The organism is Flavonifractor sp. An100 (assembly GCF_002161175.1).
Taxonomy (GTDB): Bacteria; Bacillota; Clostridia; order Oscillospirales; family Oscillospiraceae; genus Lawsonibacter.
The window spans coordinates 1-57,091 of record NZ_NFMA01000020.1; the positions used below are offsets into that span (position 1 = coordinate 1).

At 62.2% G+C, this 57,091-nt stretch carries 48 protein-coding genes and 2 pseudogenes (1 of these 50 cut by a window edge); 24 read left to right on the forward strand and 26 right to left on the reverse strand.

The features are described from left to right. From B5E43_RS10945 to B5E43_RS10960, 4 genes and pseudogenes are all read left to right on the forward strand, one after another. A pseudogene (locus B5E43_RS10945) lies at positions 1-228 on the forward strand (hypothetical protein); the annotation flags it as partial. A gap of 29 nt (positions 229-257) precedes the next feature. After that, positions 258-1,223, forward strand: coding sequence for a hypothetical protein (locus B5E43_RS10950; RefSeq protein ID WP_087396667.1), 966 nt, complete (start codon positions 258-260; stop codon positions 1,221-1,223). A gap of 14 nt (positions 1,224-1,237) precedes the next feature. After that, positions 1,238-1,987: pseudogene (locus tag B5E43_RS15705) on the forward strand (stage 0 sporulation family protein); the annotation flags it as partial. 721 nt (positions 1,988-2,708) lie between these two features. Further along, positions 2,709-3,656: an AEC family transporter gene (locus tag B5E43_RS10960; RefSeq protein WP_087396670.1), complete on the forward strand. Its 948-nt coding sequence runs from the start codon at positions 2,709-2,711 to the stop codon at positions 3,654-3,656. Positions 3,657-3,721: 65 nt separating this feature from the next. Here B5E43_RS10960 and B5E43_RS10965 read toward each other — a convergent pair whose 3' ends face one another. From B5E43_RS10965 to B5E43_RS11030, 14 genes are all read right to left on the reverse strand, one after another. Further along, positions 3,722-4,579: a fumarylacetoacetate hydrolase family protein gene (locus tag B5E43_RS10965; protein WP_087396671.1), complete on the reverse strand. Its 858-nt coding sequence runs from the start codon at positions 4,577-4,579 to the stop codon at positions 3,722-3,724. A 68-nt stretch (positions 4,580-4,647) separates the two neighbouring features. After that, positions 4,648-4,809 carry a hypothetical protein gene (locus B5E43_RS15145; RefSeq protein ID WP_158099036.1) on the reverse strand — a complete coding sequence of 54 codons (162 nt, stop codon included), beginning with the start codon at positions 4,807-4,809 and terminating at the stop codon, positions 4,648-4,650. A 70-nt stretch (positions 4,810-4,879) separates the two neighbouring features. Further along, entirely contained in the window at positions 4,880-6,679 is a 1,800-nt protein-coding gene (aspS, locus tag B5E43_RS10975; RefSeq protein WP_087396674.1) for an aspartate--tRNA ligase, read from the reverse strand. 135 nt (positions 6,680-6,814) lie between these two features. Then, a complete protein-coding gene (gene hisS, locus B5E43_RS10980; protein ID WP_087396676.1) occupies positions 6,815-8,182 on the reverse strand; it encodes a histidine--tRNA ligase in 1,368 nt (455 codons plus the stop codon). Between the two features lie 338 nt (positions 8,183-8,520). After that, positions 8,521-8,937, reverse strand: a complete 417-nt coding sequence (locus B5E43_RS10985) for a methylglyoxal synthase (protein ID WP_087396678.1) — start codon at positions 8,935-8,937, stop codon at positions 8,521-8,523. Positions 8,938-8,986: 49 nt separating this feature from the next. After that, positions 8,987-9,721 (reverse strand): AAA family ATPase, encoded by a 735-nt coding sequence (locus tag B5E43_RS10990; RefSeq protein ID WP_087396680.1) that lies wholly within the window; start codon positions 9,719-9,721, stop codon positions 8,987-8,989. Positions 9,722-9,858: 137 nt separating this feature from the next. Continuing rightward, a complete protein-coding gene (rsmG, locus tag B5E43_RS10995) occupies positions 9,859-10,587 on the reverse strand; it encodes a 16S rRNA (guanine(527)-N(7))-methyltransferase RsmG (protein ID WP_087396681.1) in 729 nt (242 codons plus the stop codon). 6 nt (positions 10,588-10,593) lie between these two features. Further along, the gene (locus tag B5E43_RS11000) at positions 10,594-10,953 is read right to left on the reverse strand and encodes a hypothetical protein (protein WP_087396683.1); all 360 of its coding nucleotides are present in this window, start codon (positions 10,951-10,953) and stop codon (positions 10,594-10,596) included. A 26-nt stretch (positions 10,954-10,979) separates the two neighbouring features. After that, a complete protein-coding gene (locus tag B5E43_RS11005) occupies positions 10,980-12,029 on the reverse strand; it encodes an acyltransferase (RefSeq protein WP_087396685.1) in 1,050 nt (349 codons plus the stop codon). A gap of 193 nt (positions 12,030-12,222) precedes the next feature. Continuing rightward, the gene (gene serS, locus B5E43_RS11010) at positions 12,223-13,524 is read right to left on the reverse strand and encodes a serine--tRNA ligase (protein WP_087396687.1); all 1,302 of its coding nucleotides are present in this window, start codon (positions 13,522-13,524) and stop codon (positions 12,223-12,225) included. Positions 13,525-13,649: 125 nt separating this feature from the next. Further along, the gene (locus B5E43_RS11015; protein WP_087396689.1) at positions 13,650-14,291 is read right to left on the reverse strand and encodes a hypothetical protein; all 642 of its coding nucleotides are present in this window, start codon (positions 14,289-14,291) and stop codon (positions 13,650-13,652) included. Further along, a complete protein-coding gene (locus B5E43_RS11020) occupies positions 14,284-15,174 on the reverse strand; it encodes a ParB/RepB/Spo0J family partition protein (RefSeq protein WP_087396691.1) in 891 nt (296 codons plus the stop codon). The genes B5E43_RS11015 and B5E43_RS11020 overlap by 8 nt, the downstream gene beginning before the upstream one ends. 32 nt (positions 15,175-15,206) lie before the next feature. Continuing rightward, entirely contained in the window at positions 15,207-15,971 is a 765-nt protein-coding gene (locus B5E43_RS11025) for a ParA family protein (protein WP_087396693.1), read from the reverse strand. 208 nt (positions 15,972-16,179) lie between these two features. Beyond that, positions 16,180-16,992, reverse strand: coding sequence for a ParB/RepB/Spo0J family partition protein (locus B5E43_RS11030; protein WP_087396694.1), 813 nt, complete (start codon positions 16,990-16,992; stop codon positions 16,180-16,182). A 352-nt stretch (positions 16,993-17,344) separates the two neighbouring features. On the opposite strand from B5E43_RS11030, the gene B5E43_RS11035 reads away from it, so the two are divergent. The 6 genes from B5E43_RS11035 to B5E43_RS11060 all read left to right on the forward strand — a co-directional run bounded on the left by B5E43_RS11035 (position 17,345) and on the right by B5E43_RS11060 (position 24,701). Next, positions 17,345-18,601 (forward strand): dicarboxylate/amino acid:cation symporter, encoded by a 1,257-nt coding sequence (locus B5E43_RS11035; protein ID WP_087396696.1) that lies wholly within the window; start codon positions 17,345-17,347, stop codon positions 18,599-18,601. 242 nt (positions 18,602-18,843) lie between these two features. Beyond that, positions 18,844-19,419: a xanthine phosphoribosyltransferase gene (locus B5E43_RS11040; protein WP_087396697.1), complete on the forward strand. Its 576-nt coding sequence runs from the start codon at positions 18,844-18,846 to the stop codon at positions 19,417-19,419. A gap of 106 nt (positions 19,420-19,525) precedes the next feature. Further along, positions 19,526-20,800: a BMP family ABC transporter substrate-binding protein gene (locus B5E43_RS11045; RefSeq protein ID WP_087396699.1), complete on the forward strand. Its 1,275-nt coding sequence runs from the start codon at positions 19,526-19,528 to the stop codon at positions 20,798-20,800. 179 nt (positions 20,801-20,979) lie between these two features. Beyond that, complete coding sequence (locus B5E43_RS11050; protein WP_087396701.1) at positions 20,980-22,599, forward strand: ABC transporter ATP-binding protein; 1,620 nt, start codon at positions 20,980-20,982, stop codon at positions 22,597-22,599. A gap of 1 nt (position 22,600) precedes the next feature. Next, positions 22,601-23,716: an ABC transporter permease gene (locus B5E43_RS11055; RefSeq protein WP_087396702.1), complete on the forward strand. Its 1,116-nt coding sequence runs from the start codon at positions 22,601-22,603 to the stop codon at positions 23,714-23,716. Further along, entirely contained in the window at positions 23,703-24,701 is a 999-nt protein-coding gene (locus B5E43_RS11060; protein ID WP_242964809.1) for an ABC transporter permease, read from the forward strand. The genes B5E43_RS11055 and B5E43_RS11060 overlap by 14 nt, the downstream gene beginning before the upstream one ends. Before the next feature lie 84 nt (positions 24,702-24,785). On the opposite strand, the gene B5E43_RS11065 is transcribed toward B5E43_RS11060, so the two are convergent. Beyond that, positions 24,786-25,766: a PepSY domain-containing protein gene (locus B5E43_RS11065; protein ID WP_158099037.1), complete on the reverse strand. Its 981-nt coding sequence runs from the start codon at positions 25,764-25,766 to the stop codon at positions 24,786-24,788. A 228-nt stretch (positions 25,767-25,994) separates the two neighbouring features. On the opposite strand from B5E43_RS11065, the gene spoIIP reads away from it, so the two are divergent. After that, positions 25,995-27,149 carry a stage II sporulation protein P gene (gene spoIIP, locus B5E43_RS11070; protein ID WP_087396706.1) on the forward strand — a complete coding sequence of 385 codons (1,155 nt, stop codon included), beginning with the start codon at positions 25,995-25,997 and terminating at the stop codon, positions 27,147-27,149. Between the two features lie 78 nt (positions 27,150-27,227). Beyond that, positions 27,228-27,701, forward strand: a complete 474-nt coding sequence (locus tag B5E43_RS11075; RefSeq protein ID WP_087396707.1) for a nucleoside deaminase — start codon at positions 27,228-27,230, stop codon at positions 27,699-27,701. Positions 27,702-28,110: 409 nt separating this feature from the next. On the opposite strand, the gene B5E43_RS11080 is transcribed toward B5E43_RS11075, so the two are convergent. The 8 genes from B5E43_RS11080 to nhaC all read right to left on the reverse strand — a co-directional run bounded on the left by B5E43_RS11080 (position 28,111) and on the right by nhaC (position 38,236). Beyond that, entirely contained in the window at positions 28,111-29,367 is a 1,257-nt protein-coding gene (locus tag B5E43_RS11080; RefSeq protein WP_087396709.1) for an acetyl-CoA C-acetyltransferase, read from the reverse strand. Positions 29,368-29,621: 254 nt separating this feature from the next. After that, the gene (locus B5E43_RS11085; protein WP_087396710.1) at positions 29,622-31,676 is read right to left on the reverse strand and encodes an ABC transporter permease; all 2,055 of its coding nucleotides are present in this window, start codon (positions 31,674-31,676) and stop codon (positions 29,622-29,624) included. Further along, positions 31,651-32,553, reverse strand: coding sequence for an ABC transporter ATP-binding protein (locus tag B5E43_RS11090; protein ID WP_087396711.1), 903 nt, complete (start codon positions 32,551-32,553; stop codon positions 31,651-31,653). The genes B5E43_RS11085 and B5E43_RS11090 overlap by 26 nt, the downstream gene beginning before the upstream one ends. Continuing rightward, complete coding sequence (locus B5E43_RS11095; RefSeq protein WP_087396713.1) at positions 32,550-32,921, reverse strand: GntR family transcriptional regulator; 372 nt, start codon at positions 32,919-32,921, stop codon at positions 32,550-32,552. The genes B5E43_RS11090 and B5E43_RS11095 overlap by 4 nt, the downstream gene beginning before the upstream one ends. 190 nt (positions 32,922-33,111) lie before the next feature. Continuing rightward, positions 33,112-34,740, reverse strand: coding sequence for an L-glutamate gamma-semialdehyde dehydrogenase (gene pruA, locus B5E43_RS11100; RefSeq protein WP_087396715.1), 1,629 nt, complete (start codon positions 34,738-34,740; stop codon positions 33,112-33,114). Between the two features lie 85 nt (positions 34,741-34,825). Further along, positions 34,826-35,710 carry a 4-hydroxy-tetrahydrodipicolinate synthase gene (dapA, locus tag B5E43_RS11105; protein WP_087396717.1) on the reverse strand — a complete coding sequence of 295 codons (885 nt, stop codon included), beginning with the start codon at positions 35,708-35,710 and terminating at the stop codon, positions 34,826-34,828. Positions 35,711-35,772: 62 nt separating this feature from the next. Next, positions 35,773-36,735 carry a hydroxyacid dehydrogenase gene (locus B5E43_RS11110; RefSeq protein ID WP_087396719.1) on the reverse strand — a complete coding sequence of 321 codons (963 nt, stop codon included), beginning with the start codon at positions 36,733-36,735 and terminating at the stop codon, positions 35,773-35,775. Between the two features lie 31 nt (positions 36,736-36,766). Continuing rightward, positions 36,767-38,236 (reverse strand): Na+/H+ antiporter NhaC, encoded by a 1,470-nt coding sequence (gene nhaC / locus B5E43_RS11115; protein ID WP_158099038.1) that lies wholly within the window; start codon positions 38,234-38,236, stop codon positions 36,767-36,769. Between the two features lie 231 nt (positions 38,237-38,467). On the opposite strand from nhaC, the gene B5E43_RS11120 reads away from it, so the two are divergent. The 10 genes from B5E43_RS11120 to mfd all read left to right on the forward strand — a co-directional run bounded on the left by B5E43_RS11120 (position 38,468) and on the right by mfd (position 50,354). After that, positions 38,468-39,352, forward strand: coding sequence for a LysR family transcriptional regulator (locus tag B5E43_RS11120; protein ID WP_158099039.1), 885 nt, complete (start codon positions 38,468-38,470; stop codon positions 39,350-39,352). Positions 39,353-39,676: 324 nt separating this feature from the next. Continuing rightward, a complete protein-coding gene (gene proC / locus B5E43_RS11125; protein WP_087396750.1) occupies positions 39,677-40,486 on the forward strand; it encodes a pyrroline-5-carboxylate reductase in 810 nt (269 codons plus the stop codon). 44 nt (positions 40,487-40,530) lie between these two features. Then, positions 40,531-41,328 carry a glutamate 5-kinase gene (gene proB, locus B5E43_RS11130; RefSeq protein ID WP_087396725.1) on the forward strand — a complete coding sequence of 266 codons (798 nt, stop codon included), beginning with the start codon at positions 40,531-40,533 and terminating at the stop codon, positions 41,326-41,328. Positions 41,329-41,344: 16 nt separating this feature from the next. Beyond that, complete coding sequence (locus B5E43_RS11135; RefSeq protein ID WP_087396727.1) at positions 41,345-42,601, forward strand: glutamate-5-semialdehyde dehydrogenase; 1,257 nt, start codon at positions 41,345-41,347, stop codon at positions 42,599-42,601. A gap of 119 nt (positions 42,602-42,720) precedes the next feature. Next, entirely contained in the window at positions 42,721-43,203 is a 483-nt protein-coding gene (locus B5E43_RS11140; RefSeq protein WP_242964810.1) for an HD domain-containing protein, read from the forward strand. Positions 43,204-43,406: 203 nt separating this feature from the next. After that, a complete protein-coding gene (locus tag B5E43_RS11145; protein ID WP_087396730.1) occupies positions 43,407-44,090 on the forward strand; it encodes a DapH/DapD/GlmU-related protein in 684 nt (227 codons plus the stop codon). A 103-nt stretch (positions 44,091-44,193) separates the two neighbouring features. Then, positions 44,194-45,177, forward strand: a complete 984-nt coding sequence (locus tag B5E43_RS11150) for a ribose-phosphate pyrophosphokinase (protein WP_087396732.1) — start codon at positions 44,194-44,196, stop codon at positions 45,175-45,177. Between the two features lie 84 nt (positions 45,178-45,261). Further along, the gene (gene pth / locus B5E43_RS11155) at positions 45,262-45,855 is read left to right on the forward strand and encodes an aminoacyl-tRNA hydrolase (RefSeq protein ID WP_087396734.1); all 594 of its coding nucleotides are present in this window, start codon (positions 45,262-45,264) and stop codon (positions 45,853-45,855) included. A 95-nt stretch (positions 45,856-45,950) separates the two neighbouring features. Continuing rightward, on the forward strand, positions 45,951-46,718 hold the full coding sequence (locus tag B5E43_RS11160; RefSeq protein WP_087396736.1) for a hypothetical protein: 768 nt from the start codon (positions 45,951-45,953) through the stop codon (positions 46,716-46,718). Between the two features lie 132 nt (positions 46,719-46,850). Beyond that, positions 46,851-50,354, forward strand: a complete 3,504-nt coding sequence (gene mfd, locus B5E43_RS11165) for a transcription-repair coupling factor (RefSeq protein ID WP_087396738.1) — start codon at positions 46,851-46,853, stop codon at positions 50,352-50,354. 65 nt (positions 50,355-50,419) lie between these two features. Here the strand turns inward: mfd and B5E43_RS11170 are convergent, their stop codons facing one another. After that, positions 50,420-51,172, reverse strand: a complete 753-nt coding sequence (locus B5E43_RS11170; RefSeq protein WP_087396740.1) for a cyclase family protein — start codon at positions 51,170-51,172, stop codon at positions 50,420-50,422. A gap of 203 nt (positions 51,173-51,375) precedes the next feature. On the opposite strand from B5E43_RS11170, the gene B5E43_RS11175 reads away from it, so the two are divergent. Then, positions 51,376-52,680, forward strand: a complete 1,305-nt coding sequence (locus B5E43_RS11175; RefSeq protein ID WP_143383003.1) for a peptidylprolyl isomerase — start codon at positions 51,376-51,378, stop codon at positions 52,678-52,680. 84 nt (positions 52,681-52,764) lie between these two features. Here B5E43_RS11175 and B5E43_RS11180 read toward each other — a convergent pair whose 3' ends face one another. After that, the gene (locus tag B5E43_RS11180) at positions 52,765-53,184 is read right to left on the reverse strand and encodes a RidA family protein (RefSeq protein ID WP_087396742.1); all 420 of its coding nucleotides are present in this window, start codon (positions 53,182-53,184) and stop codon (positions 52,765-52,767) included. Continuing rightward, complete coding sequence (locus B5E43_RS11185; protein ID WP_087396744.1) at positions 53,181-54,398, reverse strand: pyridoxal phosphate-dependent aminotransferase; 1,218 nt, start codon at positions 54,396-54,398, stop codon at positions 53,181-53,183. Before B5E43_RS11185 ends, B5E43_RS11180 begins: the two co-directional genes overlap by 4 nt. A gap of 219 nt (positions 54,399-54,617) precedes the next feature. Here B5E43_RS11185 and B5E43_RS11190 point away from each other — a divergent pair, with 219 nt between their 5' ends. Then, positions 54,618-57,091, forward strand: the 5' portion of a protein-coding gene (locus B5E43_RS11190; RefSeq protein ID WP_087396745.1) for a calcium-translocating P-type ATPase, PMCA-type. 199 nt of this gene lie beyond the right edge of the window; the window shows 2,474 of its 2,673 coding nt (coding positions 1-2,474); it begins with the start codon at positions 54,618-54,620; the stop codon falls past the right edge of the window.

Here is a 57,091-nt window from a genome sequence, read left to right on the forward strand (position 1 = left end):
CGGCGGGTCCTCTCCCCCCGGCAGGCCCTCTTTGCTCCCACCCTTTGCCGCCCCCTGGAGGAGTGTGAGGGGCAGGTGGCGGCCGGACAGCTGGCTCCCTACCCGCCCGGGGTGCCCGTAGTGGCTCCGGGGGAGGTCATTTCGAAAAAAGAACTTTCTTATTTCCAGCAAATAGGCTATAATAATAAGAACGTACCGCTTGTGGACAGGGAAATCCCCTTGCCATAACCGTCATCCCATCGGGAAGGGGAGAAACCATGGAACTCACCGCTTTGGCAGGCAACCAGCGCCTGAAGGAACAGCTCTCTCAGCAGCAGACAGGCCGGGGTCTGGCCCACGCCTACCTCATCTCCGGCCCCCAGGGCTCAGGACGGCATACTCTGGCCCGGCTGCTGTGCCAGGCCATGGTGTGCACCGCCCCCCAGGGGGACCGGCCCTGCGGCCATTGCGCCCCCTGTAAAAAGGTCCTTGGAGGCATCCACCCCGACGTGACCACCCTGGCCGGCAGCGGAGAGGGCAAGTCCATCACCGTGGACCAGATTCGTTCCCTCCGGGCTGATGCCTACGTTCGCCCCAACGAGGGGGAGCGGAAGGTATATATCCTGGAGGGGGCGGGGCAGATGAATGCCTCCGCCCAGAACGCCATGCTCAAGCTGCTGGAGGAGGGTCCGGCCTACGCCGCCTTCCTGCTGCTGGCGGAGAATGGGTCGGGATTGCTGCAAACCGTCCGCTCCCGGTGCGAGGAGCTCTCCCTGTCCCCCTTGTCGGTGGGGGAGTGCCGATCCTATCTCCGTGCCCGGTTCCCCCAGAAAAGCGAGGGGGAGATTGAGCGGGCCGCCCTGGACTGTCAGGGCATCCTGGGCCGGGCCGTGGAGGCCCTGGGGGAGACCGACCCCGCCCTGGAGGCCCGCCGGGAACTGGTGGGCCGACTGGCCCAGGTGATGGAGATGGGGGAGGAGTTAGACGTGCTGGAGGCGGTCATGGCCCTGGAAAAGGGGGCCAAGGAGGACCTGCCCCGGGTGCTGGACGCCCTGGAGGAGGAGCTGATTGGCCGCCTGGGACAAGCCCGGCAGGGCAAGCGGTTGTTTCGCGGGGTGGAGCTGGTGCGCCGGCTGCGTTCCGCCGCCCGCCTCAACGTCAATGCCGGCCAGCTGGCCGGCTGGCTGTGCGCGGGACTGTTTTTGGAAGAGACGGAGGGAGGAATCTCCTCCGGTGACAAGTAAGGAGAACCACGTATATGGTAGAGATCATCAGCGTCCGCTTCAAAAGCGGCGGAAAGCAATACTATTTCAACCCCGAAGGCCTGCAGTTTGCCGAGGGAGACGGGGTCATTGTGGAGACCTCCCGGGGCACCGAGTACGGTCTGTGCGTCCAGGGCAACTCCATGATCGACGAGATCGAGCTCATTGCCCCCCTGCGCCCGGTGGTGCGGAAGGCCACCCCTGAGGACGCCATCACCCTGGAGAAGAACAAGGAGAAGGAGGCCAAGGCCTTCCAGATCTGCCAGGAGAAGATCGCCGAGCACGGCCTGGACATGAAGCTGGTGGAGGCCGAATACAGCTTTGAGGGGAACAAGGTCCTCTTTTTCTTCACCTCCGACGGACGGGTGGATTTCCGGGCCCTGGTGAAGGATCTGGCCAGCGCCATCCACGCCCGCATTGAGCTGCGGCAGATTGGGGTGCGGGACGAGGCCAAGATGCTGGGGGGTCTGGGCATCTGCGGCCGGCCCTTCTGCTGCTCCCAGTTTTTGGATGAGTTCCAGCCCGTGTCCATCAAGATGGCCAAGACCCAGAACCTGTCCCTGAACCCCACCAAGATCTCGGGCACCTGCGGGCGGCTGATGTGCTGTTTGAAGTATGAGCAGGAGGCCTATGAGGATTTAGTCAAGAAGGCCCCCAAGCAGGAGTCCTTTGTGGAAACCCCCGACGGGGCGGGTACGGTGTCCAGCGTCAACCTCCTGCGCCAGACGGTGCAGGTGCGGCTGGAGTCCGCCCCGGAGACCCCCAAGTGCTATCACAACTGTGAGCTGTGTGTCATCCGCAACGGCAAGGGCAAGCGGCCCGAGGGCTATGTGGAGCCCCCCCTGGAGGAGCTGGCCAAGCTGCGGAAGGCGCCGGAGGAGGAGCCGGACCAGTTCATATCCCAGGGCGAAAATTCCCTGGGCGCCGCCGTGAAGGCGGTTTTGATGGGGGAGAAGGCCCCTGTGGTTCCGGCAGAGGAAGAGGAAGGGACAACTCCCGCCCCTGAGGGGGAGGAGCGCCGTCCTTCCCGCCGCAGCCGGAGCCGGAACCGGAACCGCCGGGCCCGGGAAGAGGGGGAGAATCCTTCGGGCGAGCGTGCCGGAGCGGAGAGAGCTCAGGAGGAGAGGCAGCCCCGGAGTGACCGGCCTCAGGGGGATAAGTCCCAAGGGGAAAAGCCCCAGGGGGACCGTCCTCCCCGTCCGGAGCGGCGCCGGCCCCCAAAGGCGCCCCGGGAGAACCAGCCTGCCCCGGAAGGGGCGGGTCAGGCGGCTGAGGGGGGAGAGAAAAAGAACCCCCGCCGCCGCCGTCGTCGCCCCAGAGGGGGCGGAGGAGGAGCAAAACCCAATCCTCCTCAGGAGTAGATTGATTACCCTCTTGGCGGAGGGGGATAATTCAGAACACTTGGGGGCCCGGCCACTGCCGGGCCCCTCTTGCGGTGAGCCCAAACAAGGAGAGGAATGACGGGGAATGTTGGCCAGTTTTTTAAATGCGGTCTCTGCTGTGGTGGTGCTGTTTGCCCTGATGGCAGTGGGCTATGGAATGGGCTGTTTGGGGTGGATGACGGCGGCGGAGAAGAAGTTTGTCAGCCGGTATGTGGTGAACATCGCCGTTCCCTTTAACTGTGTGGTGGGGCTGCTGAACAACTTCAGCCATGATGCCCTGGTCAGCGCGGGTAGGATGATCGCCAGCGCCATGATTGGGATCCTGCTGACCCTGGGCCTGTCCGCCCTGGTGGCCACCGCCCTAAAGCTGCCCCGGAAGCGCTGGGGCGTCTTTGTGGCTATGGCAGGCAGTTCCAATACCCTGTTTATCGGCCTGCCCATCACCACTCAGCTCTTTGGAGAGGTGGCCATGCCCTATCTGATGACCTACTACCTCTCCAGCGCCATCTTTACTCAGTCCCTTTTGGTGCTCCTCATTGAGCGGGCGGGAACTGCCACCCCGAAAAAGATTCGGGTGGGGGAGATGGTAAAGGATATTTTTACCAAGCCCCCTATTGTGGGTGTGATCGTGGGGATCCTGCTGTTGGTGCTGGACCTGCGTCCCCCTGAGCTGGTGATGAAATTCTCCGGCTATATCAGCGACACGGTGATTCCCCTGGCTTTGATGTATTGCGGCTTTATTATCTATGAGGTGGGGCTGCGAAACCTGCGTTTTCTTCGGGGAATCCCCACCATGTTGGTGGTCCGCCTGGGGATCTCTCCCCTTATCTGTTTGGCCATGTGCATGCTGACGGGGATCGACGGCCTGGCTCGGGATGTGTTTATTGTGGAGTCTGCCCTGCCGGTGGTCACCCAGGTGACCGTGATGGCGGGGGCCTTCGGGGCTGACGAGGAGTACGCCGCCACCGGGGCCTGCCTGTCCACCCTGGGGTGTTTCTTTACCATCCCCATTTTGATGATGCTGTTAGGATAGAAACTACATACACAACAGCGCCCCGCCTGTGGAAAAGCAGGCGGGGCGCTGTTGTTTCATTTCCTTTAGCGGAAGGTGGTGGTGAGGGTACCGATGTGCTGGATGGTCACATCCACCCGGTCGCCGGGGCGCAGCCAGTTCTTCTGGTCGGCGGGGTAGCCGTGCATGACCCCCTGGGGGGTGCCGGTGAAGATGAGGTCCCCGGGCTGGAGGGTGAAGTGGTGGGACAGGTCGGCGATGATCTGGGCCACGGTGAAGATCATGTCCCCGGTGTTGGAGTTCTGGCGGACCTCCCCATTGACGGTGCTGGAGATGGCCAGATTCTGGGGGTCCAGCTCCCCGGCAGGGACCAGGCAGGGTCCGATGGGGGCAAAGCCGTCCAGAGTCTTGGACAGCACCCACTGATTGCCCCGGGCAAATTGCAGGTCCCGGGTGGACAGGTCGTTGCCGCAGGTGTAGCCGTAGACGTAGGAGAGGGCGTCCTCCTCCTTCACGTCCCGGGCGGGCTTGCCTATCACGGCCACCAGCTCCGCCTCGTAGTCGTACTCCAGGTAGTCGGGGAGGAGGGTGACGTAGTCCCCGTGGGCGGCCAGGGCGTTGGAGAACTTATTGAAGAGCACCGGCTTCTCCGGCAGGGGGAGGTTGCACTCCTTGGCGTGCTGGCGGTAATTGAGGCCAATGCACAGGATTTTCCCTGTCTGGGTGACCACCGGGGCCAGGGGAGCATTGGTAAAGCACTCTGCCCCCTCCATGAGGGCGGCCAGCTGGTCCAGGCCCGCCTGTCCCAGGGCGATGGCCGCGGCCATGTCGGTGGGGGAGGGGAGGCCCCGGCGGGCGCTCTCCTTCTCCACATCAATGACGCCCTGGGGGGTCTGGATTCCCAGGGAGGGGAAGCAACCGTTCCAGAGTTGTACCAGTTTCATGTAATTCCTCCTTATGGAAGGGGGCCCCATGTGTCATGGGGCCCCGGTTTGTACTATGGGAGAGGGAATCAGCCCTCGGTCTCCTCTTGCTCCTTGCGGGTGACGGCGATGGACAGGTCATCCAACTGCTTGTCATCCAAGCCCCGCAAAATGGAATTTTGCGGGGGCCCCGAAGGATTAAAATGCTCGGGCGGAATCAATCCGCCCTGCGCCAATGGTTTGGATTTCACCAAACCATTGTACGCGCCAAAAGGCGCGCCCCATGTTCCATGGGGCCCCTTTGTGGATGACCGGGTAAGATCAGCCCTCGGTCTCCTCCTGCTCCTTGCGGGTGACAGCGATGGACAAGTCGTCCAGCTGCTTGTCATCCACAAAGTCGGGGCAGGCCATCATTAGGTCGGAGGCATTCTGCACCTTGGGGAAGGCAATGACGTCCCGGATGGAGGGAGCGCCCGCCATGAGCATGCACAGCCGGTCCAGGCCGTAGGCCAGGCCGCCGTGGGGAGGCGCGCCGAACTTGAAGGCGCCTACCAGATGGCCAAAGCGCTCCTGAATATCCTCCTCGGAGATGCCCAGGGCCTGGAAGGCCTTCTCCTGCATCTCGGGGGTGTTGATGCGGATGGAGCCACCGCCCAGCTCGGTGCCGTTCAATACGATGTCGTAGGCCCGGGCGCGGCAGTGGGCCTTGTCGGAGAGGATCTTGTCCTCGTCCTCCACCATGGGGGCGGTGAAGGGGTGATGCATGGCCTGGTAGCGGCCCTCCTCCTCGCTCCACTCGAACATGGGGAACTGGGTGACCCACAGGAACTTGAAGTCCATGGGGTCCAGGATGCCCAACTGCTTGGCCACCTCGCAGCGCAGAGCGCCCAGAGCGGCCCAGACCACGTCGTTCTTCTCGTCGCCCACGATGAGGATGAGGTCTCCGTCCTTGGCGCCCGCCCGGTCCAGAATGGCCTTGTTCTCCTCCTCGGTGAGGAACTTGGCGTAGGAGGAGGTCATCTGGCCCTCGTGGAGGCGAGCCCAGGCCAGGCCCTTGGCCTTGTAGGTCTTGACGAAGTCCACCAGCTTGTCGATCTTCTTCCGGGGGAAGTCGGCGGCGTGGCCGTTGACATTGATGAGGCGGACGGAGCCACCGGCGGCCACCGGGTTGGCAAACACGCCGAAGCCGCAGCCCTTCACCAGGTCGCTGATGTCGGTGAGCTCAAAGCCGAAGCGCAGGTCGGGCTTGTCGGAGCCGAAGCGGTCCATGGCCTCCTGCCAGGGCATGCGCTGGAAGGGGGTCTGGACGTCTACGTCCAGCACCTCTTTAAAGACCCGCTTCAGGAAACCCTCTTGGATGGTCATGATCTCATCCTCGTTGAGGAAGGACATCTCCAGGTCGATCTGGGTAAACTCCGGCTGGCGGTCGGCCCGTAAATCCTCGTCCCGGAAGCAGCGGGCGATCTGGAAGTAGCGGTCGAAGCCGGAGAGCATGAGCAGCTGCTTATACTGCTGGGGAGACTGGGGCAGGGCGTAGAACTTGCCCGGATGGACTCGGGAGGGAACCAGGTAGTCCCGGGCGCCCTCGGGGGTGGACTTGGTCAAAATGGGGGTCTCGATCTCCAAAAAACCGTTTTCGTCAAAGTAGTCCCGGGCGATCTTGGTGATCTTGTGCCGGGTGGCGATGGCCTTTTGCATCTCGGGGCGGCGCAGGTCCAGATAGCGGTACTTCAGGCGGAGCATGTCGTTGGCCTTGGAGTGCTCCACGATCTCAAAGGGAGGGGTCTCCGACTTGGCCAGCAGGCGCAGCTCGGTGACGTAGACCTCAATGTCGCCGGTGGCGATCTTGTCGGTCTTGCTCTCACGCTCCCGGACCAGGCCGGTGGCGGCCACCACGTACTCCGAGCGGAGGGTGGCGGCCTTTTCGAAGATGGCCTTGTCGGTGCTGTCGTCGAAGGAGAGCTGAATGAGGCCGGTGCGGTCCCGCAGGTCCACGAAGATGAGGCCGCCCAGGTCCCGCTGCCGCTGAACCCAGCCGCACAGGGACACGGTCTTGCCTGCGTCAGACAGGCGCAGCTCGCCGCAGTAGCAGCTGCGGTGGAAGTTTTGCAGATTATCCATGTGAAATCAACTCCAAATTGTAATTTTATAATTGATTAGTCCATTTTGTATCCTTATTTTCCGCCGGCGTGGGGAGAACCCGCAGGGGCGAAAGGGAACCAGAGGTTCCCCAAAAGTTCTTTGCCAAGCTTTCTTTCAAGAAAGCTTGTCCAGAATGGGAGTGCCCTGGTTGCGCTCCTTGAGCCCCGCCTGGATGTGGGCGACGGCGTCGGCGGGGGCGAGCTTCACCTGCTCCCCGGTGGACAAATCCTTCACGGCACACACGCCGGAGGAGATCTCATCCTCTCCCAGGAAGACGGCGTAGGGGATGGACAGCTTGTCGGCGTAGGAGATCTTCTGCTTGAACTTCTTCTGCTCGGCGTGGATCTGGGTGCGGATGCCCGCCTGGCGCAGGGTGGTGGCCAGGGCGATGGCGGGGGAGAGGTCCTCGGTCATGGGGAGGATGAGCACGTCGGCGGGGGCGGTGTTCAGGCTGTCGTTCAGGTAGCCCTGGTCCTCCAGAACGAAGAACAGACGGGTCAAACCGATGGAAATACCAACTCCGGGCAGTTGTTTATCGGTGTAATATTCCGCTAAGTTATCATACCGGCCGCCGGAACAGATGGAGCCGATCTCCGGGTGGTCCAGCATGGTGGTCTCATAGACGGTGCCGGTGTAGTAGTCCAGGCCCCGGGCGATGGTCAGGTCCACGGCAAAGTGGTCCTGGGGCACCCCGAAGGCGGAGAGGTATTTGACCACCGTGTTCAGTTCATCCAGGCCCTGGTCAAAGAGCTCGTGGCGGCCCCGGTAGCCCTCCAGGTCGGCAAGGACCTCCTCGTTGGAGCCGGTGATGGCGATGAACTTCAAAATCTCCCCGGCCTGGTCCTCGGTCAGGCCGATTTCCTCCCCGGTGAGGAGGGCGGCCACCTTCTCGGCGCCGATCTTGTCCAGCTTGTCCACGGTGCGCATGATGTCCCCGGACTGCTCGGTGAGGCCCAGCATGGCGTAGAAGCCGTTTAAAATCTTCCGGTTGTTCACCCGGATCTGGAAGCGCTTCAGGCCCAGGGCGGTGAAGGCCCGGTAGATGATGGAGGGGATTTCCGCCTCGTTGGAGATGTCCAGCTTGCCGTCGCCGATGACGTCAATGTCCGCCTGGTAGAACTCCCGGAACCGGCCCCGCTGGGCCCGCTCGCCCCGGTAGACCTTGCCGATCTGGAAGCGGCGGAAGGGGAAGGTGAGCTGGCCGTAGTTCTGGGCCACGTACTTGGCCAGGGGGACGGTGAGATCGAAGCGGAGGGACAGGTCGGTGTCTCCCTTTAGAAAGCGGTAGATCTGCTTTTCCGTCTCCCCGCCGCCCTTGGCCAGGAGCACCTCGCTGGCCTCGATGAGGGGGGTGTCCAGGGGGGTAAAGCCGTAGAGGGAGTAGGTCTGGCGGAGGGTCTCCACCATGCGGTCAAACTGGACCTGCCGGGCGGGAAGGAGCTCCATGAAGCCGGACAGGGTGCGGGGCTGTACTTTACTCATGGTATCAAAATCCTTTCTGTGGGTGGATGGGGGTTATCAACAGGGTTTCCACATTTGTGGGGAAATAAAAAAATACGCTCCCATCCCAGGACTTGGGACGAGAGCGTTACAAAACACTTCGTGGTGCCACCCAAATTCAGACGCCCATGGGCGTCCCTTTCTTCCTTCTGGTGCGGGAAGGGGACCGCGCCCGTCTCCGGGCCCGCTGGTAGCGCTGTCTTCTCCGGGGCTCACACCTGAGGTCCTCTCAACCGCGGGACCTCTCTCTGTCGGGGGGCTGGCCGGGTACTCATGCGCCGTCGTGGCGGTATACAGGGGCGGAAGGCCCCCGGCTGAGGTTACAGGGAGAAGGGAACCCGGTTGGGGTTGACCACTTCACGCCAATCCAGATCACCCCGGGCCAGGCCGTGGATGAGCAGCTCGGCGGTGGCCACGTTGGTGGCCATGGGGACGGAGTGCTGGTCGCACAGGCGGCAGATATACATGACGTCCTTGTCCATCTCGTTGTCCAGGGGGGAGTTGAAGAAGAGGACCATGTCGATCTCGTTGTAGATGATGCGCTGGCCAATCTGCTCAATGCCTCCGTGCTCATGGGAGAGGAAGAGGTTGACGGGCAGACCAGTAGCCTCCGCCACCATACGGCCGGTGGCGTTGGTGGCGCAGACGTTGTGCTTGGACAGAACGCCGCAGTAGGCGGTGCAGAACTGGACCATCAGATCCTGCTTTTTGGTGTGGCTCATAATGGCAATGTTCATGGTGGCGGTAACCTCCTTATAGTGGTGGTGGAAGGTGGGTCCCCGGCGGTCAGCGGATATGCATGATGGGGACCTGGCGGCCGATGATGCGCTGGGCAATGTTCCAGCAGGCCAATGAGGCGCCCCGCCGTCCCTGGCTGGCCAGGGGCAGGCCCTGGTTGGCGCAGAGAATGACCTGAGGGTCCTCAGGCACCACGCCGATGAGAGGCAGACCGGCAGCGTTCATGGCGTCGTCGATGGTGGTGCGCAGTTTACGCAGGAGCTTGGGCTGAATGCGGTTCATCACCAGATGGATCTGCCGCAGGTCGGACAGCTCAGCTACCGTGCGCTGTGCATCCCGCAGGGAGGAGGCGTCGTTGGTGGCCACCACCAGCGCCCGGTCAGCCCCGCAGGTGGCCAGACGGAAGCCGGGCCCCAGCCCGGCGGGGGAGTCGATGAGAATGTAGTCGTAGAGGGTACGGGCGGTGGCTAACAGGGCCCGCACCTTGTCCGCCGTGAGGGCGGCGGGCAGATACATGGGGGCGGTGAGCAGGGAGAGGGTTTTCAGCTCCGGATGGGTGACCGCCGCCCGGGTCAGAGGACAGTGGCCCAGAGCCACGTCGGAGAAGTCCATCAGGGCCCGGTCGCTCAGTCCCAGGGAGATATCCAGGTTGCGCAGGCCGATGTCCATGTCGATGCACAGGACATTCTGGTCCAGCAGGGCCAGACAGGCGCCTACGCCTCCCGTGATGGAGGTCTTGCCGGTGCCCCCCTTGCCGGAGGTCACGGCGATGACAGTTCCCATGTGAAAGCCTCCCGTCCCACAAATTTAGTGTACCACAAATTTGGTCAGCGTCAATGGCCGCAGGAAAAAATTCCAAAAATCTTTATAAAAATAGGAGTAATTTCCCTGATTTTCCAACAGTTTGCTGCTTTGAAGCCTTAAAGCGGGTCTTTTTGCATCTTGGCCCAACGGCGGGGATAGCCCTTCAGGGTGGGGGCCACCTTCTCCATGACCACCAGGCGGTGAGCCACGTCGGTGGAGGGAATGGTGTAGTCGGTCTGCTGCCGCACCCGGCCCCCCAGCAGCTTGATGGCGTGGGCGGCTCCCTCCACCTCTCCAGCGCTGTCCACCGACTTCATGGACAGGAACAGCCCTCCCACCTTGGCGTAGGGGAGGCACAGCTCGCTGAGCAGCCGCAGGTCGGCCACCGCCCGGGCGGTGACCAGATCAAAGTGGTCCCGCCAGCCCTTTTCCAGGGCCTGCTCCTCGGCCCGGGCATGGACGGCCTCCACTCCGGTGAGGCCAAGGGTGGAAATCACCTCGTTGAGCCAGTCCACCCGTTTGTTCAGGCTGTCCAGCAGGGTGACCTGGAGCTGGGGAACCAGAATCTTCAACGGAAGGCCGGGAAAGCCCGCCCCGGTGCCCACGTCGATGAGGGTCTTGCCCGCCAGCTCCTGGGGGGAGAGGCCGGGGCAGGTGAGCAGGGCGGCGCAGTCCAGCATATGCAGCTGGGCCACCCCCAGGGGGTCCCGAATGGCGGTGAGGTTCATCACCTGGTTTTTTTCCAGCAGCAGCCGGCCGTATTCCGCCAGCTGCTTAGCCGCCTGGGCCGGGACCTGTTGGGTGAGGCCCAGAGCGTCCAGGCCGGAGGCGATGGTTTCTAGCATAGACGGTTACCTCCTGAAATTGGACAGCAGCCCCACAATGCCGATGGGGAGCGTAAAGGCGGCCAGGGCAAAACAGACCAGGGCCAGCACCACGGCCACAGAGGTCCTCGGGGCGCCCTTGGTGAGCCAGCTCACCAGTACCAGGGCCCCTAAGCCGATAAAGCCGGGGACGGCCAGCATTGGGGCCAAATTGCCCAGCATGGTGCCGGTGTAATAGAAATAGGTGGTGAGGGCCAAGAAGATCAGCACATACACAAGGCCGATCCAGGCCAGGGTGCGTTTGATGGGGGAGGCGGGAGTGTAGCCCGGCTCCTGTTCCCGGTCCTTATCCTGGGGATCGGGTTTGGGGGGATTGGAATGGGGCATAGCGTCTCCTCCTTGTCGTTATGGAGTTAGGGGTTCAAGCGCCGGCGAAGGGCGGCGCCCAGGCTCTGCCACAGGATGCAGATGAGGGGGGTGACGGTATAGACAAAGAGCAGCCGCAGGATAAACAGCATGCTCACCCGTCCGCCCCCGTGGAGGGCGGCCTGGTAATCGAAGTAGGAGATGGCCAGGCAGTGGTAGAGGTAGATGAGGTAGCTGGCCTTGTCCACCCGCTGCAGCCACCGGGGCATGGTTTTGGGCAGGTAGGTAGCCACCAGGAAGCAGGCCAGAATGGCGCTGAGGAGGTAGAGCATGTGGACTTGTTCCAGGAAGGGGACGGACCGGCGGCCGGTGTAGTTGAGCCAGCATAGCAGCAGGTTGGCCCCGGAAAAGAGGACGAAGCAGGTCCAGATGAGGGAGCGGTTGCCGCGCAGGGTGGCCAAAAACTCCTCATAGCGGGGCCCCACATAGCACCCGGCCAGATAGTAAAAGAGGTAAGTGGTAAACACCCGGTCCCCGTAGCGGAAGCCCAGGCCGGGCCAGATGACCTCCAGCAGGTCGGCCAGGTGCATGGCGCTCAGCCAGGTAATCCCCAGGGCAAAGGGGAGGAGGATGGCGCGGGAGAAGCGGCGGACCAGCCAGCGGAAGAGGGGGGTGAGCAGAACAAACTGGGCCAGGGCCACCACAAAGTAGAAGTGGCTGGACAGGTCCCCCCGGATGAGGTAGCCCCCAAAGTCCTTCCAGGACAGGGGGAAGTATTTCAGGTACTGGCTGAACCACAGGTAATACAGGCCCACCGCCACAATGTAGGGCAAAAAGATGGACTTCACCCGCCCCCAGTAATAGGACCCCAGGCTGCTCTGCCGGGAGCGGGGGAGGGTGAGCTTGATGCCGCTGAGGAAGAAGAAGCCGTACACCGACACATAGCTCAGCCGCTGGAGCAGATAGACGGAGGCGTACTGCCAGCTGCCGTGGTCCAGGTGGGTGATGGGGTGGGCGGAGCAGTGGCTCCAGAGCACCATGGCGCAGAAGGCCAGATTGAGCCAGGGCAGCTCAGTTTTTCGCGTTCCGGGGGCCATGGGGTTGCCCCTCCTCTCTCTTGCCTCCGGAAAGCCTTGGGGCCCAAGGCTTTCCGGGTTTGACCCGTCTGGAGCGTTTTTTGGAGGGCAAAATGACCCAAGATGGGAGAGACCCTGCCGCCATTGGCTCCAGACGGGTAAAACAAATGGTATTCTATCGGTTAAATATTACAAAACGAAATATCCGGTGTCCTTACTTCTTGGGGACCAGCACCTGGGTGCCGCCCATATAGGGTTGGAGGACGGCGGGGATTTTCACGGTGCCGTCGGCCTGGAGGTTGTTCTCCAGGAAGGCGATGAGCATGCGGGGAGGAGCCACCACGGTGTTGTTCAGGGTGTGGGGGAGGTAGGTGCCCTTCTCGCCCTTCACCCGCATCTTCAGGCGGCGGGCCTGAGCGTCGCCCAGGTTGGAGCAGGAGCAGACCTCAAAGTACTTCTGCTGGCGGGGGGACCAGGCCTCAATGTCGCAGGACTTCACCTTCAGGTCGGCCAGGTCACCGGAGCAGCACTCCAGCTGGCGGACGGGGATGTCCAGGGAGCGGAAGAGCTCCACGGAGAACCGCCACATCTTCTCATACCAGGTCATGGAGTCCTCGGGCTTGCACACCACCACCATCTCCTGCTTCTCGAACTGGTGGATGCGGTAGACGCCCCGCTCCTCGATGCCGTGGGCGCCCTTCTCCTTGCGGAAGCAGGGGGAGTAGGAGGTGAGGGTCTGGGGCAGGTTCTCCTCGGGGATGATCTGGTCAATGAACTTGCCGATCATGGAGTGCTCGCTGGTGCCGATGAGGTAGAGGTCCTCGCCCTCGATCTTGTACATCATGGCGTCCATCTCGGTCTGGGACATGACGCCCTCCACCACGTTGCCGTGGATCATGAAGGGGGGGATGCAGAAGGTGAAGCCCTTGTTGATCATGAAGTCCCGGGCGTAGGCCAGCACCGCCTCGTGGAGACGGGCGATATCGCCCATGAGGTAGTAGAAGCCGTTGCCGGACACCCGGCCGGCGGAGTCCATGTCGATGCCGTTGAAGGACTCCATGATCTGGGTGTGGTAGGGGATCTCAAAGTCGGGGACCTTGGGCTCCCCGAAGCGCTCCACCTCCACATTACAGGAGTCGTCGGGACCGATGGGGACGGAGGGGTCGATGATGTTGGGGATAGTGAGCATGATCTTGCGGATCTGCTGGGCCAGCTCGGTCTCCTTGGCCTCCAGGGCGGCCAGCTCATCGGCGTTGGCCTTTACCTGGGCCTTTACCGCCTCGGCCTCCTCCAGCTTGGAGGGGTCCTTTTTGGCCTGGCCCATGAGCATGCCCACCTGCTTGGACAGGGAGTTGCGGGCAGAGCGCAGCTCGTTGGCCCGGGTCTGGGCGGCCCGGTTCTCCTCGTCCAGCGCCAGCACCTGGTCTACCAGGGGCAGCTTTTCCTCCTGGAACTTCTTCTTGATGTTCTCCTTCACCACATCGGGGTTCTCACGGATGAATCGAATGTCTAACATGTCCTATTTCTCCTTAAATATTAATCGTATTCACAAAGGCCAGGCCGGGATGTTTCACGTGAAACATGGGGCCCGCCGGGGGATCGAAGGTTGTCCGGCCCGGGGCCGGGGTAGGGGAGAGGGGGTTAATCCACCGCCTCTTTGATCTCCTGGAAGCGGTCGTAGGGGGAGAAGCGGTCGTTGTCGGTGGTGCTCTCCTTGGGGAGGTAGTCCACCAGGCCCGCCTCCTCCAGGCTGTCGATGAGCTGGCGGCACAGGGTCCAGCGGCTGCGGACGTAGGCCTCGTCGATCTGCCAGAACCAGTCCATGGCCCGCTGTGTGGAGTCCAGGGTCTGCTCCAGGTCGGCGATCACGCCGGGCAGCACGTCCATCTGATCCTGATAGTCGGCCAGCTGTTCCTCCAGGTCGGCCACCTGCTGCTTCAGGGACTCGTTCTGGTCGTAGAGATTTTGCAGGGACTGCACCGCGTTGACGGACTCCTGCTGTAGGCTGTCGATCTCCTCCTGGTTTTGCTGCTGGAGCAGGTCGTTTTGCCGCCGCTCCATGAGAAAGGTGAACAGCAGGAGGGCGAAGGCGGCGGCAAAGAGGATGGTGATGTATTGGAATACCGACTTTTGCCGCCGCTTCTGCTGTCCCGGGGTGAGGGTGGGACGCTTGGCCTCCTTGGGCTGGGAAGTGGCAGGGGCTTGTCCCTCCGCCGGGGCCGCTGACTCAGGGGCTGGTGCTTCCGGCTCCTGGGACAGGGGCCGCTTGTGTTCTTCAGCCATGGTGCTCTACCTCCCCCCGCAGACTCTGGAGGAGGGCCAGAAGCCCTTCCAGGTCGTCTGTATTATAGTATTCCAATTCAATGCGGCCTTTTTTCCCCTTGTGGCTGATGTGGACCTTTCGGCCCAGACGGCTGGAGAGGTCCTTCTCCAGCTCGCCCAGATAGAGGGAGAGGTCCTCCCCCTGGGGTTTGGCCTTCTCCTGCTTTTCCTTTTGCAGGGCCTTCACCAGGGCCTCGGTCTGGCGCACCGACAGCTGGCCCTGGATCACCCGCTTGGCGCACTCCCGCTGTATGGCGGCGGTGGGGGCGCCCAGAATGGCCCGGGCGTGGCCGGCGGAGAGCTGTCCCTCCTCCACCAGGGTCATCAGGTCCTCAGGCAGGGCCAGCAGGCGCAGGGTATTGGCGATGGCGGGCCGGGATTTGCCCATCTGCTGGGCCACCTGCTCCTGGGTGAGGCCGTACTCCTCCATGAGCACCTGGTAGCCCCGGGCCTCTTCGGCGGGGTTCAGGTCCTCCCGCTGGAGGTTTTCAATGAGGCCCAGCTCCATCACCTTCCGGTCGTCGGCCTCAATGATGACGGCGGGCACCTCCATCAGCCCCGCCAGCTTGGCCGCCCGCCACCGCCGTTCCCCGGCAATGATCTGGTAATAGCCGGAGGCCAGACGGCGGACTGTCAGGGGCTGGATGATACCGTGGACGCGGATGGATTCGGCCAGATCGGCCAGCGCCTCCTCGTCAAAGCGCTTCCGGGGCTGGTTCAGCCCCGGCTCCACCTGGGAAATGGGCAGGGAGACGGAGCCCTCCCCCTGGGGGGACAGGTCCGGGTCGCCCAGCAGGGCGTTGAGGCCTCGGCCAAGTCCCAGTTCCATGTTTCGTTTGGCCATAGTGTTACTCCTTTAAAAAAGGGCCAGGGGGATCACCCCTTGGTGTGGATGGATACGATCTCCTGGGCCAGGGCGGAATAGGCCTCGCTGCCCCGGGAGTAGGGGTCGTAGGCGGTGACCGGCTTGCCGTGGCTGGGGGCCTCGGAGAGCCGGACATTCCGGGGAATCACGGTGGCATATACCTGGCCGGGGAAGTGGCGCTTGACCTCCTCCGCCACCTGAAGGGACAGGTTGGTGCGGCTGTCAAACATGGTCAGCAGCACCCCCTCCAGAGCCAGCTTTGGATTGAGCTTCCGCTTCACCAGACGGACGGTGGCCAGCAGATCGCTTAACCCCTCCAGAGCGTAATACTCACACTGCACCGGCACCAGCAGAGTGTGGGCGGCGCACAGGGCATTGACGGTGAGCAGCTCCAGGGAGGGGGGACAGTCGATGAGGATGTAGCCATAGGAGGGAGCCAGCTGTTCCAGGGCGCTTTTCAGCAGGTTCTCCCGGTTGTCAATGGCGATCATCTCCACCCCTGCTCCGGCCAGCGCCTTGTTGGAGGGGAGGACATCCCCGTACTTGGTGGACACCACCCCCCGCTTGGGGTCGGCCTCGTTGATGAGGACGTCGTAAATATTGGGGGAGGCGGTATTTTTGTCCACACCCATTCCGGAGGTGGCGTTGGCCTGGGGGTCAAAGTCACACAGCAGCACCCGCTGCCCCAGCGCGGTGAGGGCGGCGGTTAAATTTACGGTGGTGGTGGTTTTTCCCACCCCACCCTTTTGATTGACAACAGCAATGATCCTGGCCATGAGGTGCCTCCTTGCGCACTGCGGGTAAGTGTCCGATGGGTGGTTCGCGTCTTACCATTATAACAATTGCGCCGGGGCATTTCAACCGTTTCCCCCTTATTTTCTTCTTAAGAGAGGAGGAGAGAGGGGATGTTTCACGTGAAACATTGGGACAAAAAAGCCCCCGCCGTCTCCACAGACGGCGAGGGTAGGGAGGGGGAGTGAGGGGTCAGGTGCGGCTGCGCCGGGGAATGTGGATGGTGAGGAGGATTTCTTCCTCTGTGTCCTCCCGCCGACACTGGGCGTCCACGCCGGCGGAGCGCATCAGATCCAGACTACGGGTAATGGTATTGAGAAAGAGGCGCACGTCCTTAACCACAAAGGTGGGGCGGCGGCCCTTGGCCTTGAGGCGGGCGCAGAGGAGGGATTCCACCAGGGTCTCGGTCTGAGCCACAGTAAGGCTGTGTTCCACAATTTGGTTGGCGGCCTGCCGCTGCTGATCCGGGTCCTCCAGGCGGAGAAGGGCACGGGCATGGCGCTCCGTGGCCCCTCCGTCCCGCAGGGAGGCGAGGAGGTCCGGGGGGAGCTTCAGCAGCCGCAGCTTGTTGGCCACTGCGGACTGGCTTTTGCCCAGGCGGCGGGCCACCTCCTCCTGGGACAGGTGGTAGGTATCAATGAGGCGGCGCAGGGCAAGGGCCTCCTCCCAAAAGTCCAAGTCCTTCCGCTGTAAATTTTCCACCAGGGCCAGCAGGGAGGAGGACTGACTGTCCGTCTGCATCGAGAGGCAGGGCACCTCCGTCAGCCCCGCCAGCTTGGCCGCCCGTAGCCGCCGCTCCCCGGCAATTAGCTCCCAGCTGCCATCCTTCCATCGCACCGTCAAGGGCTGGAGCAGCCCCAGCGCCCGGATGGAGGAGGCCAGCTCGTCCAGCTCCGGCTGGGAAAAATGTCTGCGGGGCTGGTCTGGGTTGGGGTAAATGGCCTCCACCGGCAAAAACAGCACCCGTCCGGTGTCGTAAATTCCCTTTTTGCTCCGCAGCCACATACGCTCCTCCGCCTTTCCTGTCTTTGTCTATAGTTTACCATATTATGGAAAATAAAGCGTCGAAATGCCGAAGGGGAGAAAAATAATTTTTAACCCTTAGGCCAAGTCCCTCATGCAAAAAAATAACAGATATTGGGAAATATCCCGGCAGCGGCGGGGATGGGGAAAGAAAAATGAAGGAAGGGGTTGTGCAGACTGGAAAAGAAAGCTATAATGAAGGGGAAGAAATTGAGGTGGACCGGGGAACCAGAACCCCGCAGAACGAAAGCGGTCGGCAGCCCTGCCAGATGTAGGCGGGGCCTGGGGCCGTTTTCCTCCCAAGAAGGTCAAAAAGCGGAAGGAGAGAACGAGTATGAAAAGCAAACGGCTCCCCCTGGCATTTTGGATTTTTGCCGGATTAGTTGTGGGTGTAGTAGCGGGCCTGGCTCTCATGAATACCTCAGTGGCGGGCATGGCGGGCAAGGACTTTGCCAATGCATACATCAAGCCCTGGGGCGATATTTTCCTCAATCTGTTGAAGTTTGTGGTGGTGCCCATCGTGCTGTTTTCCATCGCATCGGGTGTGATCTCCATGCAGGACATCGGCAAGGTGGGGTCCATCGGTGGAAAGACCATCGTCTATTATATATGTACCACCGCCTTTGCTGTGATACTGGCCCTGATTCTGGCCAGCCTGGCCAAGGGGGCGGGGCTGTTCGTGGAGCTGAACACCTCCGACCTAAGCTATACCCCCCCGGAGGGCCAGAGCATTATGACAGTCATTGTCAACATCTTCCCCTCCAACGCGGTGCAGCCCCTGGCTGACGCCACCATGCTCCAGGTCATCGTCATCTCCCTGCTGGTGGGCTTCGGCGTGCTGCTGGCGGGGGAGAAGGGCCTGGTGGCCGCCCAGATCATCGACAGCTTCAATGAGGTCTTCATGAAGATCATGGACCTGATCATCAAGCTCTCCCCCATCGGCGTGGCCTGCCTGATGTGCCCGGTGGTGGCGGAGAACGGACCTAAGATCCTACAGTACATGATCGCCGCCCTGGCGGTGGCCTATGTGGGCTACATTGTTCACGCCCTGGTGGTCTATTCCAGCACCGTCCGCCTGCTGGGCGGGCTGTCCCCCATGGCCTTCTTCAAGGGCATGGCTCCCGCCATGCTGATGGCCTTCTCCTCCGCCTCCTCGGTAGGAGCGCTGCCCTTCAACCTGGAGTGCTCCGAGCGGCTGGGAGCCCGGCGTGAGGTGGCCTCCTTCGTGCTGCCTCTAGGCGCCACCATCAACATGGACGGCACCGCCATCTACCAGGGTGTGTGCGCGGTGTTCATTGCCACCGCCTTCGGCATTGACCTGACCATGGGCCAGATGCTCACCATCGTCCTCACCGCCACTCTGGCCTCCATCGGCACCGCCGGTGTGCCCGGAGCGGGCATGGTCATGCTGGCCATGGTGCTCCAGAGCGTCAACGTCCCCGTGGAGGGCATCGCCCTGGTGGCGGGCATCGACCGGGTCTTCGACATGGGCCGCACCACGGTGAACATCACCGGCGACGCCGCCTGTGCCATCATCGTCTCCCGTATGGAGGACAAAAAGGAGAGCCTCACCCGCCGGGTGGTGGGCTGACCCTTTCGTGGAAATGACCAGAGGGGCCGCGCCTTTCCCGGCGCGGCCCCCTCTTGCTTCCCCTGGAGAGGAGAACAAACCAATCGAGAAGGAAAAAAGAAAATTGTACATAATCCCCTCGAAAAAAATAAAAAAAGGGATTGCAGGGGTGGAAATTTTTTTGTAGAATGGATGTGTATCTCCATAGACAGGGTGGCCCGTTTTCGGGCCACTGTCATTTTCACGGAAGGGCGGGAGAGAAAATGGAGCTTTTGAAGCAGCGCATCCGCCAGGATGGAATTGTGAAGGGCACGGATGTATTAAAGGTGGACAGTTTTCTGAACCACCAGATGGATGTCGCTCTCTTTGAGGAGATCGGCAAGGAATTTGTGCGGCGTTTTGAGGGCTGCGGCGTGAACAAGATCTTGACCATCGAGGCCTCGGGCATCGGGATCGCTTGTGTCACGGCGCAGTTTTTTCACTGTCCGGTGATTTTTGCCAAGAAGAACCAGACGAAAAACATCGCCGGGGAGGTATACACCACCCAGGTGGAGTCCTTTACCCACGGTCGGATCTACGACGTGATTGTGGCCAAGCAGTTCCTGGGTCCGGAGGACCGGGTGCTGATCATTGACGACTTTTTGGCCAACGGAGCGGCTCTGGACGGACTCATTGACCTGGTCCACCAGTCGGGGGCCCAGCTGGCGGGGGCGGGCATTGTTATTGAAAAAGCTTTCCAGCCCGGGGGAGACCGCATCCGTGCCAAGGGCGTGCGGGTAGAGTCTCTGGCCCGAATCAAGTCCATGAGCGAGGCGGACGGAGTGGAGTTTGTGGACTGAACCACCCGTCCTGGAAACCTTGGTTAAAGCCGAAGAGATTCGGTTTTAATATAGTTGTTCCAAAGCAATGAAACGAACAAACAAAACTAAGGAGGACAAAGCAAACATGAAAAAGATTCTTGCCCTGGCCCTGGCCTGTGCCATGACCCTGCCCCTGGTTGCCTGCGGCAGCAGCGGCTCCAACAGCTCCGCCGGCAGCGCCAGCAGTGCGGGCAGCGCCGGCAGCGCCGGAAGTGCCAGCAGCACCGGCACCACCGACAACAGCGACTTTAAGGTGGGCGCCATCTATATCAACAGCAAGAACGATACCACCGGCTACACCTTCGCCCACAACAACGGCATCGTCACCGCCATGGAGGCCCTGGGCCTGGATCCCGCCACCCAGCTGGTCATTCAGGACGAGATCCCCGAGGACTATGACCAGGTAGCCACCGCTGTAGACACCCTGGTGGGCGAGGGCTGCAACATCATCTTCGGCATCTCCTTCGGCTACATGGACGCCCTGGCCGACAAGGCGGAGGAGTACCCCGACGTCATGTTCTCCCACGCCACCGGCTATAAGAGCAACGAGACCAACTTCAACAACTACTTCGGCCGTGCCTATCAGGCCCGCTACCTCTCCGGCATCGCCGCCGGTCTGAAGAGCCTGGAGACCGGCAACAACAACCTGGGCTACGTGGCCGCTTACGGCACCGAGTACGCTGAGACCTGCTCCGGCATCAACGGCTTTACCCTGGGTGTGCAGGCCGTCAACCCCGACGCCACCGTATATGTGAAGGAACTGGGCGCCTGGGCCGACGAGGTCAACGAGTCCGCCTTCGCCAAGGAGCTCATCGAGTCCTACGGCTGCGGCGTCATTGCCCAGCACTGTGACTCCGCCCAGCCCCAGATCGCCGCTCAGGACGCCGGCGTGTTCGGCTGCGGCTACAACTCCGACATGACTGCCGACGCCCCCAACGCCCACCTCACCGCCGCCATCTGGAACTGGAACGTGTACTATCAGACCGCCATTGAGGCCGCTATGACCTGCGGCGGCGCGGAGAACTTTGTCACCGCCATGGGCGGCCCTGCCTACTACGGCGGCCTGAAGGAGGACTTCGTGGCTGTCTCCCCCCTGAACGAGGCCACCGTGGCTGCCGGTACCCAGGAGGCCATTGACGCCGTTACCCAGCTGATCGTCTCCGGCGAGTGGGACGTGTTCTCCGGCGTGAAGCTGCACCTGACCGTGGCCGAGGACGGCACCGTCACCCTGGAGCAGGAGGATGCCGCTCTGGTGGACAACGCAGGCAACGAGATCGTGGCTGCTGCCGGTCCCTCTGTGGAGGACGGCGTCATTACCGGCACCATGAACTACTTTGTGGAGGGCGTGAAGGAGGCCTAACTCCTTCCACCCGGTCCAGACCGTACCCACCGGGCCGGCCGGTCATGATCCGGCCGGCCCGCTTTTTCCCCAGAGGCGTCCGCTTTTGGGGAAATTACCATAGGGGACGGGGGATAGGCGGCCGGAGAGACGGCCGGTTATCCCATGTCTCTTATACCAAGGATGAAGGAGGAACCACTATGGCGCAGCAGCCAAACGCCATTGAGATGCGGGGGATCACCAAGACCTTCGGCAGCGTGGTGGCCAACCAGGACGTGAACCTGACCCTGCGGCAGGGGGAGATCTTAGCTCTGCTGGGGGAGAACGGCTCGGGAAAGACCACCCTGATGAACATGCTCTCGGGCATTTACAAGCCCGACGCCGGGGAGATCCTGGTGGAGGGGAAGGCGGTGTCCATCGACTCCCCCCAGGACGCCAAGCGGCTGGGTATCGGCATGGTCCACCAGCACTTCAAGCTGGTGGATGTATTTTCCGCCGCCGACAACATCTGGATGGGCAAGGAGAAGGCGGGTTTTAGGCTGAAGAAGGACCGCTATGAGGAGATCCGCTCCATGGCTCAAAAGTTCGGCTTTGACCTGGATCCGGAGAAGAAGGTCCGGAACATGGCCGTGTCGGAGAAGCAGACCCTGGAGATCATCAAGGTGCTCTACTACGGGGCCAAGGTGATCATCCTGGACGAGCCCACCGCCGTGCTCACGGTGCAGGAGATCCAGAAACTCTTTGGGGTGCTGCGCCGGATGAAGGAGGAGGGCCACTCCATCATCATCATCACCCACAAGCTCAACGAGGTCATGGACATCTCCGACCGGGTGGCCATCCTCCGCAAGGGTGAGTACATCACCACCGTGGACACCGCCTCTACCAACGAGCAGCAGCTCACCGAGTACATGGTGGGGCGGAAGATCGATTTGAACATCCAGCGGCCCGTGGTGGAGAAGAAGCGGCCCCTGCTGGAGATCCGGGACCTGACCATCCGCAACGACGAGGGGGCCGTGGCCATCGACCACGTGAGCTTCTACATCCGGGGCGGCGAGATCCTGGGCGTGGCGGGCATCGCCGGCTGCGGCCAGAAGGAGCTGTGCGAGGCCATTGCCGGCCTGCGGCCCATCCAGTCGGGCCTGATGATCCACAAGGGAGACAACATCGTGGGCCTGCCCCCCAAGGCCATTTTGGAGAAGGGCATCTCCATGTCCTTCATCCCCGAGGACCGTCTGGGCATGGGCCTGGCGCCCTCTTTGTCCATCACGGACAACATGATTTTGAAAAACTACGCCTCCGCCAAGGGCCCCTTTGTGGACCGGAAGGGGGGGCGGGAGGACGCCCTGCGGGTCATCCAGGAGCTGGAGGTGGTCACCCCCTCCACCGAGACCCCGGTGCGGCGGCTGTCCGGCGGCAACGTGCAGAAGGTGCTGCTGGGCCGGGAGATCAAGGCCGGCCCCAACGTCATCGTCACCGCCTACCCGGTGCGGGGCCTGGACATCAACTCCTCCTACGCCATCTATCACATCCTCAACCAGCAGAAGCAGGACGGAGTGGGCATCCTCTTTGTGGGCGAGGACCTGGACGTGATGATGGCCCTGTGTGATAAGATCATGGTCCTCTGCCACGGCAAGGTGATGGGCGTGGTCCACGCCCACAAGACCACCAAGGAGGAGCTGGGCCTGATGATGACCGGGGCCCTGGACCTGAGCAACAAGTACGAGGATAAGCCCGCCGGCTACGCCAAGGACACCAACATTTCCGCCCAGGAGCTGGAGCAGCTGCAGCGGCAGCGGGAAGAGAAAGGGGAGGAGGAGTGAAATGCGCCTGCATGTGGTAAAACGGGACCACTGTCCCCTGTGGAAAAAAGCCTGCCTGTATCTGCTGGCGGTGCTCTCCGCCCTGGTGCTGGGGGGCATCCTGCTGCTGGCCATGGGGGTGGACCCCTTGGCCTACTACAGCCGGATGTTCACCATGGGCATGGTGGGCAACAAGATCGCCTATAAATCCATGGAAAACTATCTGAAGGTCTTCGTTCCCCTGGCGGTCACCTCGGTGGCCCTGTCCCTGGCCTTTAAGATGCGCTTTTGGAACATCGGGGGAGAGGGACAGTTCATCGTGGGTGCCATTGCCGCCGCCACCGTGGCCTTCCAGGCCGGGCCGGTGCTCCCCCAGGGGGTCACTCTGGTGCTCATGTGCCTGGCCGCCATGGTGTGCGCCGGAGTGTACGGCTCCATTGCCGCGGTGCTGAAGGTGAAGTTCGGCACCAACGAGACCCTCATGACCCTGATGCTCAACTATGTGGCCCTCTATTTCCTCACCTTCCTGGGGGAGACCAAGGCCGACTGGAACTTCTACCTGGACGAGACCTCCGTGCGGCCCATCTTTGCCAACTTCGGCAAGACGGTGTCCTTCCCCGCCTTCCCCATTGGAAAATTTGGCCTGAACCTGTGCGTCATTCTCACCTTTGTGCTGGGCGTGCTGGTGTTTGTGTATTTGAAGTATACCAAGCAGGGCTATGAGATCGCCGTGGTGGGAGACAGCGCCGGCACCGCCCACTACGCGGGCATGAAGGTGAACACCATTGTTCTGCGCACCGTCTTCCTCTCCGCCTGCCTCATCGGCCTGGCCGCCGCCTTCAAGGTGGGCACCGCCGGCATTCTGTCCACCGCCATCACCGATGATGTGGGCTGGACGGGCATCATCGTGGCCTGGCTGGCCCAGATGAACACCGCCGTCATCTTCCTGGTCTCCGCCCTCATCGGCATGCTGCGCTACGGCTCCACCGTGGCCGCCGCCACCTTCTCCCAGGTGGACTCCAGCTTCGCCAATATGCTCCAGGGCGCCATTTTGTTCCTGGTGCTGGCGGCGGACTTCTTCATTCGCTTCCAAATCGTTCCTGTGAAGAAAGGGGGCAAGGCAAATGGAAATGGATAAGCTGGGCGTGGTCACCTCCTTTTTGCACAACATCGTGGTCTATAACATCCCCCTGCTCTACGGCACCACCGGCGAAATCATCGTGGAGAAGTCGGGGAGCCTGAACCTGGGCGTGGAGGGCATTATGGCCGTGGGCGCCATCTTCGGCTACATCGCCGGCTGCTACGCCAACAGCCTGGGGGTGGGCATCCTCACCTCCTTTTTGGCCGGAGCCCTGTGCGGGCTGATCTTCGCCGTCCTCACCGTCTCCCTCCAGGCCAACCAGAACATCACCGGTCTGACCCTTACCACCTTCGGTCTGGGCGTGTACTTTTTCGTGGGCAACGGCCTGAAATCCATTGCCTGGCCCGCCATGAACGACTACCCCAACATCAAAAACGGCTTTGCCGACCTGCCCATTCCGGGGCTGTCTCAGATTCCCCTGCTGGGCAAGGGGCTCTTCTCCCACAACGTGCTGGTCTACCTGGCGGTGGTCATCGCCCTGTGCATGTGGTGGTATATGAACCGCACCACCCCAGGCCTGCGCCTGCGCTCGGTGGGCGAGAACCCCGCCGCCGCCGACTCGGTGGGTATCAACGTCAAGCGGGTGCAATACCTCCACATCTGCCTGGGCTGCGGCATCATGGGCATCGGCGGGTACTATATGGGCCTGAACATGTCCGGCTCCTTCAACAGCAGCTGCTGGATCAACGGTTACGGCTGGATCGCGGTGGCTCTGGTCATCTTCGCCAACTGGAATCCCGCCCTGGCCATCCTGGGCACCTTCGTCTTCGGCTTCTTCAACACCCTGCGGGTGTCGGGCTCCAGCCTGGCCGCCGCCTTCCCCGGCCCCCTGGGCTGGCTGGCGGGGGTACCCACCCAGCTCTACCAGGCGCTGCCCTTCCTCATCACCGCTGTGGTGCTGGTGGTCACCTCCGTGCGTAAGCGGGAGGGCTCCGGTTTGCCCGCCTCCCTGGGTCTGAATTACTTCCGGGAGGAGCGGTAAGTCGCTTGTCAAAAACAATGAAACAGGGCCGCCCGGCTTGATGCCGGGCGGCCCATTTTTCGTTCCATTTTGAAGGGGGGAGGATCAGTCGTCCCAGTCAGCGTCCCAGTCCAGGATGGTCCCGGTAACGGCATCGATCTCAAACTCGTACTCCATCCGGCCGCTGCGCAGCTCACCCTCATAGACGGCCCGGCCGTCGTCATAGTCCAGCTTGAACTCATGGTAGGTGCCGGTGGTGCCGGCCTTCTGCTCCACAATCTGCTTGGCCTTGGTCTCACCAATATAACTGTTGGTATTCTGAGTAGGAGTATAATACTCAGCGTCGTAGTCGTAGCTGCGGATTTCGCCGGTGGCGGCGTCAATCTCGTAGTCATATTCCTTGTTTCCGGAGTAAAACTCTACCTCATAGACCTTGCGACCGTCCTCCCAGTCGGCCTCCACATGGACGAAGGTGGCCTTGGAGGCGGATACGCCGGCGTGGTCCAGGGCGATCTCCTTGGCCTTGCCGCCGCCGATGTCCTTCTGGGAGGTGGAGGGGGCGTAGCTCTCGATGTCAAAGTCGTAGTCCCGGATAGAGCCGGTGATGGCGTCGATCTCGTAGTCATACTCCTGGTTGGCCTTCCAGAATTCCACATCGTAGATCATCCGGCCGTCGTCCCACTCCCGTTCCACGCGGTAGAAGGTGACCTGGGAGGACTTCAAACCGGCGTGGTCCAGAGCGATCTCCTTGGCCTTGGCCGTACCGATGTAGGCGCCGTCGTCGGTGTCGTCGGTGGTGAGGACTACCGTCTTGTTGTCGGCGTCCCAGGCCACGTCAATGCCCAGAGCCCGGCTGACGGCGGCCAGGGGCAGGTAGGTGGTGCCGTCGATGGTGAAGGGCTCCACCCGGTTGCCCTTGCCGTCCCGCAGGTCCAGCTCCTCCCCGTTGAGGGTGACCTTCATGTTCTGGTAGTCCAGGTAGGCGGTCTTCCGTCCCACGGTGGCGAAGGATGATACCGTCATGGTCCCCACCAGAGCCGTCACAGCCAGGGCGCCCGCCAGAGCTACTTTCCAATTCCGCTTCATATTGTTGTCCTCCTTTAATGGTGTGTTATGGTCCCGTTTTTCTTGGGCCTTGTTTGCGTTCATCTTTGTAATGCAGAGGGAGGACCCTTTATTGCAGGGGTAAAAAAATTTTTTAAAAAATTTTTTTAGCTGGGTTGGGAAGGGGGGCGGGGAAAAAGAAGGGGTCATAATTTGCCTCCGACCATCATAGGATGCTGGTACAAGCTATTGTACAAAAGGAGGGGTTGCATGAAGGGGAGACGACCCTACCGTGCCGCCCTGCGGCGGGGGATCGGTCTGGGTCTGGCGATGGTGGCCATATGGGGTGTGAGCCTGACCGCCGATCTCTCCGCGCTGGGAGAGGGGCTGTGGAAGCTGGGGGAGGAGCCCAGTCTGGCAGTGGGTCTGCTGTCGGGACAGATGGGGAAGCTGCCGGAGGAGGAGCGGGCCCTGGAGGGCTGGGGCCGGCTGCTGCTGGGCCAATCGGCGCTGTTGGCGGCGGGGGAGGAAGAGGTGCTCCAGTACCGCAGCGGGCAGCAGCAGCCGGAGGACCTGCTGCCCCAGGACGGGGACGGAGACGACCAGGAGGAGCCGGAGCTGGAGCCCCAGGCAGAGGAGGACGGCATTGTGGAGATGACCGCAAAGGGCAAGACGGGAGGGCAGTACCTCTATGGGGAAGGGGTGTACCTCTATAACCGCACCGGATATGAGCTGGGCACTTCGGTGCTCACCCAGGGCCAGATTCAGGTGGAGCCGGGGGAGGGCCCTCAGATCCTGATCATCCACACCCATGGCAGCGAGTCCTACTCTCAGACCGACGGGGATGTGTATGAAGAGAGCGACCCCTACCGCACCACCGACTGCACCCACAATGTGGTCAAGGTGGGGGAGGAGATGGCCACCGTCTTTCGGGCCCACGGTTTTCAGGTTTTACACGATACCACCCTATACGATTACCCGGCCTACAACGGGGCCTACGACCGGTCCAAGGCGGCGGTAGAGCAGTGGTTGGCGGAGTACCCCACCATCCAGGTGGTGCTGGACGTCCACCGGGACGCCCTGGTGGGCAACAACGGGGAGGTGTATAAGCTGGTGAGCACCGAGGCGGAGCAGAAGGTGGCCCAGGTGATGCTGGTGGTGGGCACCGACGACGGGGGAGCCAACCACCCGGGCTGGAAAAACAACCTGGCCTTTGCCGTGGCGCTGCAAAAGGAGCTGGTACGGGGCTACTCCAGCCTGGCCCGGCCCATTGTGCTGCGCAGCAGCAGCTATAACCAGCAGCTGCGGCCGGGCTACTTATTGGTGGAGGTGGGGGGCCATGGCAATACCCTCACCGAGGCCATAGCCGGCGCCCGGATGTGGGCGGACAACGTGGCCCGGACCCTGACCAGTCTGGGCAACTGACCCTTGCCAAGGGGACAGAGATGGGTTACACTGGGAAAAAGAGCGCCCAGCGGGGGCGGCAGGAGAGGAGAGGGCAGGATGGAGGACCACGTCTACTATATGAAAGAGGCCCTGGCTCTGGCCCGCCAGGCGGCGGCGGAGGGGGACGTGCCGGTGGGGTGCGTCATTGTGCGGGACGGGGAGATCATCGGCCGGGGCCGCAACCGCCGGGAGGAGCGGGGGGACGCCACCGCCCACGCCGAGCTGGAGGCCATCCGGGAGGCCTGTGGGCGGGTGGGGAGTTGGCGGCTGAGTGGCTGTACCCTGTATGTCACCCTGGAGCCCTGTCCCATGTGCGCCGGAGGGATCATCAACGCCCGCATCGACACGGTGCGCTACGGGGCCCGGGAGGAGAAGAGCGGGTGCTGCGCCTCGGTGCTCAACCTCTTTGAGGAGCGGTTCAACCACCGCCCCCGGATCTACCAGGGCCCCCTGGCGGAGGAGTGCCGGCAGCTGCTCCAGGAGTTTTTTGAGGGGCTGAGAGGAAAAACCCATTGGAATGAAAAGATTTAATTCTTTTGTAACAATTCTCCTGAACTTTTGTAATAACACCCGGTTATACTAATACTCGCAAGGCAAGAGACATCTTTTCATTCTATCCTCCAATTTCTTGAAACACCGGCGGAGCACATCCGCCGGTGTTTCCTTTTCCCGGGACAGCGGAAAAGATTTAATGATTCTGTAACAAATGAAGTTGGATTTCTTAATAACTCTTTTGTATCATAACACTTGCAAGAGACAGTTCGTTTCATTTTAATCCTCTTTTTCAACGGGAAAGCCCGGACGCTTTGGAGCAGGCGTCCGGGCATTTTCGTTGTTCGGGAAGGCAAAAAGGAGCCCCGCGGCTGCCGCGCCGCGGGGCTCCTTCTCTATGTATCGTGATCCTTCCAAATCACAATCAAACGATGCAGTCAGGAGAAGCTCAGCACTTCTCGAAGATGGTGGCCACGCCCTGGCCGCCGCCGATGCACAGGGTAGCCAGGCCCTTCTTGGCCTCGGGGCGCTTGGCCATCTCGTGGAGCAGGGTGACGATGATGCGGGCGCCGGAAGCGCCTACGGGGTGACCCAGAGCGATGGCGCCGCCGTTGACGTTGACCTTGCTCATGTCGAACTTCAGCTCACGGGCTACAGCGATGGACTGGGCGGCGAAAGCCTCGTTAGCCTCCACCAGATCCATGTCCTCAATGGTCAGGCCGGCCTTGGCCATGGCCTGACGGGAGGCGGGGACGGGGCCCACGCCCATGATCTTGGGGTCCACGCCGCCCTGGCCCCAGGAGACCAGCTTGGCCATGGGCTTCAGACCGTACTTCTCCACGGCCTCGCCGGAGGCCAGGATGATGGCGGCGGCGCCGTCGTTGATGCCGGAGGCGTTGGCGGCGGTGACCCGCTGCTGGCCCTTGTCGGCGGAGTCCTGAATGCCGGTGGGCTCAAAGGTGTGGGTGACGGCGGGGGCGGGGGACTCGGGGCCAACAGGGAAGGCGCCCTTCAGCTTGGAGATACCCTCGGCGGTAACACCGGCGCGGGGGAACTCGTCCACCTTGAACTCCACCATCTGCTTCTTCTGCTTGACCATGACGGGGACGATCTCGTCGTTGAAGCGGCCGGAGTTGAGGGCGGCCTCAGCCTTGTTCTGGGAGGAGGCGGCGAACTCGTCCAGCTCCTGGCGGGAGATGCCCCACACGTCGCAGATGTTCTCGGCGGTGGTGCCCATGTGATAGTTGTTAAAAGCGTCCCACAGGCCGTCCTTGATCATGGTGTCCACGACCTTCTTGTCACCCATGCGGGCGCCCCAGCGCTCGGCAGGGAGGGCGTAGGGGGCGGCGGACATGTTCTCGGTGCCGCCGGCCACGATGATGTCGGCGTCGCCGGCCATAATGGTGCGGGCGCCCTCAATGACGGACTTCATGCCGGAGCCGCAGACCATGCCCACGGTGTAGGCGGGGACGGAGGTGGGCACACCGGCCTTGATGGCGGCCTGACGGGCCACATTCTGGCCCAGGGCGGCGGTGAGGATGCAGCCAAACATGACCTCATCCACCTGCTCGGGCTTCACGCCGGCGCGGTTCAGGGCCTCCTTGATGACGATAGCGCCCAGATCAGCGGCGGGGGTGTCCTTCAGGGAGCCGCCAAAGGAACCAATGGCGGTACGGCAGCAGTTGACAACATAGATCTCTTTCATAGTGTCTTCAAACCTCCAAAAATTGGTTTTGGCGTCAGCCAGGGACGCCCGTTTTTTCCGCTCTCAAGTCGATTATATCGGAGCGGAACGGAAAAATCAATAAATATTTTTGCGCTTTCTGGCCCCCTTTCTGTCTGAGAGTGACAAAAATTAAAAAAGAAGGGGGAAAGCGGGCACTTCTTCAAGAAAATGTTAAAATTTTGACAAACCCCGGACCGGAAAAAATTTTCCGAATCCGGGGTGAAAAGGGTCCATTAGGCGGCGGGGGCAGCGGCCTGCTCTATTTCCTGGTCCATGGTGTTGGGCATCACGGGACCGGACTTCACCTGGACATCCCCTGTATAGGGGTTTTCGTAGGTGCTGGGAAGGTCCGCACTGCCCTCTTCCTCGTAATGGTACCGCAGGGCGTAATCCTCCCCCGGCAGGTTGTACTCAGCCAGCAAGGCCATGGTGCGGCTGGCGTTGGGGGTGAGGGTGATGGTCAGCTCATTGGTGGTGGTACGGTCAGGGTTGCGGGGAGTGGGGGCGGACACCTCAAAGACAAAGACCAGGTCGGTGACCAGGGTGTTTTTCTGCCGCTCCTCGTCGTCAAAGAGGTAGCGCACCCCAATGGTGCCCGCGTCAAAGTCGGCCCGCACCGCCTGCCACAGGCTCTCCAGGTCCTGCTGGGCGATGTTGTTGAGGTAGAGGTCGGAGGAATAATTCTCCTGATCGTTCCAGACATTGTAGAGGTAGGCCTCCACCAGACGGCCCTCCTCCATGCGGTCAAAGCCGTAGCACTGTTCCACCAGGTCCCGGTTTTCCGCCAGCTGCTTGGCGCACCAGGTGACCGAGCCCAGCAGCTCTGTCTCCCCCTGGAAGATGGGGACAGAGGAGTAACGCCGGGTGAGGGTGGAGCCGTTGTTCAGGGTGTAGGTAAGGGAGAGGGAGAGGTAGTTGTCCCCCGGCTCATAGGCGTTGGAGTTATAATTGCTGCGGTCCCGGGCCTGGATCATGGCGTAGTGCAGGTCAATGAACTGCTGGATGGTGTCTGGATCGGTGATGTCATCCAGGTACATGTCGCCGCTGTCATTGGGGTAGGAGAAGCTGCCGCTCACCGACAGGCTGGCCACCTCATCGGCCTGGGGCACCCGCTGTACCACGCCGAACAGGTCCAGGAAGAAGGACAGGCACAGCAGTCCCACCAGGGCGGTGATGACCAGGCCGCCCCGCCAGGCGGAGAGGACCCGGAAGGACTTTTTCAGCAGCATCTCCGCCACAAACCAGCCCAGGCAGGTCCAGATCATCACGCATACCGACAGGGGGAGGGAGGACCAGGACCAGTTGAAGAAGGTGGCGGTGAGGGTGCCCAGGCAAAGCCCGGAGCACAGGGCCACCCCGCAGCGGAAGAAGGGGCGGATGACGGGGATGGCCACCACATCTCCGGCAGACTCCACGTGGCGCACCCGGTAGATCAGCAGGGCCAGCAGGACCAGGACCACGCCGGCGGCGGCATAACCCGCCACCGTGGCGGGGGAGTTGAGGTACCAGGTATCGGTGGTCATGGTGTAGCCATTTTCCGTCACCTGGCTCACATTCCAGCCGCAGGCCTCCGACAGGGTGTACAGGGGAGTGCACCAGTACACCAGGGACAGGTTCATGGGGTCGCCGTAGCCGGCGGAGGGGAAGCCGTAGAAGAAGCGGCTCATCAGCTCCACGATCAGGGCGTAGAGCACCACCACCAGGGCGTTGAGAATGGTATAGAAGGCGGGGAGGGCCAGAATGTGGCCGGTAAACATGGCGCAGAACACGGCGAAGGAGAAGAAGAACAGACAGGTGGCGCTCTGCACCAGCAGCCAGATGCCCAGAGAGGGGAAGATGCGGTACCACTGCTCCGAGGGGACCAGTGTCAGCTCCAGAGCGGCGGTGAGGATGCCCACCACCAGGTGGGGCAGGAGGAAGAAGGACAGGCCAGCCAAATACTGGGTGGTGAACAGCCCCTCCCGGCGCAGGGGGAGGGCGTGCATCATGCAGGCGGAGCGGGAATTGTAGAGGTAGCTGAAGCAGGCCATGGCCGCCAGCACGCCAAAGAAGGCAGACACCCACACCCCGCCGGTGAGAGTTTCGGGGATCTGGTAGCACCGCTCAGACAGCCACTGTTGGGCCTCGGTGAGGGTGGAGTCCCAGCGGAGCATGTCAAAGTATTCGTTCAACAGGCGCAGGGGGAGGATAAACATCCACAGCAGACCATACAGTCCCCACAGGGGCCAGAAGCGGAACATGGTCTTGCGGTAGAGGGTGGAATTAAAGCACGATGTCATGGACCGCATAGTCCTCACCTCCCAATTCATAAATGAAGATCTCCTCCAGGGATAGGGGCAGGGCTTCCATCAGGATGGGATTAAACACCGCCATCCGGGTCTTAATCTCGGCGGGATTGCCCCGGACGATGAGGGTGTATACCCGGCCCACCTGGGAGGTGTGCAGCACCTCCAGGTCCGGGGGGAGCTGGGGCAGGCCGGGCTCCTGGAAGGCCAGCTGGAGCTTGACCACGTTGTCCTGCAGGTCGGTGAGGGAGCGCTCCAGCAGAACCTTGCCGTGGGAGAGGATACCCACGTGGTCACACACGTCCTCCAGCTCCCGTAGGTTGTGGGAGGAGACCAGCACCGTGGTCCCCCGCTGGGCCACGTCCCCCATGAGCAGGGACCACACCTGCCGGCGCATCACCGGGTCCAGGCCGTCCACCGGCTCATCCAGCACCAGCACCTGGGGGCAGCAGCACAGGGCCAGCCAGAAGGCGCTCTGCTTCTGCATGCCCTTGGACAGCCGGCGGATGGGCTGCTTCTCATCCACCTCGGGGAAGGCCTCCTTCAAGGCCTGGTAGCGCTTGTCGTCAAAGGCGGGGTAGATCCCCCGGTAGAACTTCATCATGTCCCGGGTGGAGGCGGAGAGAAAGTAGTACAGCTCGTCGGGGATGACCGACAGCTTGCTCTTCACCGCCGGGTTTTCGTACACCGGCTCTCCGTCCACCAGCACCGACCCGGAGTCCGGACGGTAGATGCCCGTGATATGGCGCAAAATGGTGGACTTCCCCGCCCCGTTGGGCCCCACCAGACCGTAGATGGAACCGGGATGTACCGTCATGGTCAGACCGTCCAGAGCCCGAAAGCCGTCGAAGGTCTTGACCACGTTGTTTACCTTGATCATTGCTCCATTCCTCCTCCCAGGGCCTGCACCCGGCTGCGGAGGGTGTCCGCGGGCACGCCCAAAAACAGCAGCTCCGCCGCCGCCTGGTCAAACACGTGAAACAGCTCCTCTTTCCGCTTGCCGTCCACCCCCGTGTGAGGGGCCGCGAAGGAGCCCTTCCCGGGCACCGAATAGAGGTAGCCCTCCGACTCCAGGGACTCATAGGCCCGCTGGATGGTATTGGGATTGATGGCCAGCTGGGTGGCCATGGACCGTACCGAGGGCAGCTTTTCCCCCTCCCGGATCACCCCGGTCACCATCAGCCGGCGCAGTCCGTCTTTCACCTGCTCGTAGATGGGGCGGGCGTCCCGGTAGTCCAAATTCAGCATGGCTTCCGCCTCCTTTCCCGGCCGTGGCCGGAAACTGTATGAAGTGTACTAGTACAATGTAGTATAGTGGAGGCGGGTGGGAAAAACAATTAAGAAGGCTTTAAGATTTGCTTAAGATGGAAAAAGGGGCAGGACGGGAGCGGATAAACCGCTCCCGTCCTGTGGAAAGGGAAAGCTATGAACGCATTTCTTACGGCTGGGCCATGTAGGGGTAGGCGATGGCGGGGGAGGGACAGAAGGCCTCCTTGACGGAGTGGGCGCTGACCCAGCGGATCATGTTCAGGCTGGTACCCGCCTTGTCGTTGGTGCCGGAGGCCCGGGCGCCGCCGAAGGGCTGCTGGCCCACCACGGCGCCGGTGCACTTGTCGTTGATGTAGAAGTTGCCCGAGGCGTTGCGCAGCGCCTGTTCCATTTTGGCGATGACCTGGCGGTCCTGGGCGAAGATGGCGCCGGTGAGGGCGTAGGGGGAGGCGGTGTCACAGATGGCCAGGGTCTCGTCCAGCTTGTCATCCTCGTAGACATAGATGGAGACGATGGGGCCAAAGATCTCCTTGACCATGGACTCGTAGGTGGGAGTTTTGCAGCGGATGATGGTGGGCTGAATGAACCAGCCCTTGCTGTCATCATAGGTGCCGCCGGCCACAAACTCGCAGTCGGGGGAGGCGGCGGCCCGGTCGATGTAGCCCTTGCAGGTCTGGAAGGAGGCCTGGTCAATGACAGCGGCCATGAAGGTGTCAAACTCCCGCACGTCGCCCACCTTGAGGGTGGCGACCTGTTCCTTCAGCCGGCGCTCCACCGTGGGCCAGATGCTGGCGGGAATAAAGGCCCGGGAACAGGCGGAGCACTTCTGGCCCTGGAACTCAAAGGAGCCCCGGACAATGGCGGCCACCAGGGGTTCGATGTCGGCAGAGCTGTGGGCAAAGATAAAGTCCTTGCCGCCGGTCTCGCCCACCAGACGGGGATAGTTGGCGTAGTCGGCGATGTGCTCGCCCACCTGCTTCCACACGCTTTGGAATACGGCGGTGGAGCCGGTGAAGTGGAAGCCGGCCATTTTGGGGTGGCTGACCACATATTGAGACATGTCGCTGCCGGAGCAGGGGACGAAGTTGATGACTCCCGCGGGCAGGCCGCACCACATCAGCAGCTTCATATAGTAGTAGTTGGACAAAACGGCGGTGCGGGAGGGCTTCCACAGGGAGACGTTGCCCACGATAGCGGGGGCGGTGGGCAGGTTGCCGCCGATGGAGGTGAAGTTGAAGGGGGAGATGGCGCAGATAAAGCCGTCCAGGGGCCGGTAGTCCTGCCGGTCCCAAATGCCGGCGGAGCTGGCAGGCTGGTCTTTAAAGATCTCCTGGGCGGACCACACGCCGAAGCGGAGGAAGTCGGCCAGCTCGGCAATGTCAATCTCGGCCTGGAAGACGGTCTTGGACTGGCCCAGCATGGTGGCGGCGTTCAAAACGGGGCGGTAGGCGCCGGTAATCATGTCTGCGGCTTTGAGGAAGATGGCGGAGCGGTGCTCCCAGGGCAGCTCCTCCCAGGCGTCCTTGGCGGCCAGGGCGGCGTCAATGGCCATTTTGAGTTCCTTCTCCCCAGCCATGCAGCACTCGGCAATGACGTGGTGGTGGTCATGGGGCATGGTGACCTGAATGGTCCGGTCGGTCCAAACCTCCTTGCCCCCGATAATCAGGGGGATTTTGACCACCTGAGCGGCCTGCTTGTCCAGCTCCGCCTTCAGGGCGGCCCGCTCGGGGCTGCCGGGCAGATAGCCCAGGAAGGGGTCGTTGGCGGGCTTGGCAATGGTAAAATATGCGTTTGGCATGTAAAAAGCCTCCTGTTCGTCCATTGATATTGGGTTTCTGCCGCAGCACCGCCCGCCCCGGACTCCGGGGCGGGCGGTGGGGTGATTAAATCACGCCCAGACGCTTCATTTCCCGGTCCACCCAGGCCTTGGTGTCGTCTCTGGCCTCCAGCAGGGGCAGGAGCTTGGCCTCGCCCCAGGGAATGCCCGCTTTGTCCATGGCGTACTTCAGGGGGCTGATGTAGTTTTCACTAAAGAGAGCCTTGAACAGGGGGAAGTAATCCAGAGACATAGCCATAGCCTGCTGAATTTTCCCCTCCTTGACCAGCTGATACATCTGGACCCAGGCGTCGGGGACCACGTTGGCAGTGGCCATTACAGCGCCCTTCACGCCCATGGCCATGAGGCTGACGGCGCTGAACTCGTCGCCGGTGAGGACGTTGATCTTGTCACCCACCTTCAACAGCACTTCCATGGCCTGGGTCATGGAGGCGCACTCCTTGATGCCGACCAGGTTCTTCATCTCCTTGGACAGACGCAAAACGGTGTCGGGCAGGACATTGACGTTGGTGCGGTAGGGGATGTTGTAAATCAGGATGGGCATGTCGACCTTGCGGTCCAGCTCCAGATAGAAGTCGGCCAGGGCGTCCTGGGTGCCCATAATGTAGAAGGGAGTGAGGACCAGCATGGCGTCGGCCCCGGCCTTTTTGCAGTAGGAGCAGAAGTTCAGGCACTCGCCGATGCCCGTCTCCAGCACGCCCACCACCAGAGGCACCCGGCCCTTGACCGCCTTGACGGTGAGATCCACCGCGCGCAGCCGCTCAGCCATGGTCATGGAGGTGTATTCGCCAGTGCCGCCCAGCAGCAGCAGGCTGTTGACCTTGTGGTCAATCTGGTAGTCAATGAGCTTGGTCAGGGCCTGTTCATCCACAGTACCGTCGGCCTTCAGGGGGGTGACAAGGGCTGTCATAATTCCGCTAAGATCCAACATAATACACAATCTCCTTTTTATAGTTTATAGAATGGGAGTTGACAATCAGTGGGCAGGTAGGGTTAGGACCGGTTGACCCAGTTGTAGGGGCTCTTGCCGTCCAGGGCCTCCAACACCGTGCGGGAGAGAATTTCCGAGGTGCGGTACTTGGCCTCCCGGGTATCACCGCCGATGTGGGGGGTGAAGATGACCTGGTCCATCTGGAACAGGGGGTGGTCGGCAGCGGGGGGCTCCACGTTCAATACATCCAGGCCGGCCCCCGCCAGCTGGCCCTGCTGCAGGGCGGCCACCAGGGCGTCCTCGTCTACCACCGGGCCACGGCCCATGTTGATGAGGTAGGCGGTGTTTTTCATGGCCTCAAATTGGGGGGTGGACATCATGCCCTGGGTCTCCTTGGTCAGGGGGACATGGAGGGTGACAAAGTCGGTCTGACTAAGCCCCTCCTCCAGCACATCCACCTTCTGGATGCCCAGAGCCTCCATGGCGGACTGGGGGACGTAGTTGTCGTAGGACAAAACCCGCATGGAGAAGGCCTGTGCCAGCTTGGCCACCGCTTTTCCGATGCGGCCCAGCCCCACAATGAGAAGGGTCTTATCCAGCAGCTCCATGGTGTAGCGGTTTTCCCGGGAATACCAGCTATCGGCCCGGACGCTGGTGTCGTTGATACGCAGACTGCGGCTCAGAGCCAGCAGGAACATCATGGTGTGCTCCGCTACGGAAATGTAGTTGGCATCGGGGACGTTGAGCACCTGGATGTTGTGGGCGGTGGCCTCTTTCACGTCAATGTTGTCCAGACCCACGCCGTGCTGGCCAATGACTTTCAGGGTGGGGACGGCGTCCATGATCTCTTTTCCGATGTACTCGCAGCGGGTCAGCACCCCTTCAATGGAGTGCTCATTCATCCACTGAATAAGGGTTTGGGTGTCCCCGTTGGGAGCCAGAAACACGTTGCTGTGTTCTTCCAGGTAGGAAACGCCGTTAGGCTGGATAGTGGGATGGATCAAGAGTATGTTGTGCTTTTTCATGATGTGGCCTCCTGTATTGGATGAATAAAGGTTACTCGACGTGGAAGCCCAGCTCCTTGAGCTTGGCGTCGGCTTCCTCCTGGGAGATCATCTTGATGCCGATGCCGGTAAAGCCGTAGATGATGGCCAGGACGGGGCAGATAAAGGCCATAAAGTGCCAGGGCAGGTAGGACAGCACGGGAACACCCAGCGCGCCGGCGTAGAACAGGCCCGAGGTGCTGAAGGGGACGATGCTGCAGATCATGGTGCCGCCGTCCTCGCAGGTGCGGGAGAGGTTGCACAGGTCCATGCGCTGCTTCAGGTAGGGCTTGCGGAACAGCTCGCCGGTCATGATGAGGGAGATGTAGCCGCTGACGCCGATGATGGTCAAAACGATGGCGGTGCACACTGCGGCGGTGACGGTAGCGCCCCGGGTCTTCACCTTGCCGATGAGGGAGTCGATGATCTTCTCCATAAATCCGGCCTCCTCAGCGATGCCGGCGAAGGAGTAGGCACAGAAAATGGTCAAAATGATGTTGGACATGGAGGTCAGGCCGCCCCGCTGGATCAGAGTGAGGACGTTTTCATTGGTGGTGGCAGCATCCATGCCGGGAACCATGGTAATTTTAAAGCCGCTGACAAAGGCGGTCAGACCGCTGTTCAGGGAGAAGCCCTGGAAGATCATGCCCAAAACAACCGCCACGGCAATGCTGATGTACATGACCGGGAGGGTGGGCTTTTTCATCAGAGAGCCCATGAGAATGATGACGAAGGGAATCAGGAGAAGGATATTCCAGTCGTAAATCTGATCCAGGGTGGAGAGCATGGAGGAGACGTTCTCCGGCATGACAAAATCGCCGCCGAAGCGCAGGCCGTAGACGGTGTAGGCGATGACGGTGACAATGGCGGCGGGGATGGTGGTCCAAAGCATGGAGCGGACGTGGGCGTACAGGTCGGTCCCGGCGCTCAGGGCGGCCATGATGGTGGTGTCGGAGAGGGGGGAGAGCTTATCGCCGAAGGTGGAGCCGGCCACAATGGCGGCAGCCACGGGGGCCAGGGGGATCTCCAAGCCCATGGCAATGCCGATCAGAGCTACGCCGGCCGTTCCGGCAGAGCCCCAGCCGGTGCCGGTGGCAGTGGCCAGGATGGCGCAGATAAAGAAGCTGCAGGGGATCAGGAATTGGGGACTGATAATCTGCAGGCCGTAGTAAATCAGCATGGGAATGGTGCCGGAGTAGATGAAGGTGGAAATCAGTGCGCCCACGGTGAACATGATGTAGACAGCGGGCATCACTTTTACGATACGCTGGGAGATGGCGCCCTCAATGGTCTGCCAATCCATTCCCAGATACATGGCCATAAAGGCGGTAAAGGCCGCGGTGCAAAGCAGCATGACCTGTAATTCCAGTTTGAAGACACCGTAGCCGATGCTCACAAAGAATACCAGGGATAGGAGTACGATAACAGATTGAGCCAAGGAAGGTTTTTTGATCTCTCGTTTTTGCTTGGTGTTCTGTCCCATAAGAATCCTCCTAAATCTGAAATTTAAGTTACCAAAACTGATTTGCTGTGACTTGTTCCAAAAAGCGCGGTGTAAAAAAATATGTTGCGCACACCGCAAAAATGACGAACCCGGCCACCTCCCTCGTAAATGTTTTGTTGAAAATATCATAGCTCTGGAGTTGACATGTTGTAAATTTCATAATATTTTAGTTTATATTGAAGAAGATTCAACATGAAGAGGGGGAGGAACATGTCACTGTCGGAGTACCAGTTATTCTGTGCCATTGCCGAGCAGAGGAATATGAAACGGGCGGCAGAGCAGCTGCACATTACCCCTTCGGCGGCCACCCACGCTATGAACGCCCTGGAAAAATCCCTTGGGTTTCCGCTGTTAATCCGGGACCGGGGCGGGATCACGCTGACCGTCCAGGGGGAGCTGCTGCTGCCCCATTTTCGGGCGGTGCTGTTGGAGGAGGAGAAGTTGCAGGAGGAGATTTCCCAAATCAACGGGTTGGAAAAGGGCTGTGTGCGCATTGGGGCGCTGAACAGCATCTGTACCAACTGGCTGCCAGGTATTTTGAACTCCTTCAGCAGGAAGTATCCCAACATTGAGGTCCGGGTATATCAGGGGGGGTACCAGGAGATCGAAGACCAGTTGTTGGATTCCCTGCTGGATATCGGCTTTGTGTCTCTGCCCACCTCGGAGCGGTTCAATACCATTACCCTCCTCCATGACCGGCTGTACTGTATAGCCCCTCTGGATTTTAAACCCCAAAAGCCTTCCTATGTAACCCCGGAGGATTTAAGAGATATTCCCCTCATACAGGCCCAGCGGGGCTATGACCGAAACATCCAGGACATTATTGAGGAAAACCAGCTGGTGTTGGGGCAGCAGCATACTATCGCGTTGGAAAGCGCCGCCATTGCGCTGGTGGAAGGAGGGATGGGGTGCAGTATTTTACCAGAAATGGTGCTCAAACGCCATCCAGGGAAGTACCAAGTTTTCCCCCTCCTGAACAGTAAGGACCGCACCATTGCCTTGGCAGTTTTGAAAGGAAAAAAGGTATCTCTTGCAAGCGAGAAAATGATTCAGGAAATTAGAGCTCAAATTGAAGAAAATTCAACAAAGCAATGAATAAAGTTAAATTAGCGAAAAAATGGAACAAAAAACGTCAAAATATACAAAAAGAGAACTTGGCGACAAAGGAAAAACAAAGAGGACTTAATTGATCAGATGAATGGTTTTCATTGAGAAAAGAAAAAAGAAGAACAGAAACCTGCAAAATTAGAAAAGAAGACAAGCGACTTTTGTACAGATGGGAAGGAAAAAAGGAAAAAGCGATTAAATCTTAACAAAATTAGAATTGCAATCTTATTTTGACGTGTTATGATAGAGAAAAGGAATTATCTCCGGGGAAACCAGCAGAGGGTTCCCACAGGGTTTGAGAGGTGCAATATGATGTTTCATTCCATCGGATTCATTGGAACCGGACATATGGGCGGCGCACTGGCCCGGGCGGCGGCCAAGGGAGAGGGGGGCAATCCCATTTACCTGGCCAACCGCTCGCCGGAAAAGGCCAAGAAGCTGGCGCGGGAGCTGGACTGCAAGGTGGCGGATAACCACACCGTGGCCCGGCACTGCGATTTGATTTTCCTGGGCGTGAAGCCCCAGATCATGGAGCGGGTGCTGAAGGATTTGGCCCCCATTTTAAAAGAGCGCACCGATCGGTTTGTGCTGGCCTCCATGGCGGCAGGGCTGTCCGCCAGCACCATTCAGGCCATGGCGGGAGGGGCTTACCCAGTCATTCGTCTGATGCCCAATACCCCGGTAGCTGTGGGCGCCGGTGTCATTCAATACTGCGGCCTGGACACCACAGCGGAGGAGCTGGAGGCCTTCCGTACCCTGATGGCGCCCGCCGGTCTGGTGGATGAGATCAATGAGGACCTTTGTGACGCGGCCAGTGCGGTTTCCGGCTGCGGCCCGGCGTTCTGTGCCTTGTTTGTAGAGGCCCTGGCGGACGGGGGCGTGGCCTGCGGACTGCCCCGGGATAAGGCGCTGGCTTATACCGCCCAGACATTGAAGGGGGCAGCCAAGCTGATGCTGGAGACGGGGATTCATCCCGGAGATATGAAGGACGGAGTCTGTTCCCCTGGCGGCACCACCATCCAGGGAATCCGGGTGCTGGAGGAGCAGGGCTTCCGGGCGGCTGCCATGAAAGCGGTCATTGCCGCCTATGAGAAGACACTCTCCTTTGAGCATAAGGGCTAAGAGGGGAGACCGTTCATCACAACAGGGGAGCGAGGAAGAACAACATGCGAATGGTAGTAAAGGTAGGCACCTCCACCTTGGCCCACGCCACCGGGCGGCTGAATATCCGCCATGTGGAGGAGCTGGTGAAGGTTCTGTCCGATTTGAAAAACGCGGGACATGAGGTGATTCTGGTCTCCTCGGGAGCCATCGGCATGGGAGTGGGCAAGCTGAACCTGCCCGGCCGGCCCTCCGATATGCCCACCAAGCAGGCTGCCGCCGCGGTGGGCCAGTGCGAGCTGATGTATACTTACGACCGGCTGTTCACCCAGTATAACCACACCGTGGCCCAGATCCTGCTCACTGGGGAGGACGTGGACCACGCCGACCGGCGGAGCAATTTTGAAAATACCATGTCCCGGCTGCTGGAGCTGGGGGCTCTGCCCATCATCAACGAGAACGACACCGTGGCCACCGCTGAGATCAAGGTGGGAGACAACGATACCCTGGGAGCCATCGTGGCCTGCTGCGTGGAGGCGGATCTGCTGGTGCTCCTCAGCGATATTGAGGGGCTGTATACCGCCGACCCCCGCACCGACCCCAACGCCCAGCTCATTCCCGTGGTGGAGGAGGTCACTCCCCAGGTGGAGGCCCTGGCCGGAGGCAAGGGCAGCGAGCTGGCCACCGGCGGAATGGCCACCAAGCTGCGGGCGGCCAAGATGGTCACCCAGGTGGGCTGCGACATGGTCATCACCAACGGCCAGCATCCTCAGGTGCTCTACGACATCGCCCAGGGGAAGGCTGTGGGCACCCGGTTTGTGGCCAAGAAGACGGAGGAGAAGGAAACCAGTCCAAAGGGCTGACCAGGAGGGAAGGAATATGACCACACAGGAATTGCTACAGCGGGCCCAGAGGGCCAAGAGGGTAATGGCCCTGGCGGACACCCAGACCAAAAACCGGGCCCTGCTGGCCATGGCCGACGCCCTGGAGCGGGAGCAGAGGGAGATCCTGGCTGCCAACGCCCTGGATCTGGGGGCGGCCCAGGGTTCCATCTCCAACGTGATGCTGGACCGGCTGGCCCTGTCCCCCCAGCGCCTGGCCGGGATGGCCCAGGGCATCCGGGAGGTGGCCGCCCTGCCCGACCCGGTGGGGGAGGTGCTCCAGCATGTGGAGCGGCCCAACGGCATGATCATTGAACGCAGGGCGGTGCCCATGGGGGTCATCGCCATCATCTATGAGTCCCGGCCCAACGTCACCTCAGACGCCGCCGCCCTGGCCCTGAAGGCGGGGTCGGCCTGCGTGCTCCGGGGAGGCAAGGAGGCCCACCGGTCGGCCGCGGCTATTGTGGCCGCCCTGCGCCGGGGTCTGGAGGAGGCAGGGTTGCCCGCTGACGCTCTGGGGCTGGTGGAGGATACCACCCGGCAGAGCGCCAAGGAGCTGATGGAGGCCCGGGGCCTGGTGGACCTACTCATCCCCCGTGGTGGAGCGGGGCTCATCCGGTCCTGTGTGGACAACGCCCTGGTCCCCGTCCTGGAGACGGGCACCGGCATCTGCCACATCTATGTGGATGAGCGGGCGGACCTGGACATGGCTTTGGATATTGTGGAGAACGCCAAGTGCTCCCGGCCCAGCGTGTGCAACGCCTGCGAGGTGTGCCTGGTCCACCGTTCGGTGGCCAAGGAGTTCCTACCCCGGCTGTGGGAACGGCTGACCCGGGACCGGGTGAAGCAGGAGCTGCTCCCGGTGGAGCTGCGCCTGGACGGGGAGGCTGCCGCCATTATCCCCGGTACCCCTGCTGGTGAGAAGGACTTTGACACCGAATTTCTGGACTACATCCTGGCGGTGGGGGTGGTAGGGAGTGTGGAGGAGGCCATGGACCACATTGCCGCCCACTCCACCGGCCACTCCGAGTCCATCATCACCGCCGATGAGGAGGCTGCCCGGAAGTTCCTGGCGGGGGTGGACTCCGCTGCCGTGTACTGGAATGCCTCCACCCGGTTTACCGACGGGGGAGAGTTCGGCCTGGGCTGTGAGATGGGCATTTCCACCCAGAAGCTCCACGCCCGGGGGCCTCTGGGCCTGCGGGAGCTGTGTACCTTCAAATACACCATTCAAGGCCAGGGCCAGGTGCGCTGACCCCTGCTGATGAAAGGACCCGTTTCCGGCTTTCGCGGGTCCCCTGCCATATGGCGAGAGAGCCGGAGCGAAGACCATATTTTTTCATAGAAAGGACGGAGATTCCAATGACCTCACATATGGAAGCGTTCATCCAGATCACCCAGGAACTGCTGGGGTCGGAGCAGGTGCGGATGATGGGCCGGTGGAAGCACCATGGTCCCATTACCACCCTGGACCACTCCCTGTTCGTGGCCTATCTGTCCTACCGGGCAGCCAAGGCCCTGGGCCTGGATGAACGGGCGGCCGCCCGGGGCGGCCTGCTCCACGATCTGTACCTCTACGACTCCAAGGACAAGTCTGCCCACCCCGGCTGGCAGTGCTTTGACCACCCCCGGGCCGCGGCCCGGAACGCCGAGGCGCTCACTGAGCTGAGCGAAAAAGAGCGCAACATCATCCTCTCCCACATGTGGCCCCTGGGCGGAGCCCTGCCCCGCTCTCCGGAGGCCCTGCTGGTGGACCTGGTGGATACCTTCTGCGCCGGGCTGGAGGTATTCCGCATCTATCACCCCTCCCGGCTGCGCAAGCGTCTGGGGGTACAGCCCCTCACCGCGGGCACCTGAGGGAACCATTGCCGCCCTTCCCAAGAGGAGGGGCGGCTTTTGTGTTTTGGTTGGGTAATATTGCTCAGAAATTGGAGTTTCGGGCCCAATTTAAAAATTTTTTTCTTGTCACCGCTGACATTCGCTGGTAATATGCTATAATGTCTATGTCAAGCACGGACGGTTAAGGGCTGTCCGGAGCGTGTTAAGGAGGATTTTGTCCTATGAAGGATCATTCTCAGGCCCTGGCCGCCAAGCGCCAGGCCCTGTTGGAGGCCGGGGTGGAGATGATGGACCCCGCCGCTGTCTATGTGGAGGACACCGTCACCGTGGGAGCGGGAACCCTGCTGCTGCCGGGCACCATTCTGCGGGGCAACACCGTGGTGGGGAAAAACTGCCAGCTGGGTCCCAACGTGATGCTCACCGACTGCACCGTGGAGGATAACGTCACCATCAACGCCTCCCAGTGTGAGGAGAGCACCATTCAGGAGGGGTGCCAAATCGGCCCCTACACCCACATCCGGCCCCACTGTGTGGTGGGGAAGGGCTCCAAAATTGGGGCCTTTGTCCAGCTGAAGAACTGCAACCTGGGGGAGGGCACCAAGATGGCCCACCTGACCTACGTGGGCGACAGCGACGTGGGCGACCACTGCAACTTCGGCTGCGGCACCGTCACCTGCAACTACGACGGCTTTCAAAAGTTCCGCACCACCATCGGCAGCAACGTCTTTGTGGGCTGCAACACCAACTTTGTCCCCCCCGTGACCATTGGGGACGGGGCCTATATCGCCGCCGCCACCACCGTCACGGAGGACATCCCCGGTGATGCTATGGCCATCGGCCGCGCCCGTCAGATGGTAAAGCCCGGCTGGGCCGCCGACAACCGGGAGAAGAAAGGGAAGAAGTGAGGAGGCCCTCACTTACCATAAATCAGGAGAGTACACAGGAAGATCGAAACCGGGGAGGGCGGGTGAGACAGGGCCCGCACCTCCACCACAGGGAGGATGTAACATGATCGCACACGGGAAGGACATCAAGGTTTTCACCGGCAATTCCAACCCCCAACTGGCCAAAGATATCTGTAAGGAGCTGGGAATCCCTCTGGGCAACTCCGAGGTAGGGGCGTTCTCCGATGGAGAGAACTTCGCCTCCATCTATGAGACGGTCCGGGGCTCCGACGTCTTTGTGGTCCAGTCCACCTGCTCCTTCGAGAAGGATGGCAAGCCCGGCACCGTCAACGACGCACTGATGGAGCTGCTCATTATGATCGACGCCCTGAAGCGGGCCTCCGCCGGACGGATTACCGCCGTGATCCCCTACTTCGGCTACGCCCGCCAGGACCGCAAGACCAAGCCCCGCGATCCCATTTCCGCCAAGCTGGTGGCCAACCTCATCACCACCGCCGGCGCCGACCGAGTGCTGACCATGGACCTGCACGCCAATCAGATCCAGGGCTTCTTCGACATCCCGGTGGACAACCTGCTGGGCTCCCCCATCTTTGTGGAGCATTTTACCCAGAAGTACGCCGAGGTCCACGACGACACCATGGTGGTTTCCCCCGACGTGGGCAGCGTGGCCCGTGCCCGTGCCTTTGCCCAGAAGCTGAGCATGCCTCTGGCCATTGTGGATAAGCGCCGCCAGAAGGCCAACTCCTCCGAGGTCATGAACATCATCGGCGATGTGCGGGACAAGCACGTCATCCTTCTGGACGACATGGTGGACACCGGCGGCTCCCTCTGCCACGCCGCCAAGGCCCTGGTGGAGATCGGCGGGGCCAGGGACGTCACCGCCTGCGCCAGCCACGGCGTGCTCTCCGGCCCGGCCATCCAGCGCATCACCGACAGCGTGTTGGACGAGGTGGTGTTCCTGAACACCATCCCCGTCAAGCCCGGCGTGCGCTGCGACAAGATCAAGTATATCTCCGTGGCCCACATGTTCGCCGAGGCCATCAGCCACATCTACATGGAGACCTCCGTCTCCCCCCTCTTCCTGTAAGAGAGGCATCATCGGAAACCAAACACGCAGGGGCGGGTATCCCTTACCCGCCCCTGCGTGGTCGTAAAGCGAGGAAACAAGTCAATGCTGTTCAAGAAAAACGCCGGAGGCGCCACCTGGCTGGTGGTGGGCCTGGGCAATCCAGGAGACAAATATGAAAATACCCGGCATAACGTGGGCTTCATGGTGGCCGACGAGCTGGCTGAGCGGCAGAAGGTGCCGGTGCAGCGGCTGAAGTTCAAGGCCCTGACCAACCTGGTGACCATTTCCGGGGAAAAGGTGCTGCTCATGAAGCCGGTGACCTATATGAACCTGTCCGGGGAGGCGGTGGGCCAGGCGGCCGACTTTTATAAAATCCCCCCCGACCACGTGCTGGTCATCTCCGACGACACCGCCCTGGCCCCGGGCCGGCTGCGCATCCGCAAGGGAGGCTCCGCCGGGGGCCACAACGGCCTGAAAAACATCATCCAGCACCTGGGCACCGACCAATTTCCCCGGGTGCGGGTGGGGGTGGGGGAGAAGCCCCATCCCGACTATGACCTGGCCGACTGGGTGCTGGGCAAGTTTGTGGGAGAGGACAAAAAGACCATGGACCAGGCGGTGAAGCGGGCCGCCGACGCTGTGGAGTGCCTCATCCAGAATGGCCCCGACAAGGCCATGAACCGGTTCAACGGGTAAGGTTTTAGAAAAGTTTAAGAAAATTCCTCCTATGGTCTTAATTTCCACAGGATATTCTATGTGGGATATGTTATGTTTGGTTAGGAGGAGACGGTATGAAGTGGTACGTGCTCACCCACATCCGTAAGCTGTTTCTGGTGTGGGTCATCCTGGGGATTGTGGGCCTGATCGTGGGGCTGACCCTGCGTCCCGACCTGCCCAACACCCTGTTTCTGTTCTACATGATCTGGGTGTTGGCGGGCCACTGTGGGGGAAATCTCTTTGCCCGGTCCATGCTCACCCAGGCCCTTCGTACCCTGGATGAGACCTGTGACCCGGAGCCTCTGGTGGAGGTGAGCCGGGCCATCGTCAAGCAGAACCCCAAGGTCTGCGGCAACTGGGTCTACCTGGCCTGGGCCCTGACCCTGCTGGGCCGGGAGGAGGAGGCCCTGGAGGCGGCCAACCGGGCGGAGCGGCGGCCCCGCCGGCTGTGGAAAAATCCCCTGCTCCTCCTCATCTGGAGCTCCGCCCTGCCGGTGGATGACCCCCGCCGGGAGAAGGCGGAGGAGGCTCTGGAGGCTATGACCCGGCGGGGTCCCAAAAAGCGGCGCGCCCTCATTCGCCTGGCCCTGGATGTCCGCAAGCGGGACAGCCAGGTGACGGAGGCTTCCCAGGAGCAGGAAAGCGCCCTGATCGCCGCCGTGGAACAGGCCGGCTGCACCCGGGAGCAGGTGAGTGCCCACCTGGCCTTGGGGCTGTACTATGTCCAGCAGGGCAAGCCGGAGCAGGCCCAGGAGTACCTGGCCTTTGTGGCCGCCCACGGAGGCAAGCTGAAGGTAAAGACGGAGGCGGAGAAGCTGCTGTGCCGCCTGCCCGCCCCCTGATTTCCATCCATCCACGCTCCCCACGGGTGGGCCCCCAGGTTTCTCAATGACTATACCCCCCACTCCTGCGGGAGTGGGGGCAATGCCGCGTTCCCATAGAACCATTCATCCTTGGTAAGGGAGGTCCGTCCGATGAAATTACTCACTGCCGCCTGTACCCGTCTGCCCGACGTGGAGCAGCTGCTTGCCGCCCTGGAGGGGGGACGGTCTCCCGCCGCCCTCACCGGAGTGGCCGTGGTCCACCGCGCCCACATCGCTGCCGCCATTGGCCTGCGCACCGGGCGGCCCATTGTGGTGGTGTGCGCCGACGAGGGGGAGGGGGAGCGGCTGGCCAAGGATCTGGCCGCCTTCACCGGGGGGCAGGTCCCCCTCCTCACCCCCCGCACCTTCACCTTCCACAACGCTGCCACCGTCTCCCGCCAGTGGGAGCACCGCCGCCTGGCCCTGATGCACCGGCTGAGCCGGGGGGAGGTGCCCCTTTTGGTGGCCACGGTGGAGGCCCTGCTCCAGCGCACCCTGCCCCCCCAGGTGCTTCAGGACTGTACCCTGGAGCTGAAGGTGGGGGAGAGCCGGGACCTCAATGAGCTGACGGAAACCCTCTCCGCCGCCGGCTACACCCGGTGCGACCAGGTGGAGGGTGTGGGCCAGTTTGCCCTGCGGGGTGGCATCCTGGACGTGTACGCCCCCGGCATGGAGCAGCCCGTGCGGGTGGAGTTCTTCGGGGACGAGGTGGACGCCATGGGCTCCTTTGACCTGACCACCCAGCGCCGCACGGAGAATGTGGATTCCGCCCTCCTTCTGCCCGCCGCCGAGGCCCTGCCCCGTATGGCCCCCGACGGTCTGGCAGGCCTGGGGAAAAAGCTGCAAAAGCTGGCCGCTAAGGCCACTTCTGCGGGGAATAAGGAGCTGGCCGCCACTTTGGAACAGGACCGGGAGGCCCTGGAGGAGGGGCGCACCTTCCCGGCGGTGGACCGGTATCTGCCCCTCATCTACCCCAAGCTGGCCACGGCGGCGGACTATCTGCCGGGGGACGCCTGCGTGGTGTACACCGAGTGCGTCCGGCTGGCCGACCGGGCCAAGACCTGGCAGTGGCAGATGGAGGAGGATGTAAAAACTCTGCTGGAGCGGGGAGAGTTGGACGGCTCCTGTACCGAATTTGGGCGCACCTTTCCGCAGCTGAACACCTTTTTGGAGGACTGGGCGGTGGTCTATCTCGATTCCTTCGCCACCGCCTCCTACCCCACACCCCCCAGGGCCCTGCTGTCCATCCAGGCCAAGCAGCTGCCCTCCTTCGGGGCCAGCCTGGAGACGGCGGTGCAGGATCTCACCCACTACCAGCACATGGGTTTCTCTACCCTGGTGCTGGTGTCCGGGGAGCAGCGGGCCCTGGACTTGCAGACCCTGCTGCGGGAGCAGAAGGTGACCTCCGCCGTGGACTTCCGGCTCAAGGAACTGCCCCAGCCGGGACAGATCATCCTCACCGTGGGGGGGCTGTCCGGAGGAATGGAGTACCCGGACATTAAGCTGGCGGTGCTCACCGAGGGCTCTGCCCAGCCCGCCCGTAAGCCCCGGGCCAAGAAGGATGCCACCAACCGGCAGAAGCTGAAGTCCTACGCCGACCTGTCCCCCGGGGACCTGGTGGTCCACGAGCACCACGGAGTGGGCCGGTATGTGGGCATGGTGAAAATGCCGGTGGACGGCATCGAGAAGGACTATGTGAAAATCGCCTACGCCGGCACCGACGTGCTCTACGTCCCCGCCACCCAGCTGGACCTGGTGAGCAAGTACATCGGCGGCGGGGAGGACGGCAACCAGACCAAGAAATTGAACCGCCTGGGGGGCACCGAGTGGGAGAAGGCCAAGACCCGGGCCAAGAAGGCGGTGCAGGACCTGGCCAAGGGGCTCATCGAGCTCTACGCTCAGCGCCAGCGCCAGCCGGGGTACGCCTTTTCCCCCGACTCCCCCTGGCAGCGGGAGTTTGAGGAGCAGTTTGAATACACCGAGACCGACGACCAGCTGCGGTGCATCGGGGAGATCAAGGGGGACATGGAGCGGCCCACCCCCATGGACCGGCTGCTGTGCGGAGACGTGGGCTACGGCAAGACAGAGGTGGCCTTCCGGGCCATTATGAAGTGTGTGCTGGACGGCAAGCAGGCGGCCATTCTGGTGCCCACCACCGTCCTGGCCCGGCAGCACTACCTCACCGCCCTGCGCCGGTTCCAGAAGTACCCGGTGAACATCGAGGTAGTCTCCCGGTTCCGCACCCCCGCCCAGATGAAGCACACCCTGGAAAAAGTGGCAAACGGAGGGGTGGACGTGCTCATCGGCACCCACCGCCTGTTCAACAAAGATGTCCGCTTCAAGGACCTGGGCCTGCTGGTGGTGGACGAGGAGCAGCGCTTCGGGGTGCAGCACAAGGAGAAGTTAAAAGAGACCTTCCGCCAGGTGGATGTGCTCACCCTCTCCGCCACCCCCATTCCCCGCACCCTGAACATGGCTCTCTCCGGCATCCGGGACATGTCCACTCTGGAGGAGCCCCCCGCCGACCGCCAGCCGGTGCAGACCTACGTGCTGGAGCACGACTGGAACGTGCTGGGGGACGCCATGCGCCGGGAGCTGGAGCGGGGCGGGCAGGTGTACTACCTCCACAACCGGGTGGAGACCATCGACCGCACCGCCGCCCGGCTCCAACTGCTTTTGGGGGAGGGGGCGGCCATCGGAGTGGCCCACGGAAAGATGACCCAGGAGGCCATTGACGACGTAATGAGCCGGATGACCGATGGGGAGCTGAACGTGCTGGTGTGCACCACCATCATTGAGACGGGCATCGACCTGCCCAACGCCAACACCCTCATCATCGAGGACGCCGACAAACTGGGTCTGGCCCAGCTCCACCAGATCCGGGGCCGGGTGGGCCGGTCCAGCCGCCGGGCCTTCGCCTATCTCACCTACCGCCGGGGGAAGGTCCTCTCCGAGGTGGCGGCCAAGCGGTTGGAGGCCATAAGGGAGTTTGCCGAGTTCGGCTCCGGCTTTAAAATCGCCATGCGGGACCTGGAGATCCGGGGAGCGGGCAACGTACTGGGGCCGGAGCAGAGCGGTTTTATGCTCTCCGTGGGCTACGACATGTACCTGAAGCTGCTGGAGGAGGCGGTTTTGAAGGAGCAGGGCCAGCCCGTGCCCCAGAGCACCCAGTGCGCCGCCAACCTGAGTGTGGCCGCCTCGGTGCCCGACCGGTATGTCTCCTCTCCGGAACAGCGGATGGACCTGTACCGCCGCATCGCCGCCCTGCGCACCGAAGCCGACGCCGACGATCTGGTGGATGAGCTCATCGACCGCTACGGGGAGCCCCCCCGGACGGTGAACAACCTCATCTCCGTGGCCCTCCTCCGGGCGGATGCCGCCGGGGCGGGGATCACCGACATCGACCAGAAAAACGGCAGCCTGCTCTTCACCGTTCCCTCCTTTGATTTGCGGCAGGTGTCGGAGCTGTGCGGGGGGAGCAAGTATAAGGGCCGGCTCCTCTTCTCCGCCGGGGAGAAGCCCTACCTGTCCCTGAAGCTGAAAAAGGGGGAGGACGCCCTCCGGGCGGCCCGGACCCTGGTGAAGGACTACGCCTCGGGGCTGAACGCAGAATAAAAAGCAAGAGGCAGGGCCCCAGGCCCTGCCTCTTTTCAACTAAAACGGATTGCAATGGGAAGGGATCACTCCGTCACCGCCCACACCCGGACGGGCAGGCCGGTGGCGCCCTTGATGTTGGGCCAGGCGGCCACCAGGACGGCCCCGGCGGGGGGCACCTGGTCCAGGTTGCACATGACCTCAATTTGCAGCTTGCCCTTGCTGAGCACATACCGCTCACAGGCCAGGTCGCCGGCGGCGGCAGCCAGGGCGGAGGCGTCGGTGTCCAGGGTCTCGTGGCCGTTGGCGGCGGCGTTGCGCACCTCGTAGATGTACTCCAGGGCCTCCAGAGACCAGCCGGGGAAGTTCTCGCTGCCGTCGGGAGCGATGCCGGACAGGGTGTCCATGTCGGGCCAGCGGCTGCTCCAGCCGGTGTACAGGGCCACGAAGGCCCCCTCGGGGATGGGGCCGTACTTGGCCTCATAGTCCAAAATATCCTGCTTGGTCACCGCGTAGCAGGGGTCCTTGGCCACCTGGGGGGTGATGTCAATAACGCACAGGGGGAAGGCCATATTTTCCACCCCGTAGGCCTCGGACAGAGCGCCGTCTTTGATAAAGTGGCCGGGGAAGTCGATGTGGGTGCCGAACTGGCCGGGGAATTTGAAGGTCTGGATGAGACAGTCCAGCATGGGCTGGCCCCAGTCGTAGACGGTGCGGCCCAGCTCCACCGAGCCGTCGGGGATGCCCGCCCAGTAGGGGCTGGAGTTATCCAGGGGGTGGGACAGGTCAATCCAGCGCAGGCTCTTGGCCTTGTTCAGCGCCTCCCAAAGGGTATACATGGTACATACCTCCCGCTTCAAAATTTTGCAAGTTTTCTTTTTCAGAATAGCAAATTCTCCTCCCCCTGTCAACGGGGCGGGAAAAAGAGGGGACAGGCGGCCTTGCTCCCAGCGGGCATTTATGCTATAATGCTGCCTGCTGAACAAAAACGCCGGGGGAGGCTCCGGCGATGTGGATTTCTGCAAGGAAAGGACAATAACCCATGAAGAAAACGAAACGACTGCTTGCCGCAGCCCTGGCCCTGGCTCTGGGGGCCGGTCTGCTCTCCGGCTGCGGCTTTAAGGGGAGCGATGGAAGCTCCTCCAGCGCCGCCGGCTCCTCCAGCTCCAGTCAGGAGTCCCAGGTGGAGGCCATGGACCTGAGTACGGTCACCGATCCCTGTCTGGCCACCTTGGGCCTGTCTGGGGACACGGTGGTGGCCACGGTGGGGGAGTATGAGATCACCGCCGCCAGCCTGGCCTATTGGCTGAACAGCAACATCAGCTATATCCTCCAGCAGTACAGCATGATGGGCCTGCAAGAGATCGACTGGGACCAGGAGCTGTCCGACGGAACCACCCAGGGGCAGTCCATTTTGGACAGCGCGGTGCGGGTTGCGGCCAGCTACCGCCTGGTGCCGGAGATTGGGGCCCAGGAGGGGGTAACCATTCCCCAGGAGACCCTGGATGCCATGGACAAGGACCTGGCCTCTCTGCGGGAGCAGCTGGGGAGCGACGAGACCTACACCCACTATTTTTGGCTGAGCATGATGACCCCCGAGCTGTTTGAAGAGCTGTATTTGTCGGGGGAGATGAGCGCCCTTCTCCAGGACAAGTACTATGGCGAGGGCAGCGAGGGCTACCCCACCGACGCCGAGGTGCTCACCTATGCCCAGGATGAGCTGGGTGTCTACCGGGCCAAGCACATTTTGCTCAAAACGGTGGATACCACCCAGACAGTGGAGCAGGAGGACGGCACCACCGGCTACGCCCCTCTGGACGAGGCCACCATTCAGGAGAAAAAGGCCAAGGCCAATGATCTGCTCTCCCAGCTGCGGGCGGCGGAGGACCCGGTGGCCCTCTTCGACACCCTGATGAACGAGAACAGCGAGGACGAGGGATTACAGACAAATCCCGACGGCTACACCGCCTACAAGGGACAGATGGTCTCTGCCTTTGAGGACACCGCCCTGGCCCTGAAGGACGGGGAGATCAGCGACGTGGTGGAGAGCGAGTACGGCTACCATATCATTCTCCGCCTGCCCCTGGATCCCGCCGACTACCGCAGCCAGCTGGTGGCGGTCAAGATGCAGGATAAGCAGGAGGGCTGGCTGGAGGAGTATGGCGTTGAGACCAACGAGACCTTTGCCCAGATCGATCCCGCCGACTTCTGGGAGAAGGCCCAGTCCCTGCAGATGGGGGCCTATGAGGAGATCCAGGCCGTCCAAGAGCAGCTCCAGGCCGACAGCAGTGCCTCCGGCTCCGGTTCTGCCTCGGCTTCCGGCGCCGCCTCCGGCAGCCAGGGATAACCCACCACAACTCAACAATGACAAAGCCCCCGCGTTCCGGAAACGGGAACGCGGGGGCTCTTTTGCTGCTTTTTGGGGAGGGGGTCAGCCCACTCCCACCACCAGCTGCACCTCCACAGGGGCGTTGCCGGGGAGGGTGGCCATGCCGATGGCGGCCCGGGGACCGATGCCCGCCTCGCCCAGCTGCTCAAAGAGGTACTCCGAGGCCAGGTCGCCCACTTTGGCGTGGGTGGTATAGTCGGGGGAGGCGTTGATGTAGACGGTGAGGGAGAGCACCTGGACGATCTGTTCCCCCTCATTCAGGCAGTTCCGGGCGGCGGTGAGGGCGTTTTCCGTGGCCTGCCGCACTCCGTCCCGGTAGTGCTCCAGGGGCTGGTCCGGGGTGACCTTTCCGGACTGGAGGAGGACTCCGTTCTTCCGGGGGGTCATGCCGGCGGTGTAGACCAGGTTGCCGAAGCGGACGGCGGGCTTATACTTGCCCTGGGGAATGGGGTTGTTACTCATACACGATACCTCTCAATCATCTGGGTGACGCGCTCCATGGCGGCCATAGCGGCTTGGTGGTCCTGGGAGAAGTTCAGGCGGACGCAGTTGGTGAACTGGGGGCCGAACTCGGTGCCGGGGGTGAGGGTGACTCCCGCCTGAACCCGGCACAGCTTGACAAACTGGGAGAGGGTGACCTTCAGAGGGGGCATCTCCAGGAAGAGGTAGCTGCCCCCCTCGGTGGGACGGGCCCAGCAGCCGGGACACTTGGAGATGACCCGGAGGATGTCGTCCCGGATGGCCTTGTGCTCGGCTACCCGCTCCTCCAGCCAGCCCCTGGGCTCGGAGAACCAGTTGCGGTAGGCACTCTGGCAGTAGCCGGCGGTGCGCAGGGAGACAATGGCCTGGAGCTTTTCCATGCGGGTGATGATGTCCGCCGAGCCGTAGGCCACGCCCAGGCGGAAGCCGCTGAGGGACTCAGTCTTGGAGGGGCCGATGATGGTGATGAGGGTGTCGGGCTTCTCCTCCAGGGCGCGCAGGTGGGTGTAGGGGAGGGCGGGGTCAAAGAGCTGGCGGGAGTAGAGCTCGTCGGCGATGACGGCCACGTTGTACTCCTTGGCCAGGCGGCCGATGGCGGCCACCTCTTCGGGGGAGTAGATGACGCCGGTGGGGTTGTTGGGGTTGGAGTAGAGGAAGAGCTTCACCCCGTCCTGGAAGGCCTTCTCCAGGGCCTCCAGGTCCAGGCCGGAGTAGTGCTCCACGTCCTTCCACCGGATGGGTACGGGGACCAGCTCGCCGTCAAAGAACTCCACCAGCTTCCGGTTGGCGAAGTAGTCCGGCTCGATGATGGCCACCTTGTCTCCCCGGCCGATGAGGGAGCCCATGGCCAGAAACAGAGCCCCCTGGGTGCCCGGGGTGAGGATGAGCTCAGAGTCGGCATCCACCGGAGCGCCGGAGAACTGGGCCAGCTTCTCGGCCAGGTAGGCCCGGATATCCCCACGGCCCCGGTACTCGGTGTAGGCCTGGTGGCCGCCCCCCACCACATAGCCATCCACAAAGGTCTCCAGGCTGCCGGGGATGGGCTTGTGGGCGTCCACATCCCCGTGGGAGAAGTCCACCGGGGTGCCGGGAATGTTCTCCCCCACCAGGGGCAGCGCCTCCTGCTTCTGCCGGCCCTCCTGGCCCGGGGCGTTGTCCACTCCCAGCTTGGCAAATTTTGCGGTAATGTAGTCCATGAACCAAAAACCTCCTAATTGGCCGCAGCCATATCATTTGCTGCCTCCATTGTACCCCAGGGGGGAGGAGAAAAGCAAATACGCAAAAGCATATAAAATTATAATTCCTTCCAAAAGACCGGGGCTTTTTTCCTCACCCCCATATTCCCCCAAAAAATGGAATGGGCCCTGGAGTATACTGAGGGACAACCACTTCACAACCAGAAGGAGCGTGATACTATGGGCCAGTGGCATGACCGGCCGGTGTCCCAAATTTGTAAGGAGCTGGACAGCTCCCCCTCGGGCCTGTCCGCCCGGCAGGCCCAGCAGCGGCTGGAGCGGGTGGGTCCCAACGAGCTGGAGCGGCCCGCGCCGCCCTCTTTGCTCATGCGGGTGTGGGGCCAGCTGAAGGACCCCATGATCCTGGTGCTGCTGGCGGCGGCGGGGATCTCTCTGGCGGCCAGCGGGGGAGAGGATTGGCTGGACGGGGCCATCATTTTAATTATTGTGGCGGTAAACGCCATCTTGTCCATCAACCAGGAGGACCACGCCCAGCAGGCCCTGGAGGAGCTGCGGCGCATGTCCTCCCCCATGGCTCGGGTGGTGCGGGAGGGCCGGGAGAAGCAGGTGCCCGCCGCCCAGCTGGTGCCGGGGGACGTGGTGCGTCTGGAGGCGGGGGACCTGGTGCCCGCCGACGCCCGGATTTTGGAGTGCAGCCGCCTACAGGCCGATGAGTCGGCCATGACGGGGGAGTCGGTGCCGGTGGAGAAGGAACCCCGGGATGCCCTGCCCCCGGACACCCCCCTGGGGGACCAGGTGAACATGCTTATCTCCGGCACCCTCATCACCGCCGGCCGGGGCACCGCCCTGGTGGTGGCCACGGGGATGGACACCCAGATGGGCCATATCGCCGGCATGCTGCTGGAGGACCGGGAGGGGGAGACCCCCTTGCAGCGGAAAATGGGGGAGATCTCCAAGAGCCTGTCCTTTTTGTGCCTGTCGGTGTGCGCCGTCATGTTCGGGGTGGGTCTTATTCAGGGCCGGGACATGCTGGGTATGTTCCTCACCGCCGTCTCCCTGGCGGTGGCGGCCATCCCCGAGGGGCTGCCCGCCATTGTCACCATCGTGCTGGCCATGGGAGTGCAGCGGCTGGCCCGGCGGGGGGCCATTGTGAAAAAACTCCCGGCGGTGGAGACCCTGGGGTGCGCCAGCGTCATCTGCTCGGACAAGACGGGCACCCTCACCCAGAACCGGATGACCGTCCAGGAGGTCTGGGTCCCGGCGGGGGCACACCGGCGGGAGGCCATGGTGGCCGGCTGCCTGTGCTCCGACGCCCGGCTGGAGTGGCGCTCCGGAGCCCCCTGGGCCTCGGGGGACCCCACCGAGGCGGCCTTGGTGGTGGCCGCCGCCCGGGAGGGGGTGGACCAGCGTCGGACGGAGGAGGAGCGCCCCCGGCTGGGGGACATCCCCTTTGACTCCGGGCGCAAGCTCATGTCCACTCTCCACGCCGGGAAGGAGGGGGGATACACCCTGTACGTCAAGGGCGCGCCGGACATCCTGCTGCAGCGGTGCGTGGCCACCCCCTCCGGACCTATGACCCAGGAGGGGCGGCAGCGGGCCCTCCGGGCCAACGAGGACATGGCAAGGCGGGCGCTGCGGGTCATCGCCGTAGCCCGCCGGGACCTCTCCACCCAGCCCGCCCGGCTGGAGCCGGGGGAGATGGAGCGGGGGCTCACCTTTTTGGGCCTGTTCGGCCTGATGGACCCGCCCCGGCCGGAGGCCAAGCGGGCGGTGGAGCGGTGCCATTTGGCCGGGGTGCGGCCGGTAATGATCACCGGGGACCACCGGGAGACGGCGGCGGCGGTGGCCCGGGAGCTGGGCATTGCCAATGCCGGGGATTTGACCATCACCGGACCGGAGCTGGACTTCATGCCCCAGGAGGTGCTGGAGGAGGACATTGCCCGCTTCTCCGTCTTTGCCCGGGTGTCTCCCGAGCACAAGATGCGCATTGTCCGGGCCTGGCAGAAGAAGGGCCATGTGGTGGCCATGACAGGGGACGGGGTCAACGACGCCCCCGCCCTAAAGGCGGCGGACATCGGCTGCGCCATGGGCCGCTCGGGCACCGACGTGGCCAAGGGGGCGGCCCACATGATCCTCACCGACGACAACTTTTCCACCATTGTTGCCGCCATTGAGGAGGGGCGGGGCATCTACTCCAACATTAAAAAGGCCATCCACTACCTCCTCTCCTGCAACATCGGGGAGATTTTCACCATCTTCACCGCCACCCTCCTGGACCTGGGGCAGATGCCCCTGGTGCCGGTGCAGCTGCTGTGGCTCAATCTGGTCACCGACTCCCTCCCCGCCCTGGCCCTGGGGGTGGAGCCGGTGGAGGAGGGGGTGATGGAGGAGCGGCCCCGGGACGCCAAGGCGGGGCTCTTTAACCGCTCCTTCTCCTTCCGCCTGGCCTGGCAGGGACTGATGGTGGGGGGACTCACCCTGGGGGCCTACTTTTTGGGCCTGCGGGTGCTTGGGGAGCCGGGGCTGGAGGGGGCGGCGGCCAACACCATGGCCTTTGCCACCCTCACCCTGTGCCAGCTCTTCCACGCCTTCAATGTGCGCAGCGAGGACCGCTCCCTCTTTGTCCAGGGGGTGCTGTCCAATTCCGCTATGAACAAGGCCTTCCTCACTGGGCTTGCCATGCAGCTGGCGGT

What these genes read in the sequence shown, in the direction of transcription:
- B5E43_RS11160 (WP_087396736.1), top strand. Translation starts at nt 45,951, where the DNA reads ATGAAGTGGTACGTGCTCACCCACATCCGTAAGCTGTTTCTGGTGTGG.
- proB (WP_087396725.1), top strand. Translation starts at nt 40,531, where the DNA reads ATGCGAATGGTAGTAAAGGTAGGCACCTCCACCTTGGCCCACGCCACC.
- serS (WP_087396687.1), bottom strand. Translation starts at nt 13,524, where the DNA reads ATGTTAGACATTCGATTCATCCGTGAGAACCCCGATGTGGTGAAGGAG.
- B5E43_RS11185 (WP_087396744.1), bottom strand. Translation starts at nt 54,398, where the DNA reads ATGGACTACATTACCGCAAAATTTGCCAAGCTGGGAGTGGACAACGCC.
- B5E43_RS11180 (WP_087396742.1), bottom strand. Translation starts at nt 53,184, where the DNA reads ATGAGTAACAACCCCATTCCCCAGGGCAAGTATAAGCCCGCCGTCCGC.
- B5E43_RS11030 (WP_087396694.1), bottom strand. Translation starts at nt 16,992, where the DNA reads ATGTGGCTGCGGAGCAAAAAGGGAATTTACGACACCGGACGGGTGCTG.
- B5E43_RS11050 (WP_087396701.1), top strand. Translation starts at nt 20,980, where the DNA reads ATGGCGCAGCAGCCAAACGCCATTGAGATGCGGGGGATCACCAAGACC.
- B5E43_RS10950 (WP_087396667.1), top strand. Translation starts at nt 258, where the DNA reads ATGGAACTCACCGCTTTGGCAGGCAACCAGCGCCTGAAGGAACAGCTC.
- B5E43_RS11020 (WP_087396691.1), bottom strand. Translation starts at nt 15,174, where the DNA reads ATGGCCAAACGAAACATGGAACTGGGACTTGGCCGAGGCCTCAACGCC.
- B5E43_RS11140 (WP_242964810.1), top strand. Translation starts at nt 42,721, where the DNA reads ATGGAAGCGTTCATCCAGATCACCCAGGAACTGCTGGGGTCGGAGCAG.
- B5E43_RS10960 (WP_087396670.1), top strand. Translation starts at nt 2,709, where the DNA reads ATGTTGGCCAGTTTTTTAAATGCGGTCTCTGCTGTGGTGGTGCTGTTT.
- B5E43_RS11095 (WP_087396713.1), bottom strand. Translation starts at nt 32,921, where the DNA reads ATGCTGAATTTGGACTACCGGGACGCCCGCCCCATCTACGAGCAGGTG.
- B5E43_RS11005 (WP_087396685.1), bottom strand. Translation starts at nt 12,029, where the DNA reads ATGGCCCCCGGAACGCGAAAAACTGAGCTGCCCTGGCTCAATCTGGCC.
- B5E43_RS11120 (WP_158099039.1), top strand. Translation starts at nt 38,468, where the DNA reads ATGTCACTGTCGGAGTACCAGTTATTCTGTGCCATTGCCGAGCAGAGG.
- B5E43_RS11135 (WP_087396727.1), top strand. Translation starts at nt 41,345, where the DNA reads ATGACCACACAGGAATTGCTACAGCGGGCCCAGAGGGCCAAGAGGGTA.
- pth (WP_087396734.1), top strand. Translation starts at nt 45,262, where the DNA reads ATGCTGTTCAAGAAAAACGCCGGAGGCGCCACCTGGCTGGTGGTGGGC.
- B5E43_RS11150 (WP_087396732.1), top strand. Translation starts at nt 44,194, where the DNA reads ATGATCGCACACGGGAAGGACATCAAGGTTTTCACCGGCAATTCCAAC.
- dapA (WP_087396717.1), bottom strand. Translation starts at nt 35,710, where the DNA reads ATGTTGGATCTTAGCGGAATTATGACAGCCCTTGTCACCCCCCTGAAG.
- B5E43_RS11090 (WP_087396711.1), bottom strand. Translation starts at nt 32,553, where the DNA reads ATGATCAAGGTAAACAACGTGGTCAAGACCTTCGACGGCTTTCGGGCT.
- B5E43_RS11065 (WP_158099037.1), bottom strand. Translation starts at nt 25,766, where the DNA reads ATGAAGCGGAATTGGAAAGTAGCTCTGGCGGGCGCCCTGGCTGTGACG.
- B5E43_RS11040 (WP_087396697.1), top strand. Translation starts at nt 18,844, where the DNA reads ATGGAGCTTTTGAAGCAGCGCATCCGCCAGGATGGAATTGTGAAGGGC.
- B5E43_RS10965 (WP_087396671.1), bottom strand. Translation starts at nt 4,579, where the DNA reads ATGAAACTGGTACAACTCTGGAACGGTTGCTTCCCCTCCCTGGGAATC.
- B5E43_RS11080 (WP_087396709.1), bottom strand. Translation starts at nt 29,367, where the DNA reads ATGAAAGAGATCTATGTTGTCAACTGCTGCCGTACCGCCATTGGTTCC.
- pruA (WP_087396715.1), bottom strand. Translation starts at nt 34,740, where the DNA reads ATGCCAAACGCATATTTTACCATTGCCAAGCCCGCCAACGACCCCTTC.
- mfd (WP_087396738.1), top strand. Translation starts at nt 46,851, where the DNA reads ATGAAATTACTCACTGCCGCCTGTACCCGTCTGCCCGACGTGGAGCAG.
- nhaC (WP_158099038.1), bottom strand. Translation starts at nt 38,236, where the DNA reads ATGGGACAGAACACCAAGCAAAAACGAGAGATCAAAAAACCTTCCTTG.
- hisS (WP_087396676.1), bottom strand. Translation starts at nt 8,182, where the DNA reads ATGAGTAAAGTACAGCCCCGCACCCTGTCCGGCTTCATGGAGCTCCTT.
- B5E43_RS11045 (WP_087396699.1), top strand. Translation starts at nt 19,526, where the DNA reads ATGAAAAAGATTCTTGCCCTGGCCCTGGCCTGTGCCATGACCCTGCCC.
- aspS (WP_087396674.1), bottom strand. Translation starts at nt 6,679, where the DNA reads ATGGATAATCTGCAAAACTTCCACCGCAGCTGCTACTGCGGCGAGCTG.
- B5E43_RS11175 (WP_143383003.1), top strand. Translation starts at nt 51,376, where the DNA reads ATGAAGAAAACGAAACGACTGCTTGCCGCAGCCCTGGCCCTGGCTCTG.
- B5E43_RS11000 (WP_087396683.1), bottom strand. Translation starts at nt 10,953, where the DNA reads ATGCCCCATTCCAATCCCCCCAAACCCGATCCCCAGGATAAGGACCGG.
- B5E43_RS11110 (WP_087396719.1), bottom strand. Translation starts at nt 36,735, where the DNA reads ATGAAAAAGCACAACATACTCTTGATCCATCCCACTATCCAGCCTAAC.
- B5E43_RS11015 (WP_087396689.1), bottom strand. Translation starts at nt 14,291, where the DNA reads ATGGCTGAAGAACACAAGCGGCCCCTGTCCCAGGAGCCGGAAGCACCA.
- B5E43_RS11025 (WP_087396693.1), bottom strand. Translation starts at nt 15,971, where the DNA reads ATGGCCAGGATCATTGCTGTTGTCAATCAAAAGGGTGGGGTGGGAAAA.
- B5E43_RS11085 (WP_087396710.1), bottom strand. Translation starts at nt 31,676, where the DNA reads ATGCGGTCCATGACATCGTGCTTTAATTCCACCCTCTACCGCAAGACC.
- B5E43_RS10985 (WP_087396678.1), bottom strand. Translation starts at nt 8,937, where the DNA reads ATGAACATTGCCATTATGAGCCACACCAAAAAGCAGGATCTGATGGTC.
- B5E43_RS11145 (WP_087396730.1), top strand. Translation starts at nt 43,407, where the DNA reads ATGAAGGATCATTCTCAGGCCCTGGCCGCCAAGCGCCAGGCCCTGTTG.
- spoIIP (WP_087396706.1), top strand. Translation starts at nt 25,995, where the DNA reads ATGAAGGGGAGACGACCCTACCGTGCCGCCCTGCGGCGGGGGATCGGT.
- B5E43_RS11055 (WP_087396702.1), top strand. Translation starts at nt 22,601, where the DNA reads ATGCGCCTGCATGTGGTAAAACGGGACCACTGTCCCCTGTGGAAAAAA.
- proC (WP_087396750.1), top strand. Translation starts at nt 39,677, where the DNA reads ATGTTTCATTCCATCGGATTCATTGGAACCGGACATATGGGCGGCGCA.
- B5E43_RS11075 (WP_087396707.1), top strand. Translation starts at nt 27,228, where the DNA reads ATGGAGGACCACGTCTACTATATGAAAGAGGCCCTGGCTCTGGCCCGC.
- B5E43_RS11035 (WP_087396696.1), top strand. Translation starts at nt 17,345, where the DNA reads ATGAAAAGCAAACGGCTCCCCCTGGCATTTTGGATTTTTGCCGGATTA.
- B5E43_RS10990 (WP_087396680.1), bottom strand. Translation starts at nt 9,721, where the DNA reads ATGGGAACTGTCATCGCCGTGACCTCCGGCAAGGGGGGCACCGGCAAG.
- B5E43_RS11060 (WP_242964809.1), top strand. Translation starts at nt 23,703, where the DNA reads ATGGAAATGGATAAGCTGGGCGTGGTCACCTCCTTTTTGCACAACATC.
- rsmG (WP_087396681.1), bottom strand. Translation starts at nt 10,587, where the DNA reads ATGCTAGAAACCATCGCCTCCGGCCTGGACGCTCTGGGCCTCACCCAA.
- B5E43_RS11170 (WP_087396740.1), bottom strand. Translation starts at nt 51,172, where the DNA reads ATGTATACCCTTTGGGAGGCGCTGAACAAGGCCAAGAGCCTGCGCTGG.